This is a genomic window from Alteromonas lipotrueiana, assembly GCF_019249245.1.
GTDB lineage: Bacteria > Pseudomonadota > Gammaproteobacteria > Enterobacterales > Alteromonadaceae > Alteromonas > Alteromonas lipotrueiana.
Map to the genome: position 1 here is coordinate 1 of NZ_JAESDK010000002.1, position 57671 is coordinate 57671.

The 57671-nt window shown below is 44.9% G+C and carries 44 protein-coding genes (1 of these 44 running past the window's edge); 29 read left to right on the forward strand and 15 right to left on the reverse strand.

The genetic code is table 11. The annotated features are described in order from the left end of the window. Window positions 1-621 (forward strand): IS30 family transposase (locus tag JK130_RS01755; RefSeq protein WP_218352496.1); only part of this gene is annotated, 621 nt, incomplete at its 5' end. Here the strand turns inward: JK130_RS01755 and JK130_RS01760 are convergent. From JK130_RS01760 to JK130_RS01770, 3 genes are all read right to left on the reverse strand, one after another. After that, window positions 604-1503 (reverse strand): Rossmann-fold NAD(P)-binding domain-containing protein, encoded by a 900-nt coding sequence (locus JK130_RS01760; protein ID WP_246587665.1) that lies wholly within the window; start codon window positions 1501-1503, stop codon window positions 604-606. The genes JK130_RS01755 and JK130_RS01760 overlap by 18 nt on opposite strands. A gap of 713 nt (window positions 1504-2216) precedes the next feature. Beyond that, window positions 2217-3260 (reverse strand): rhomboid family intramembrane serine protease, encoded by a 1044-nt coding sequence (locus tag JK130_RS01765; RefSeq protein ID WP_218352497.1) that lies wholly within the window; start codon window positions 3258-3260, stop codon window positions 2217-2219. Window positions 3261-3310: 50 nt separating this feature from the next. Next, a complete protein-coding gene (locus tag JK130_RS01770) occupies window positions 3311-3583 on the reverse strand; it encodes a hypothetical protein (RefSeq protein WP_218352498.1) in 273 nt (90 codons plus the stop codon). 743 nt (window positions 3584-4326) lie between these two features. Here JK130_RS01770 and JK130_RS01775 point away from each other — a divergent pair. Continuing rightward, a complete protein-coding gene (locus JK130_RS01775; protein WP_218352499.1) occupies window positions 4327-7374 on the forward strand; it encodes a TonB-dependent receptor in 3048 nt (1015 codons plus the stop codon). A gap of 130 nt (window positions 7375-7504) precedes the next feature. Next, complete coding sequence (locus JK130_RS01780; protein ID WP_218352500.1) at window positions 7505-8251, forward strand: SDR family NAD(P)-dependent oxidoreductase; 747 nt, start codon at window positions 7505-7507, stop codon at window positions 8249-8251. Window positions 8252-8443: 192 nt separating this feature from the next. On the opposite strand, the gene JK130_RS01785 is transcribed toward JK130_RS01780, so the two are convergent. Beyond that, window positions 8444-9655, reverse strand: coding sequence for a M24 family metallopeptidase (locus JK130_RS01785; protein WP_218352501.1), 1212 nt, complete (start codon window positions 9653-9655; stop codon window positions 8444-8446). Between the two features lie 380 nt (window positions 9656-10035). Here JK130_RS01785 and JK130_RS01790 point away from each other — a divergent pair, with 380 nt between their 5' ends. The 7 genes from JK130_RS01790 to JK130_RS01820 all read left to right on the forward strand — a co-directional run bounded on the left by JK130_RS01790 (window position 10036) and on the right by JK130_RS01820 (window position 17960). Further along, the gene (locus JK130_RS01790; protein WP_218352502.1) at window positions 10036-10884 is read left to right on the forward strand and encodes an OBAP family protein; all 849 of its coding nucleotides are present in this window, start codon (window positions 10036-10038) and stop codon (window positions 10882-10884) included. A gap of 1174 nt (window positions 10885-12058) precedes the next feature. Continuing rightward, complete coding sequence (locus JK130_RS01795) at window positions 12059-12406, forward strand: DUF488 domain-containing protein (RefSeq protein WP_218352503.1); 348 nt, start codon at window positions 12059-12061, stop codon at window positions 12404-12406. A gap of 496 nt (window positions 12407-12902) precedes the next feature. Then, window positions 12903-13295 carry a BlaI/MecI/CopY family transcriptional regulator gene (locus JK130_RS01800; RefSeq protein WP_218352504.1) on the forward strand — a complete coding sequence of 131 codons (393 nt, stop codon included), beginning with the start codon at window positions 12903-12905 and terminating at the stop codon, window positions 13293-13295. Beyond that, window positions 13288-14448: a M56 family metallopeptidase gene (locus JK130_RS01805; protein ID WP_218352505.1), complete on the forward strand. Its 1161-nt coding sequence runs from the start codon at window positions 13288-13290 to the stop codon at window positions 14446-14448. Before JK130_RS01800 ends, JK130_RS01805 begins: the two co-directional genes overlap by 8 nt. 158 nt (window positions 14449-14606) lie before the next feature. Beyond that, the gene (locus JK130_RS01810; RefSeq protein WP_218352506.1) at window positions 14607-15326 is read left to right on the forward strand and encodes a hypothetical protein; all 720 of its coding nucleotides are present in this window, start codon (window positions 14607-14609) and stop codon (window positions 15324-15326) included. Between the two features lie 183 nt (window positions 15327-15509). Beyond that, a complete protein-coding gene (locus JK130_RS01815; RefSeq protein ID WP_218352507.1) occupies window positions 15510-16184 on the forward strand; it encodes a NirD/YgiW/YdeI family stress tolerance protein in 675 nt (224 codons plus the stop codon). 546 nt (window positions 16185-16730) lie between these two features. Then, entirely contained in the window at window positions 16731-17960 is a 1230-nt protein-coding gene (locus JK130_RS01820; RefSeq protein WP_218352508.1) for a glycerate kinase type-2 family protein, read from the forward strand. Window positions 17961-18023: 63 nt separating this feature from the next. On the opposite strand, the gene JK130_RS01825 is transcribed toward JK130_RS01820, so the two are convergent. Beyond that, window positions 18024-19331: a short-chain fatty acid transporter gene (locus tag JK130_RS01825; RefSeq protein ID WP_218352509.1), complete on the reverse strand. Its 1308-nt coding sequence runs from the start codon at window positions 19329-19331 to the stop codon at window positions 18024-18026. Window positions 19332-19872: 541 nt separating this feature from the next. Here JK130_RS01825 and JK130_RS01830 point away from each other — a divergent pair. The 3 genes from JK130_RS01830 (at window position 19873) to JK130_RS01840 (ending at window position 24674) form a co-directional block, all read left to right on the forward strand. Further along, complete coding sequence (locus JK130_RS01830; RefSeq protein ID WP_218352510.1) at window positions 19873-20244, forward strand: hypothetical protein; 372 nt, start codon at window positions 19873-19875, stop codon at window positions 20242-20244. A gap of 200 nt (window positions 20245-20444) precedes the next feature. Then, complete coding sequence (locus JK130_RS01835) at window positions 20445-21614, forward strand: exonuclease SbcCD subunit D (RefSeq protein ID WP_218352511.1); 1170 nt, start codon at window positions 20445-20447, stop codon at window positions 21612-21614. 21 nt (window positions 21615-21635) lie between these two features. Next, window positions 21636-24674: an AAA family ATPase gene (locus tag JK130_RS01840; protein ID WP_218352512.1), complete on the forward strand. Its 3039-nt coding sequence runs from the start codon at window positions 21636-21638 to the stop codon at window positions 24672-24674. Window positions 24675-24980: 306 nt separating this feature from the next. Here the strand turns inward: JK130_RS01840 and JK130_RS01845 are convergent, their stop codons facing one another. Further along, window positions 24981-25532 (reverse strand): redoxin domain-containing protein, encoded by a 552-nt coding sequence (locus JK130_RS01845; RefSeq protein WP_218352513.1) that lies wholly within the window; start codon window positions 25530-25532, stop codon window positions 24981-24983. 233 nt (window positions 25533-25765) lie between these two features. Next, window positions 25766-26380, reverse strand: coding sequence for a Yip1 family protein (locus tag JK130_RS01850; protein WP_218352514.1), 615 nt, complete (start codon window positions 26378-26380; stop codon window positions 25766-25768). A 311-nt stretch (window positions 26381-26691) separates the two neighbouring features. Between JK130_RS01850 and JK130_RS01855 the strand changes: the two genes are divergently transcribed. Next, a complete protein-coding gene (locus JK130_RS01855; protein ID WP_218352515.1) occupies window positions 26692-28728 on the forward strand; it encodes a hybrid sensor histidine kinase/response regulator in 2037 nt (678 codons plus the stop codon). Between the two features lie 54 nt (window positions 28729-28782). On the opposite strand, the gene JK130_RS01860 is transcribed toward JK130_RS01855, so the two are convergent. Further along, complete coding sequence (locus tag JK130_RS01860) at window positions 28783-30879, reverse strand: two-component system response regulator (RefSeq protein ID WP_343210969.1); 2097 nt, start codon at window positions 30877-30879, stop codon at window positions 28783-28785. Window positions 30880-31238: 359 nt separating this feature from the next. Here JK130_RS01860 and JK130_RS16580 point away from each other — a divergent pair, with 359 nt between their 5' ends. From JK130_RS16580 to minE, 5 genes are all read left to right on the forward strand, one after another. Beyond that, window positions 31239-34784, forward strand: a complete 3546-nt coding sequence (locus JK130_RS16580) for an ATP-binding protein (protein ID WP_218352517.1) — start codon at window positions 31239-31241, stop codon at window positions 34782-34784. An 87-nt stretch (window positions 34785-34871) separates the two neighbouring features. Continuing rightward, a complete protein-coding gene (locus JK130_RS01870; RefSeq protein WP_218352518.1) occupies window positions 34872-35855 on the forward strand; it encodes a YihY/virulence factor BrkB family protein in 984 nt (327 codons plus the stop codon). A 216-nt stretch (window positions 35856-36071) separates the two neighbouring features. Next, window positions 36072-36788 (forward strand): septum site-determining protein MinC, encoded by a 717-nt coding sequence (gene minC / locus JK130_RS01875; RefSeq protein WP_218352519.1) that lies wholly within the window; start codon window positions 36072-36074, stop codon window positions 36786-36788. 29 nt (window positions 36789-36817) lie between these two features. Beyond that, window positions 36818-37627 (forward strand): septum site-determining protein MinD, encoded by an 810-nt coding sequence (gene minD / locus JK130_RS01880; RefSeq protein WP_218352520.1) that lies wholly within the window; start codon window positions 36818-36820, stop codon window positions 37625-37627. After that, the gene (minE, locus tag JK130_RS01885; RefSeq protein WP_218352521.1) at window positions 37627-37878 is read left to right on the forward strand and encodes a cell division topological specificity factor MinE; all 252 of its coding nucleotides are present in this window, start codon (window positions 37627-37629) and stop codon (window positions 37876-37878) included. Before minD ends, minE begins: the two co-directional genes overlap by 1 nt. A gap of 99 nt (window positions 37879-37977) precedes the next feature. Here minE and JK130_RS01890 read toward each other — a convergent pair whose 3' ends face one another. Then, entirely contained in the window at window positions 37978-39513 is a 1536-nt protein-coding gene (locus tag JK130_RS01890) for a S10 family peptidase (RefSeq protein ID WP_218352522.1), read from the reverse strand. Window positions 39514-39622: 109 nt separating this feature from the next. Further along, the gene (locus JK130_RS01895; protein ID WP_343210970.1) at window positions 39623-40933 is read right to left on the reverse strand and encodes a M20/M25/M40 family metallo-hydrolase; all 1311 of its coding nucleotides are present in this window, start codon (window positions 40931-40933) and stop codon (window positions 39623-39625) included. Window positions 40934-41109: 176 nt separating this feature from the next. Here JK130_RS01895 and JK130_RS01900 point away from each other — a divergent pair, with 176 nt between their 5' ends. The 4 genes from JK130_RS01900 (at window position 41110) to JK130_RS01915 (ending at window position 44957) form a co-directional block, all read left to right on the forward strand. Beyond that, entirely contained in the window at window positions 41110-42117 is a 1008-nt protein-coding gene (locus JK130_RS01900) for a zinc-dependent alcohol dehydrogenase family protein (protein WP_218352523.1), read from the forward strand. A gap of 117 nt (window positions 42118-42234) precedes the next feature. After that, the gene (locus JK130_RS01905) at window positions 42235-42969 is read left to right on the forward strand and encodes a class I SAM-dependent methyltransferase (protein ID WP_218352524.1); all 735 of its coding nucleotides are present in this window, start codon (window positions 42235-42237) and stop codon (window positions 42967-42969) included. A 129-nt stretch (window positions 42970-43098) separates the two neighbouring features. After that, on the forward strand, window positions 43099-43728 hold the full coding sequence (gene upp, locus JK130_RS01910) for a uracil phosphoribosyltransferase (RefSeq protein ID WP_218352525.1): 630 nt from the start codon (window positions 43099-43101) through the stop codon (window positions 43726-43728). Between the two features lie 203 nt (window positions 43729-43931). Next, window positions 43932-44957: a LacI family DNA-binding transcriptional regulator gene (locus JK130_RS01915; RefSeq protein ID WP_218352526.1), complete on the forward strand. Its 1026-nt coding sequence runs from the start codon at window positions 43932-43934 to the stop codon at window positions 44955-44957. 2 nt (window positions 44958-44959) lie between these two features. Here the strand turns inward: JK130_RS01915 and JK130_RS01920 are convergent, their stop codons facing one another. From JK130_RS01920 to JK130_RS01940, 5 genes are all read right to left on the reverse strand, one after another. Continuing rightward, window positions 44960-45469: a GAF domain-containing protein gene (locus tag JK130_RS01920; protein ID WP_218352527.1), complete on the reverse strand. Its 510-nt coding sequence runs from the start codon at window positions 45467-45469 to the stop codon at window positions 44960-44962. A gap of 331 nt (window positions 45470-45800) precedes the next feature. Further along, complete coding sequence (locus tag JK130_RS01925; protein ID WP_218352528.1) at window positions 45801-46553, reverse strand: SDR family oxidoreductase; 753 nt, start codon at window positions 46551-46553, stop codon at window positions 45801-45803. A 3-nt stretch (window positions 46554-46556) separates the two neighbouring features. Beyond that, complete coding sequence (locus tag JK130_RS01930) at window positions 46557-47135, reverse strand: thymidine kinase (RefSeq protein WP_218352529.1); 579 nt, start codon at window positions 47133-47135, stop codon at window positions 46557-46559. A gap of 2 nt (window positions 47136-47137) precedes the next feature. Next, window positions 47138-49159, reverse strand: coding sequence for a putative bifunctional diguanylate cyclase/phosphodiesterase (locus JK130_RS01935; RefSeq protein WP_218352530.1), 2022 nt, complete (start codon window positions 49157-49159; stop codon window positions 47138-47140). A gap of 264 nt (window positions 49160-49423) precedes the next feature. Beyond that, entirely contained in the window at window positions 49424-51694 is a 2271-nt protein-coding gene (locus JK130_RS01940) for an acyl-CoA dehydrogenase (RefSeq protein ID WP_218352531.1), read from the reverse strand. Window positions 51695-51935: 241 nt separating this feature from the next. Between JK130_RS01940 and JK130_RS01945 the strand changes: the two genes are divergently transcribed. From JK130_RS01945 to lpxL, 6 genes are all read left to right on the forward strand, one after another. Further along, the gene (locus JK130_RS01945; protein ID WP_218352532.1) at window positions 51936-54260 is read left to right on the forward strand and encodes an efflux RND transporter permease subunit; all 2325 of its coding nucleotides are present in this window, start codon (window positions 51936-51938) and stop codon (window positions 54258-54260) included. After that, window positions 54238-55044: an outer membrane lipoprotein-sorting protein gene (locus JK130_RS01950; RefSeq protein ID WP_218352533.1), complete on the forward strand. Its 807-nt coding sequence runs from the start codon at window positions 54238-54240 to the stop codon at window positions 55042-55044. The genes JK130_RS01945 and JK130_RS01950 overlap by 23 nt, the downstream gene beginning before the upstream one ends. A 4-nt stretch (window positions 55045-55048) precedes the next feature. Continuing rightward, window positions 55049-56242 (forward strand): hypothetical protein, encoded by a 1194-nt coding sequence (locus JK130_RS01955; RefSeq protein ID WP_218352534.1) that lies wholly within the window; start codon window positions 55049-55051, stop codon window positions 56240-56242. Between the two features lie 21 nt (window positions 56243-56263). After that, window positions 56264-56815 (forward strand): outer membrane beta-barrel protein, encoded by a 552-nt coding sequence (locus tag JK130_RS01960; protein ID WP_218352535.1) that lies wholly within the window; start codon window positions 56264-56266, stop codon window positions 56813-56815. A gap of 86 nt (window positions 56816-56901) precedes the next feature. Then, entirely contained in the window at window positions 56902-57159 is a 258-nt protein-coding gene (locus tag JK130_RS01965; protein WP_218352536.1) for a DUF3081 family protein, read from the forward strand. A gap of 181 nt (window positions 57160-57340) precedes the next feature. Next, window positions 57341-57671 carry the 5' end (the start) of an LpxL/LpxP family Kdo(2)-lipid IV(A) lauroyl/palmitoleoyl acyltransferase gene (gene lpxL, locus JK130_RS01970; protein WP_218352537.1) on the forward strand. It continues 599 nt past the right edge of the window, so the window shows 331 of its 930 coding nt (coding positions 1-331); the start codon lies at window positions 57341-57343; its stop codon lies off the right edge, out of view.

Genomic DNA, 57671 nt, shown 5'->3' on the forward strand with positions numbered 1-57671 from the left:
TACGGCTTCGTACAGCGCGATAAATTGCGCGGTGGAAAGCTCTACAAGCAGTTACGACATGGCCACCGTAAATACCGCAAAGGCAGCTACGCGAAGCGCGTTATTATTCCGAATCGTGTGGGTATTGAGTACCGCCCCAACATCGTTGAAAAGAAAAAACGCTTTGGTGATTGGGAAGTGGACACCGTGTTGGGCAAGCAAGGTACAGGTGCCATCGTGAGCCTGGTTGAACGCCAAAGCAAAATGTATCTGATACGCAAAGTGCCTGCTAAAAGCGCTGCTCATGTAGCTCAGGCGATGGTTGGCATGTTATGGCGCTACCGCCGCCATGTCCGTACAATTACAGCGGATAACGGCAGTGAATTCTGCGACCATGAGCTGGTAGCAGACAAGCTGAAAACCGATATCTATTTCGCCAATCCATATTCGTCGTGGGAACGTGGATTAAATGAAAACTTCAACGGGTTGCTACGACAGTACATCCGCAAAGGGACAGATTTACGAACAGTTACAGACAAGCAAATTGCTGACGTTGAGCGCGCGCTGAACGCGAGGCCAAGAAAGTGTCTGGGCTTTAAACAACCTGCTGTAGTCTTCAAGCAGTTACGAGACGCGGCTTAATTTAGCGAGTGGTGCACTTCGGGGTTGAATTCGCGCGTCACAACTGACATCAATGATCAAACAACCCGGTTTTAGACACGCTTTTTCTTGTTCGGTGACAAAGTCTATAGGGTTGTTGGGGTCTTGATAAATACCATTGATAATGAGCCCCGATTCGCTGATTAAATCAGACAATGGCCTTTCGGTACCGTCATGTTCAACCACCATCATCCTTGCTTGATTGGCGGCGCCCGCTTTTAACCAAACATAGTGACAATCAAGGATCTCTTCACGAACCTCGTGATCGGGACGCTGAATGCAGATAGTAATATCGCGAAAGCCGTGCGCTTTGAGTGCATAAATAGCCCCACGACTAACCGCCCCAAAACTGAAGATAATCGCTTTACGTTGATTACCATAATGACCGTCTATGCCCTTAAGCTGGAGCGCATGGATCACACCGCAATATCCCGCCATTTCATTGTTTTTATAGAAGGTGTGGCGCCCGACCTGGCCTTGGGGGCCCCAGACATACATATCTTCAAAAGCGATTAAAGTCTGTTTTCTGTCAATGGCAATTTGAGTGACTTCTCGTTGTTGAGTACAATGAGGATAACCCCACAGCACGCCACCGGTCCGCAATTGTTCAAAGTCGGCAAGGACTGGCTTGGCGATAATAACGGTGTTCATGGTTTCTAACAGCTCGTCTCTTGATGCTAATCCTCCCACCTTAGGAGCAAGTTCAGCATCATCAATACCAAAGCGTTCGCCATAGCCTGTTTCAAAAATGAGTTGCTTACATATTTTTTCAGGGATCCTCGATAAATGTTCCGGATGTATCGGAACACGCCGTTCATCTTCCTTTTTAGAGCTGCCAATAACGCCTAGTGAAGTCATATTCATGGTATTGCCTTGTGCTTGAGCGTTTGAACCAACAGGGGTTGGCAATCCTTACTACAAGCGAGAATGAAATGTGAAGATAATTTGGTGTGGAGAATAGGTTTAAATTATAAATGCGATAAGACTGGAGCTTGTGAATCTAAAGCCAGAAAATTAATGCGTCTTAAGCCAGGCCGTGTGTGTAACACAGTAGGCGTTTTATAGCTGAATATTAACAGCCAGAGCTTTAAATTAAATCCCTGGGATCAACGGTTACCGTCGGGATAATAGTCTTTAAGGCCCGAATCCAGATAATAGGTGCCCCGTTGTTTGCCCCCAAATTAGAAACTGAAGAGATGAAGCAATGTTCCAATTCGTGCTAGTGGGCAGCATAGGGAGTGAGTTATATGTGCATGTTGAATGAAGAGCCTGAATGAATAGCCCGAATGAATAGCCCATAGCAGGCAACGGGTTAAATTTTTTGTGGGAATACTTAATCTGCTTAAGTTAACCTTTATTCGCGCCGGTACCGACCAAAATAAATAGCCCCCCGTTAGTGCATGTGTTGTCGCGGACGTTTTTACTGAGCGGGTCAGATGTTCCACAGTTAAGATTTAATCTGTCGACGACTTTAATTTGCGGTTTAACGGTTCAGAAGGTTTAAAATCGTGGTAAGCGTATTTGTGTAGCCTCTGCGTTTTGCTCAATCCTTTTCTGCAAAGCTGCGCTTTCGCAATTTACTTCGGCAGGTAGTGACATAAACTCCTGGGCCATGAAAGGTATCGGGTGATTAACGTCAGCGCTATACTGCAAATCAAACCGGTAAGTAATCCTGCGAAATGTCCTGTAGAAGCGGCGTTTTGGGTCAAAAATTCGCTATATATGAATCCGGTCATCAAGACGATAGCTAAAGAAATGCAAAAGCCTTTGGGAAGGACAGGGCGGTGAAAGCAATTCGCGCCGATAAGAAATCCGTAAAGTCCGTAAACGCCAAATGAAAACCCTGCACAGCTTTGAAGCTCCTGTGCTCCCAACGCGTATTGAAAATAAGTCCCAGCGACATTCGCGGCTAAAAATACCAGAATGCTAGCAGGCCCGGTGAGAGCCATAGTCAAAGTACCGATTACGACGACAAAAAACAAATTGGTTAAAAAATGCAAAGTCGAATAATGCAAATAAGCGCCTGTAGCCAAACGCCAATACTCGCCCTGAGTTATTTTGTCGTATAGCGTACCGTAGGAATAGAAAACCGCATCTTCGTTACCATAGTAAATTCCAAGGCCTATTTGCGCTAAAAATACAGACAAAGCAAGAGTTGTATAAAACAAAAAAGCGTAGCGAGACAACGAATGGCTAAATAACCAGCGGTAGAAGAACGCGCGTTCTTTAACAGCTCTTACCCTGCTCATCCCTGCTATGTACTCGTTAAGGTAAAGCGCCGACATAAACAAAAAAATAATAGCCCAGGTCAGCGCAGTGCTATTTGTTCCAAAGTAAGCGCTGCAGAATAAAAACAAAATAAAAAGTGAAAGATAGCCCAGTGTCATAAATCTGTATTTCGATTTTAGATTTCTCAGGATGGGTAAGTGGTAACAGTGTTGGTAAATGGGCGGAAGCAGTCGACGATAACGCTGAGTACTCAATAGCACAGTGTTTTGTTGAGGTTGCCAACGTCTATAAATTGAGGGGTCGATAGCTACGCTACTGGCAGTATTGCCGTTGCAGATGGGAGAGTCTTTTAACGGTAAAATGTTGTGCGATAGCCATAGCGGTTTTTTCATAACACCCATGATTCCTGGTATAAGCAGCTAAGTGAATAGCCGCAAAATTATTATCGCAATTTGTAGTCAGCTATTAATTGCGACAAAGCAAGCCCACCGGCCGCACCTATTGCAATACCACCGGTTATAATTCCTATCGGCGTAAATAGTGAACCAAACCCTACGACTGCCATAACCGCTCCGGCCCCCTCATAGCCACTAATATTAATACCTCCGCTGGTCTGTTCTATTTCACTGTAATTTAGCTCTTCCTTATCCGTATCTTCCTTTTCCTGAATGTTGTTTTTTATCGGTTCAAAGTGTTGCGCCCAGCACAGGTACATAGCCTGTGATCTAGAGATTAATGATTTCTGAATTGTTTATAAGTGTTCATCAGTACAGTTTTTGTCTCATCCGGCAAAATAATTCAGGGGGCTGCCTTGATCGGTTTTGGGTATTCGACCTGTTGTCTGGCTGGGCTTAAGCAGGTATGCAATGCAGAACAACCGGCATATAGAATAAACACGAAAAACCCACTAAATTCCCCATACCAGTAATAGGTACCGCCGAGGCAGACTTGCTATGGCCAACAATTCGTAGTGCAATTTATCTATCAACATTCGCTCTGTAAGTTTTAGATTTGAACCTGTTCCCGCAATATTTACCGGTACTGTAAAACCCGCACACTCAGCTTTGATAGCTTGCCCTTGTTGATTTTATTTATCGGGTAATTGAAAAGACTGCCCACCACTACCTTCACAAGATGTTGGTCACGCTATTGAATAAAAATATTGGTAATATAGTTATGTTATTTTGGATGCCCAATTCTTACCTCAGCTCTGTTCACGTGAATTTTTTGATAATATCGGGTAAAGTATTTTAGAATACAGTTCTTAATGTATACAGGTTGCGTTTTTCCACAAGATAATGATAGTTATAGATATTTTTAAATTGGTAATAACAATACTGCATGTTTGGTTATATATAAATAAATAGTTGGTAATGTTTAAAGGTTGACATAAATGCAGAGGACTGGTTACATAGAATTTACAGAACATTTACGTTACTTGTGATTTGGAAAGGGACTATGAAAACGCAAACACGCCAAAATAAACTCTACAAAGCCATCAAACTTGCCTATTGGAAGCCTGTACTGGCGTCCGTGTTTTGCACAACCACAGTGCTGGCCAGTGGCGCGGTGACTGCTCAGCAGCAGGATGAATCAGCACAGGCTAATCAGGAAAATACAGAAGTTATCGAAGTAAAAGGGATCAGAAGTACCATACAGGACTCGATTGATATTAAACGAGAGTCGACCACTATTGTCGATGGTATTACCGCCAGTGATATAGGCGATTTACCGGCATTGTCTATTGGAGAGGCGCTTGAAACCCTAACCGGCGCGTCGTCGCACAGAGAGCAGGGCGGAGCGACCGAAATATCTATTCGGGGTTTGGGTCCCTACTTAGGAAGTACCGTACTTAACGGGCGTGAAGCGTCTAACGGCAGTGGTGATCGTTCGGTTAACTTTTCGCAGTTTCCTTCTGAGCTGTTTAATAAAATTGCCATTTACAAAACCCAGGAAGCCAGCCTGATTGAAGGCGGCGTATCAGGGCAGATTGCATTAGAAACAGTTAAGCCGCTTGACCATGGCAAACGTAGCTTTCAGGTTGGATACAAAGCCAATTGGAATCCTGACAACTCAGATTTAGAAAACCCCGAACGGGACATAGGCTCGCGCATCACTGCCAGTTTTATCGAACAGTATGAAACCGACAAATTTGGTGAAATTGGTATTTCAGTAGGCGCTCAAAAGAAACTGGCAACAAATCCAGAGCAAGAAGCACGAACCACCAGTGGCTGGCGTGATTGTCGTTTGGACCCATCCTCAGACGCGGGTATTTATAGCTCGGGTACCTGCGATTCGGGTGACGGCGATTTAGCTTTAGAAGTTGATCCGGCTACCGGTGTCGCGCCTGATGCGAATACGCCCTTTGTCTTCGTTCCCAGCTCATATTCGTATCGACAGAATATTACCGATGATGACCGCGAGTCTTTGTTTGGTGCGGTGCAGTGGCGACCCAATGACAAGTGGGAAGTTAATATTGATGCAGAGTATTCAGACCGTGTTTTTACCGAGATGCGAAGTGATTTAGTCTTTGCCGAAAGTCGCCGTATAGATGCGCCAAATGTGGCTGCTGAAGATCATATCGCTGGCGATTTAGTGGTAACCGAGGGTGGCGCATTACGTAGCTTCACGAACGAACAGCGTATTGAGACAAACAGCCAGTACCAGGAACGTCTTGAAGAATACACCGGCGGTGGTATCAACGTTAAATACAATGTCAGCGACGTACTTCGCATATCAGCAGATTTTTCTACATCAAAAACAGAGCGTCGTGAAAATATTATTCAAACGCGTTTACAGTCAGAGCCGGTAGATATTTATGGTAATGAAGTCGCCGGCGCAAATGACGATGGCAGAGTTGAAACCCGTACGGATATTCTTCAAAATGGCGCGCTTATTCCTGCCTTCACCGTGCAAAATTTTGATGTGACGAACGCCGACCTGTTTGCTGATGCCGCGCGTACCCGGGTTGATCTTAACCAGTTCAGAAATAACAAAATTGAGGCATTCAGAACCGACTTTGATTATATTCCAGACATTGATTTTTTGCGCAGCATCAAGGGTGGGCTTCGCTACTCTCAGTTAGAATATGACAGTGTGCCTCGGGTGCGCGACGAATTTACCTTTGATGATGATGCCATAGCAGGGGCCAGCGAAGCATGTCGCAACAGCAGTTTCCCCGAATCAGGCTTTTTATCTGCGGTCTCAGGTGGTCAGCCACTTATCACTAATATTGATGCCAGCGGCAATGTCATTGACCAGGGTACAGGTAATACCTACGCCACCTTTGATGCTCTGTGCCTTGCCAGCAATTTGCTGGGCAATGACCCATCAATACCTGCGCCCCGCGATACCATCGAAAACGTAGAGGTTGAAGAAAATACCTTCGCGATATATTTACAGGCTAACTACGACACCTTCATCTCAGGCTATGGGGTAAGGGGGAATGTCGGTGTGCGTTATGTTCAAACCCAGGTCGATTCGGCGGGGTTACGCGGGGCGTTAACCGCAGTTTACGATGAAGAAGGCAGCCTTAGCGATATTGTTGAGGATGGCAGTGAGCTGACCCGAATCGAAAGCGGCAGCGACTATAGCGAGTTTCTACCCAGCTTTAATCTGGTCGTTGATTTGACCGAAGACGTCATTGTGCGTGGGGCTCTATATCGCGCCTTATCCAGACCAAGCCCCTCAGACTTAGGCTATGGACGCAGCTTTTCTGGCTTAAGTTCAGACCGCGCCAACGATTCACTAAACGATGCTGTTGGTTTGGCCATTGCCAACGGTAATCCTTCGTTAGAGCCACTGTTGTCCTGGAATGCTGACACCGCCATAGAATGGTATGCCAATGAAGATACTATTTTAGCGTTGGGCCTTTATTACAAAAGTTTTGAAGGCGGCTTTGAGAATACTTCAGCGGTAGAGACTTTTACTGTGGATGGGCAGGACATCGACACTATTGTTACCACTCAGCAAAAAGACGATGACACCAGCACTATTTATGGTGTCGAAGTGACCGCGTCACACTCGCTTAGCTACCTGGACAACTGGCTCAGTGGATTTGGGGCCAAGGTTAGTTACAACTATTCTGACTCCGATTTTGAGTTTGAAGATGCGCAGTTTGGTGCCTCCTCTGTTTTTGACGGCGAGACTGAAGTAGAGCGGGTGGGCATTGTGCCGCCAGCCAATTTGTTCGGTTTCTCAAGACATGTGCTTTCTACTCAGGTGTATTACGAAGTGGGCGGTTTTAGTGCGGCAGTGAACTACAAATATCGCAGCAAGTATTTTCAGCAGTTTATTTCTTCGCCCGGCAACCTGCGGTATGTAGGCGATACAGGGGTATTTGAAGCCCGTATGTCATACCGTATCAACGCGCATCTGAAAGTCTCACTAGAAGCCATAAACCTGTTTGATGAGCCGCGCCGTCAGTATAACCCGCAAATGGAGAACTTCTCTGAAGTGAACGTATACGGACCACGAATGTTTGCAGGTATACAGTATCGCTATTAAACCGCGATAGATCTTCGCCCCCGGTGAGGGCCGGGGCGTAAGCTTATTTTGACTTAACTTAACGCTTAATGAAATCAGGCAGGATGCGCTGTTATGTGCTGCTTAATCATCTCAATACGGAGGTTTTGCTATGACTTTACAAGATCGAGTGATAATTGTTGCCGGCGGCGGTCGAGACATAGGGGCTGCCTGCGCTTATGACCTGGCAGCTAAAGGCGCAAAGGTATTGATTACCTACCACGCCAGCGGCGAGGGGGCGAAAACAGTGGCAGCTAACATCAAACAAAATGGTGGGCAGGCTGAAGTGGTGCAGGCCGACCTGACCAACGCCGAACAGGTAGCCGATTGTGTGAAGCAAACACTAAAATACTTTAAAAAAATTGACGGGCTGGTGCATGTTGCTGGTGGTCTGATCGCAAGAAAGAAAATTACCGAAATGACTCTGGCGCACTGGCGTCACGTAATGGATGTCAATATGACATCGTTGTTTTTAATGTCACAGGCGGTCATTCCACACCTATCTGGTAAGGGCAGTATTGTGACTTTTGCCTCGCAGGCGGCCCGGGATGGCGGTGGCGGAGGGGCTATTCCTTATGCTAGCTCTAAAGGCGCTATTATGACATTTACCCGTGGGCTGGCCAAAGAGCTTGGCCCTGATGTGCGGGTAAATAGTGTGTGTCCGGGTATGATCAGCACCGGTTTTCATGACACCTTTACCCCTGATGAAGTACGTAAAAATGTGGCTCAGGCGGCGGTGCTTAAACGTGAAGGTAACGCATCAGAAGTGGCTTCGCTGGTTTCATTTTTGCTTAGTGACGAAGCGTCTTATATTACCGGTGCCAATATCGATATTAATGGCGGGCTGGTATTTTCATAACTATTACTGTTTCATAGCTGCCGGGCAGGCATGGTGCCCGGCTTTTTCTCATTGCTCATATATTATTAATTCCACAGTGTGTATATATGGCTCAAAGCTACGATCACAGTGAAATTCTTTTGGCCTGTGCAAGCGTTAAAATTGATGGCCAGCGGTTTAAAAGCCAGCCTTACTTACACTAGGCGTCAGAAGCTAAGCAAAAGGCTCATCTATCGATTTACTGGGCTGAGTAAACCAGCGCGGCCCATCTTCAGTGATATAAAAGTGGTCTTCTAGCCGAATGCCAAATTCGTTAGGTACAACAATCATCGGTTCGTTACTCAGGCACATTCCGGGGGCTAACTTATAAGGATTATCTTTTACAAGATAAGGCCATTCATGGATATCCATCCCAATACCGTGACCAGTTCGATGAGGTAAGCCAGGTAGCGTGTAGCCTGGACCTAAGGCATCAGTTTCTAAACTTGCCCGTGCGGCCGCATCAACGTCTCCACAGGTTACCCCTGAAGCCGCTTTGTTAAACGCCGCTAACTGAGCACGTTTCTCGCTTTCCCACATCGCTTTTTGTCTGGCATCAGGCGTTCCAAAACAATAAGTCCGGGTAATATCAGAAAGGTATCCATGCACTTTGCAGCCTGTATCGATAAGAACCAAATCGTCTTGTTTAAGCACCTGGGGGTCTTTAACACCATGAGGAAACGATGTGGCTTTACCAAATAGTACAATGCAAAAGTAACTTCCGGCAGCACCTACTTTTTGATGTGCCTTATTGATAAATTGCTCAACCTCGGTGGTGGTAATTCCTGCATGTAACATGCTTGCGGTAGCTTGATGTACGGCAAGGGTCATATCCATAGCGCGCTGAATAAGTTCTAGTTCGTGAGAAGATTTATGCATTCTGCAATGGGCAGTGACGTCGGCGCCATTTACTACACGTGAAGCATCGGGTAAGGCTTTGTTAAAACCATCGACAATAAAAAACTGGGTAGATTCATCTATAGCAATTTTTTGTCCGCCCACAGTATCAATCTGCTGAAGCAAGTCGGCAAAAAGCGCATAGGGATTTTCATGTTCCTGCCACCCAACAATGTTTCCGTCTATAATTTTACGCTCATTCAGCGAATCAATTTCAAAAGTGGGCGCGATATAAACAGGGTCTCCGGCAGCAGGTAAAATAGCGCCAACTAAACGTTCACTTGCGTACCATTGCATACCGGTGAAATAACGTAAATTAGTACCGGCATTCAAGTACAAAGCGCCAACGGCATTTTGCTGCATGTATTTTTGCGCTTTTTCAATGCGTGCACGGTGTTCGCTAGCCTGTATTGGTAATAGTCCGCTAGTCATATTACTCAGACTATTCAAAGCTTCTTGTTGTGTTTTTCCGCCGATACCTTTTGTCATTAACCCCCCCAGGTTTGTTGGTCTTTTTGTAAAAGGTTCACTGTACAATAAATAGCGTAAAAACCTCGACCATAAAAACGGCTTAGTTTTAAAAAAAGTACCCTTATTCCTGTTTTTATCAGATTGAATAGGTTTTCTGTTCGCGAAAAAAGGTGGGTGTCCATATTCATTCGTTTTTCGCGAAAAAAGGTGGGTGTCCATATGTGGAAGCTCGAAGCGGGATTACCCGATAGTATTGCCTGTTCAGTGGGTGTCCATATTCATTTGCTATGCGCTTACTTTCACGTTTTCTCCATCAAAGCTGGCATAGTTTCTGCCTTTTAATATTTCGACTTCACCATTTTTTCGGGTTTACAGGCAACAGCGTAGGAGATGGCTATATGAAAATGTTATTTTCATTCGATAACACTCACACCACCCCATTTAGTTCTTTTGTGCAAAAGACATCAAAACGTTCAATAGGCATGTGGGTAGGGTCGGTAAGTTTAGCGCTTGCAGTATCAGGTTGTACTGGCGACGGTGAATCCCCGCCCTCGGGGAAAGTAGCGGGTAAGGCTGAGTCAATGAAGACCGAAGTTTTAGAAGTGGGTGCCGCAACGCTTCAGACCAATGCGCCATTAGAGCCAATGAATGTGTATTTGGTCGGTTTTCATCCCATGAAAAACAACCCATCTGAACAAATGGAAGCGCATCATTTTTGTAACCAGGTGAACGAAGATTTTGCCCAATGTGCATTGTTTGATGGCAACACCCAAAATGCCAATCTCAATGGCATTGAATACATTATTTCAGAACGCATTTTTAACCAGCTTCCTGAACAAGAAAAAGCTTTCTGGCACCCGCATAACGGTGAAATATTGTCCGGGCAACTGGTTGCACCTGGTCTTCCCGAGACGGCTGAACACGAACTAATGAAAAGTAAAATGAACAGCTATGGAAAAACCTGGCATACATGGTCTACAAATCAACAAGGCGAAGGGATGTCACTTCCACTAGGCAAACCTGAACTGGCTTGGTCGTTTAACCGTGAAGGCGAGGCAAAAGCGGGTTTAGTACAACAACGCGATAAACAAATGAACATTAATACTGAAGCACGTCGTGAAGCACGTAAAGATTTAACCCCGCTTGCCAATCCCCAGGAAGGAGTTGATGCGCTTAAAGGCCAGTTTAACGGTCCTACAACGCCAATCCCTGGTGTAACCGATAAGAATTCGACGACTAACGAGTAGGTGGTTTGGATAAAAAAATAAAGCAGGAGTAATTGCAAAGAGCTGTAAAAATACCAGACAGGGAGGCTTAGGTTTTACCTTTAGCTCTTTAAATCTTGCTTCAGCCTCAACAGGCGTAGGTAGGTTAATGACTACGCCTTGCTGAGGCAGACTCGGCTGACTATGGGCCAGAATTTTTACTTATATTCGTGACCATTGGACTGGTAAGAAATATGTCGTAGCCAATCATGTAACCGTTGAGCCAGTCACAATTACTATACGCCTCGCGTCTCCAAATACATTACCTCCCGAAAATTAAGCCGCGAAGAGCTCCTGGCAACTAAAAATATTCAACGTTATGATTTTTTAAAGTGAAAATATAATTGTAGAACATTAAAGTTGGCACTCTCTAAAGCATTACGCTGAATCAATAAAATAATAAGAGGATTTCAAAAGATAACAATCCTGTATTTAGGGACAGTTTATAGCTTGGTAAGATACTGCAATAATCTAAACGCTTATCAATCTTAGCCGACGCTTTTCAGGTTGCAGCTATAGCCATTACTTTTATTTGTGAGTAGAAATATTTTTATGATTGAACTAACAGTTGCATAATTGAAGGACGTGAACGGTGGAGTCTTACCAATACTCGCCGCACATTTCCTTTTCAATGCATCAACGGTAGCCTCTGTTTATGAAGCAGCCAGGTATTCTGGAAAATAGGATAGAAAAAAGGGGGCATCCCTCCTTTTTTTGGTGTGCGTGATGTATAAAAATATTATTATAGTAGAGAGCGTTTTAGTAATTACAACTCTGCTTTTCATAGTAAGTTACCTGCATGCTGTATTTCATGGTTTTGTAAGTGTTTGGTGGATTATCCTATTGAGTAAAAATCATGTTTAGTTATTTGTTTTTGCTAATTTACATAGTGCTACTGTTATTTTTAATGGGCATGGTTTTTTCAAATAATAAAATTATTACGAAGAGAAGTAATTTAGATGGTTGGTTATTTTTTTCTATCTTATTTAATCTTCCTGGATACTATTTTTATTATATTTACTTAAATAGACGTAGGCGTTGATTTGAGTTTCAAGCTGTCTAGGTATTGGGCTATAAGCTTGAATATCAGGCTTTGATGCGCGACAGTGGCACAGTAATACTTCAGATTTTTACTGACATAAACACAGGAGAAAATATGAATATTAAAATTCACCGTATCTATAATGATGATCGGCCCCAGGGATTTTGTGTGCTTGTAGACGCAATATGGCCACGTGGTATATCTAAAGAAGACGCGAATTTAGATGATCACTGGAAAGAGCTGGCGCCTAGTGACGAGTTACGCAACTGGTTTGATCATGATGCTCAAAAGTGGGGCGAATTCAGAAAAAAATACTTATCTGAATTGAGCGAGATAAAATCTACAGTTAAAGATAAGCTGGAAAAAGTCGAACAGCGAAACCTCGTTTTACTGTTCGGGGCCAAAGATGAAACGCATAATCACGCAACGGTACTAAAGGAATATTTGCAAAAGCTAACTTGAGCTTTGTCCTTATATCGGGCGCGGGTCGGCATTAAGCAGACGAATGTCAACGAGCTATAAAACCTTGCACTTGCCAACTGCATGCAAGTACGATTCGTGCCTCAATTAAATTCAGGCTATACCTGAACGACTACCCAATCCCCACTCTTAGTTTCGTTTATTGGCTAAATTCAGCACAAATACTATTTAATTTCTTATTTTAAAAGCAGCAACTTATTCTACCGTGCATGTTTAATCTATCGTCAAGGTACCAGGTTTCTGCTCAAGCGGCGGCGGTATAGGATAAATGTAGGTGGGGTTTGTATCAACTTACCGTATTCATTTTTACCTGTAACCTAAAGCGATAATGTGGCGCCGCCAAACTTGCTGCAAATGTTACTGCCCCAAAACAAGAACAACCTATCCGCTCTAAAATCGTTCAAAAAATAACTTGCTATTGTCGATTACAGGTGTAATCTAAATATATCGACTACATTTGTAATCATAGGTTGATTTAATGAACAACTTACCCCCTAAGCCAGATATTACCGATACAGAGTTTGAAGTATTGGATGTTATCTGGGATGACTATCCGGTTACCTCCAGTGAGGTAGTGCAACGCCTGAATCAAGATAAACAATGGCACGATAAAACGGTAAAAACGCTGTTAGGACGGCTGGTAAAAAAACAGGTGTTAGGATTTGAAAAGCAACAACGACAATATCTTTATCACCCGCTTATTGCCCGAGAAGACTACAATAAAAAAGAAACCACCAATTTTGTGTCGCGTTTGTTTAACGGAAAAATTGCCCCCATGGTGGCTGGTTTTGCCAATAATAACGCATTATCCAAGCAAGACGTTAAGGAGCTAAAAGCGCTTATAGACCAGTGGGAGAAAGACAATGATTGAATGGCTTATATTGCAACAAGGGCCTTTAAGTCTGGCTTTATTGCTGCTTATTGTACTGGAGCATTTTTTCACCCCTAAACTGGGAGCGCGTTTTACCTACACATTGTGGGCTATGATCCCGTTAACGGTATTGCTGAATAATCTTCCGCAGCAAATCATTGCGTTGCCTGCAAACAGTTTTAGCCGCTATATGGTAGGGGGCAATCCTTCGCCAGAGTTGTCAGGCAGTCAGATTTTGCTGATAGGGTGGATGGCCGGGGTTGCAGTACTTAGTCTGGTTTTTATACTCCAATACTGGCAACTGAGCCATTCTGTACAAAATGCCCATCGTAACCACCAGCGATTTTATTATTCGTCGCTTGCTACCACCCCCATGCTGTTTGGATTTATAGCACCTAAAATTTTGTTACCTATCAACTTTGCAACGCTATTTTGTGCGCAGCAGCAACAACTGATTCTGGAGCATGAGAACACCCATTTGCGTCAACGCGATCCAATATGGAACGCCGTGGCACTGGCTATTATTCTGATATTTTGGTTCAACCCGCTCGTGTGGCTAGGCATACGCTCCTTCAGAATCAATCAGGAACTTGCCTGTGATAACCGGGTGTTAACCACAAAAACAGATGCCCAAAAATTTCTTTATGCTAAAGCGCTTTTGCAGTGTGCTGAGCATACATCGCGACGTCCCTCTCTTTACCCTACATTTGGAGAAAAAAGTACTATGTTTAAACGATTAAATGCAATAAAACAGCCCGTATCAGCGAGTAAAGTGGGCGGCCTTGCCGCTTTAATACTGGTCTGTGCCGTCACCGCCAATACGGCTGTGGCCACACAGCCTGAACATAAAGTCAGCAAAGCTGAAGCCAGTCATGCTGTTCCGGTAAAAAGGGTCGATCCGATTTACCCGAAAACAGCAGCAGAAAAAGGACAGGAAGGCTTTGTAGTTTTACAGTTTGATATTACCGAGTCAGGCGCTACTGATAATATTAAGGTAGTAAAGTCTGAGCCGGCAGGTGTATTTGAACAAAATGCCAAATCTGCGTTTTCGCAGTGGCAGTATAAGTCACGCATCCAGAATGGACAGGCCCAACGGCAAACGGGTCTTTTGGTTCAGCTTGATTTTAAACTTGCAGAGAATCCCGCCTTATAAAAGCAAAAAATCAGGGGCGAAAGCCCCTTTTTTTATTGTGTTATCAAACACCTTTTCGGGTTCATCATCGCTTTGAAAGACATTTAAATGACCAAAGCGTCAAATTACTAAGTATCAAACTGCAAGCTTACCGAGTTGTTAATATAGGGAAAGGAGCAATGTTGATATTACAGCTTTTTGTCATACTGGTATTTTGTCTGATTCATACCCAGGCAGGCCGTTTACGCTTTTTAGATGCCGTACCGCGAAGCCGTTGGCTGTCATTTTCAGGGGGCGTCTCGGTCGCTTATGTTTTTGTTCAGGTGTTTCCCGAGATGGCCGAGGTTCAAGAAGCGTTTTCTGGTCATAATAATTGGTTAGTGGCACTGGAGCACCAGGCGTATCTTATTGCTTTAGCCGGGCTAAGCGTATTTTACGGGTTAGAAAAACTGATCAAATCTGCTCGTCAAAACGAGCAGCAGCACCACCATAAAAAGCTTACCGTGTTTGGCGACCACCTGGGCTCGTTTGCTATTTATAATGGGTTAATTGGCTACCTGTTGGTACACCGCGAAGAACCTAGTCTCACGGGCTTGTTATTTTATGGTCTGGCTATCGGTTTGCACTTTCTGGTCAATGACTTTGGTCTGCGTGAACACCATCAGCTCCGTTATCATCAATACGGACGCTGGGTATTAGCGGCAAGTATTGTAGTGGGATGGGTAATCGGCCTGACAACCTCCATCAATGAACTGGTTATTCATAGCTTATTTGCATTTTTGGCGGGCAGTATTATTTTAAACGTGCTGAAAGAAGAATTACCAGAAGAACGAAAAAGCCGGTTTTTACCGTTTATCATAGGTGTGGCGGCGTTTGCGGGGTTGGTTTATTTACAATAAGCCGGCCAAAGCTACGCGGTATAATATTGCGTTAAAGATTTACTGTAAATTACACAAAGACTCTATAATTTTTTTACGCTCGGGTTTCGCTTTACTACAGAAAATTAACGTAAGCCTTTGATTATTAAGGCTGGCATCAGCGTTGCGTGGTCTTAAGTGAATTCATAGCAAAAGGAGAAACGAATGAAACTTTCTAATACGTTACTTTCTACAGCTATTGCGGGTGCTCTTTTTTCTGCACAGGCCGTTGCAACGAGCGATAATAACGCTTCATACAATCCGCAGCCCTCAAGTATGATTGAAAATACCTGGCTAACCTTGAGCGGTGAAATTGTAAAAACCGATTCAGACAGCTTCGTGATCAATAGCGGTGATAATAAAGTAAATGTTGAGTTTGATGATGGTGATAGCGACGGCGATGCCAGAGTCTTCGAGCAAGGCGATAGAGTTACTGTATCGGGTAAAGTCGACAAAGACCTGATTACACAAACGGCATTAGATGCCCAAAGCGTTTTTGTTCATGACAAAAATACCACCTATGTATCTAATCCAAACGATGAAATAGCATATGACCGGTTCATCACATCAGCGGTAGTACCCACCGATATGGATGATATGACACTGATTGGAACGGTATCAAAAGTAGAAAATGAGATTGTCGAGCTATCTACTTCTGGCACCACCGTTCGAATAGATACCAGCGAGCTTGATGGGCAGCCTCTTAAGGAAGAGGGTAAGTTGCACCTGCAGGAAGGCGACAGAATTAAGGTTGATGCTTCCATTCAGAGCATGTTCTTTAACGACGCTATGGTGGTTGCCAACAACGTCATTCGTATGAATGATGTGAGCGAAAGCTAGTACAGATCCCACCGCAGATTCTTTTATATATTCCTTTGTTAAAGGCCAGTTACTTTTATAGTAGCTGGCCTTTTTTATGCCTGCGTTTTTATCACCGAGCATAAAATCGTGGTAAGCAAGTAACCCGGAGCTGTGGGTTGACTTAAGCATTATTGGTGATAATTATTCAGGCTCTGCTTTTATTTTAACTATTTGAAAGTAAGGGGTGGGTCGAAAGCAATCAGGTTGAAAAATCATCGAATTCTTATTTATTGCCGTATACCTATTGATAACTGCCTGGTTAGGGGCGAATTGTATGCGCCGTTTGTTGACAGCATTGTGAAGGTTGTAACCAAATAGTCTGCCATACGTGCTGCCACCCTCAACGTTAAATACGGCGTATTAAATACCATCAGCCACTTTATCGCTAAACGAAGGCTTTGGTTTTACTGCAACATGTTTTGTATTAACTGACCCAGTCGCCCGTTACAAACGTGTTGGCAATCGTTAATAAAAGTTCATTTCAAATATCTGAATACTTTAATGTCAATAAGATAAGGAGCTGCTATGACAAAAGAATACTTAAGTTCGTTGTATCACAGTGCGGTAGATGCTTGCCGACCACAAAACTGTTTACCTCAGGCGTTTAATCGTTTTTCGCCAGGACAACGGGTGTGTATTCTTGGTGCGGGAAAAGCCGCTGCCGATATGGCTGCACAGGCGTATGAGTATTTTAAGGATAATGCGTACGGAGCAGTGGTAACTCGCTATGGTTATCACACGTCGCTACCCACCGGAAACATTGAAGTTATGCTGGCAGCGCATCCTGTGCCTGATGAAAACAGTCAGGCGGCCGCGCAGAAACTATTAGATATAGCCAGGCAAGTTCCTGAAGGTGAGCAGGTTATCTTTCTTATTTCCGGTGGTGGCTCGGCGCTAGCCTGCTTACCCGCCGAAGGTCTTACTTTAGAAGAAAAGCTGAAATTACATCGCTTTTTATTGCGAAGCGGAGCATCAATTGATGAGATGAATACCGTACGTAAACATGTTTCGGCATTTAAGGGCGGGCGGCTGGCGGCAGCTTGCAAGGGCGATCTCACTACCCTGGCTATTTCTGACGTTACCGGTGACGATGCGCAGATTATTGCCTCAGGCCCCACGGTACCCGATACCAGTACCGCTGATCAGGCGTTGCAGATACTTCAACAGTATGGCTGGCCCATGAACGACGCTATCTCGCGATACTTACAAACTTCTGAGCCCCTACCTAAAGTAGATGGTATATACGAAATTGTGGCCAACGCTCAGCTGTCTATCGACTCGGCAGAACAGATGGCAAAAGCAGATGGCTGGAATACGCGTATTATCTGTCTGGAAGAAACGGGTGAAGCTCAGGAGGTGGCCCGAAAACACGCTAAGCTTGCCTTACAATATAAGCAAAAGGGCGAATCGGTATTGCTGTTTTCAGGGGGCGAGCTAACCGTTACTCTGGGCGACAGTCAAGGGCAGGGCGGACCCAACCAAGAATACCTGATGAGTTTGTGTAAGGCCCTCGACGGCGCCGCTGGCATAAGCGCACTTGCTGCAGATACTGACGGGGTAGATGGCAGCAAAGATGTTGCGGGTGGCTATATTGACGAAACCTCGCTGACCCGGGCTCTCGACGAAAATTTAAACATTGATGCGCTGTTACAAGATCACGACAGCTATCCGTTTTTTGCGGCCCTAAACGATCATATTGATGTGGGACCTACCCGAACTAATGTGAATGATTTTCGGGTGATTATGATTAAATAGGGTGTGAAGATATGCCCGGCTAATACCGTAGTGCCGGGCTATTCAATGAATAGTTAGAATTTGTCAGGCGAACAGTAATACAGTGCCAATGATTATGCCGGTAATAATTAACTGCACCAGACAAAACCCCATGATATCTTTTGCTTTCAGACCCGCAATAGCTAAAACCGGTAACGCCCAGAAGGGCTGAATCAGATTAGTCCAGGCATCACCCCAGGCTACGGCCATAGCAACTTTATTTATATCAACACCCAATTCAAACGCCGCGGGTAAAATAACCGGAGCTTGCACCGCCCATTGTCCGCCTCCTGAGGGCACGAAGATATTCACTATACCGGCACTGATGAAGCTGAATAACGCCAGGGTATCGGCACTGGAAAAACTGATAAGCCATTGAGACATACTTGCCGCCAGGCCCGACTGCACCATAACAGCCATAATACCGGCGTAAAACGGAAACTGTATAATAATACCTGCGCCGCCCTGAATGGCTTGTTGTAAACAGTGCAGTAACCGTTTTGGTGTGCCATGTAAAATTATGGCAAGAAACAAAAATAAAAAATTGACGATGTTCAGATTCAGGCCGCCACCAGCAACAAAGTACTGAACCAGATAAGCCAGGCCGGCAAAACCAACCAATTGCGCCAGTACCGGACTATTTTCCAGTTTGTCTGCCGGGCGCGTGTTATCAGACTCTGGCAGCGGGGTATCTTGCAGCTTGTTGGCCTCAACAATAACACTGTCTTTGTCTGCGGGCAGCATGAGGCGGTTTACCAGTGGCACCACGATAAATAAAATGGCCAGAAGCGCCAGATTAAAACCCGAAAAGATAGTGTCGCTGGTAGGAATTACCCCAATCTGTGCTTCGGTAAAATGGCCAGGGGTGGCAATGGTTAGCGGCACCGAACCTGCCAGCCCCCCATGCCATACCACAAACCCGGAATAGGCGCTGGCAACCAGTAATCGGTAATCTACCCGTACCTGGCGCGCCAGTGCTTTTGCAAACAAAGCGCCCACCACCAGACCAAATCCCCAGTTTATCCAGCTGGCTGTCAGCGATACCAATGTTACCAGAATAATCGCTTTACCTGCACTGTTTGCAAGAGTCGCCAGTTTATCAAGCAAGCCTTTAACCAGTGCTGTACTGGCCAGCATAAAACCGCTGATCAAAACCAGCAGCATCTGCATTGAAAAGGTCAACAACCCCCAAAAGCCTTCACCCCAGTAGCTGAATACCATCATCGGTGATTGTTGTTCAACCAGCATAGCAGCTCCAAAAACCACCAGGGTCAGTAGCAATACGAATATGTAAGGATCAGGAAGATAGCGTTCGACCAGCTTCACGAAGGGTTTTGCAACAGAACTCAGCATAAAGGTAATAGCATCTTATGTAACAATATTGTTGCACAATATCGAATTCTGATAGCGATGAACACGTTTTTTGCACCGCGTGCACAATGAACGTTTGTAATACCTAAACCCCTGGTTATGCAACTCATTAAATGTCCGGTTGGTAGTAAAATGTAGCCTTATCCATCTAAAGTAGTAATTTTTTAGTACTGTTCATAAACAAGCCATATTTTCTACTTATCACTAACCATCTTTTTTACCAGTGTTTAAAACTTTAATTTTGATACGCCTTTATAAAATTTGTCCTTCCCTGTGTAACGTGAATACGCGGGTATCTGAAAACAAACCGAAGAATATGAAGTTATGGTAGATACTCATTACCCATAGTTAGGGGTGGTTATTCACAGGCCAGCAACACGGGTCTGGCAGCTCCTTTACGCTGTTTAAGCGGATACCCGTTAAGTATCGGACATAACCTGCTTCATGAAGCAGTCACACTTTTTTATCTTTTTATATCTCTAAAAGGGATACAAAGTGGATAATAGGGATAGGAATCAAGAAAATGGGGACAAAACTTGAAGCTCAGGAGTTGCAGCGTCAGTTGAAAGACCTGTGTGCTTCGGCAGGTTGGTCACAAAATAAGCTGGCCCGAGTACTCTATCGTGAGCTTTATTCTCAAAATGACGACGCCGGGGCCCGACGTTTTCAGGAGCGTTTAAAAAAAGCATTGCAACGCGACAGTACCAAGCCTGAACGGTTAGAGCAATACCTTGCCATTGCGCACCGGTGTCAGGTAACCGAAAAGCAACAACAGCATTTTCACCGTCCGGAAAAAAATGGCTATATTAGTGAAACAATGTCGATTGAAATGAAAAGAATTACTGCTGAGATGGACATGCAGCTTGCGCAACAGAGCCCGCGCCGAACAGGCTAGTTTTATAAAAACTATGGCCCAATAATCTTCTCTTTTTTATCCATCGTTTTTTATGCTATGCACACACCCCCTGCGTGCATAGCCCGGCTTTTTGTTTACCCTAAATCCTGAAATAACCCATTGAACCGCCAGCCCGGTATCGGTATGGTGGCAGCCAACCTGTATTTTTATCCACCTGATTGACTACTGAAGCCGCTATCATGAAGTTTATCCATACCTCCGACTGGCACCTTGGCCGGCAATTTCATAATGTTTCTCTTTTATCTGACCAGGCGGCGGTCCTTACGCAGCTGGTAGAGTATATTCGTTGTAACCCAGTGGATGCGGTGGTTGTAGCGGGCGATATTTATGATCGGTCAGTGCCGCCCACCGCAGCTATTGACTTACTCAACAAGGTGGTCACGCAAATATGTGATGAGCTTAAAACACCAATGATCCTGATATCCGGAAACCACGATGGAGCTCAACGATTAGGATTTGCTGCTAACCAAATGAAGCGTTCTGGTTTACACATAATCAGTAACTACGACGAGATGGTGCGTCCGGTGATTATTGAAACTGCAGAAGCCGGCCCGGTGGCATTTTATGGCATGCCTTATAGCGACCCTGAGCACGTGCATTATTTTTATCGTACTTCAAAAAACAACGAATCAGAGACAACTCAGATTAACAATTACGACGATGCGCATAAATTGCTGGTACAAAAAATAGAGGCCGCAAGTCATACAGAACAACGACGTGTGCTTATTAGTCACTGCTTTGTTGATGGTGCCATAGAGTCAGACTCAGAACGTCCGTTATCGATTGGGGGAGCTGATCGCGTTAGCCATCAACACTTTACCAATTTTGACTATGTTGCATTAGGGCACTTGCATCAACCCCAACAAAAGGGTGAAAACTTTATCCGCTACAGCGGTTCGCCAATGAAATACAGCTTTTCAGAACAGCATCAAAAGAAAGGCTTTACGGTGGTGACCCTGAATGGAAAAGGATTTGTAGACGCCATTCATGAACCTCTTATCGCCCCGCATAATATGCGGATTATTGAAGATAAGCTGGAAACAATTTTAAAGCAGGGTCGAACCGATCCTAATCACGAAGATTATTTGCTGGTTCGTCTGACCGACACTCATGCCATTTTAAACCCCATGGAAAAACTGCGTGAGGTTTACCCTAATGTTTTGCATTTAGAAAAGCCCGGAATGCTGATAGGGGTTGAACAGGAGATGGCAAAAGCCAAACTGGCCCGCGGCGAGCACGAAATGTTTTGTGATTTTTATCAAGAAGCACAAGGTAGTTCAATCACGCCTGAACAGGGTGAGGCCATGCAAGATATTATCCGGCAGCTCACTACCCGCCACAACGTGTGATCACCGCAGGAAGCTCTAATTATGAAGCCCATCACATTAAGCATGCAGGCATTTGGTCCGTTTGCTGACAAACAGGTTATTGACTTTACCCGTTTGGGTAGTAATCCGCTTTTTTTAATTAATGGCCCGACGGGCTCAGGTAAAACATCGATTTTAGACGCGCTGTGTTACGCCCTGTATGGCGAAACCACCGGTAATGAGCGTGACGCAATGCAAATGCGCTGCGATCTGGCAGCCGATGAAATGCTGACTACCGTGACGTTGGATTTTAAACTTAATCAACACGTTTACCGCATAACTCGCTCGCCAGAACAATCAAAACCTAAGCGAGGGGGCGGTTTTACTACGGCTAAACATGCTGCAACCATTACTTGCCTTGGCGAAACTGAGGTACTGATCAGTAATAAAACCAGTCAGGTAAAGCACGAAGTTATTAAACTAATAGGACTAAACGAAACGCAATTTCGGCAGGTGATGGTGTTGCCTCAGGGCAAGTTTCGTGAGTTGTTGCTGGCCAGCTCAAAAGACCGGGAAGACATTTTTGGACAGTTATTTCAGACCGACATTTATAAACGTATCGAATATGCGTTAAAAGAAAAAGCCAGCGATATTACCCGGGCAAAAAATGAGTTTGATAATCAGATTCGCGGGGCATTGCAGGTGGTCAATCTGGCCACGCCCGAAGAACTTACCGAGCAGCTTTTTAAGGTAAAAACACAACTTGATGCTCAACAGGCCGAAACCGACAAAGTACTTGCGGCCACCCAGCAGGCCGAGCACGCGCTACAGCAAGGTAGGGCGTTATCACAGCAGTTCGAACGTCAGCAGCAGGCGCAACAGGCGCTAATACAGCATCAGCAAACTAGTCAGACGCATCAGGCTAACGAACACCGTCTGCAGCAGGCACTTGCTGCCAAAAATATTGAAGCAAAGCATCAGGCGGTTCAACAACAACATCAGCAAATTCAGAAGTTACAGGCAGATATTGCTCGTACGCAAGCCCAGCGCGAACAAAATACCCAGCAACTTGAAAAAGCCCGAATAACACGTAAACAAGCCCAGGAAGCAGCGGGCCAGGTAGCACTGCTTACCGAAGAGCAATACCAGCTGAACAGCATTAAAACAGCGCTTCAGGATAAACAGGCTTTGGCGGCAAGCATTAAACAATGCGAACAAGCTGAAACTAAGCTAAGCGCTGAGTTAGCGAAATATGAACAGCATAAAGCGCAGCTTGAACAGCAAACCAGTGATGCTGCTGCAACGTTAAAAACAACCATTGAGCAAAAGCTGCAAAGTCACAAAGTTGAAGCAAAAATTCAGCAATTGATACGGTCAATTAAAGACTTACAGCACCTGGAAGAAATCAATAATCAAAACGAGCAGCTGAATAAACACATAAACAAGGCGCAAAAACAGGTAGCTATTGCTCAGGAGCAACAACAGCAGGCGCAGGTCAGGGCCGATACTATCGAAATGCATTGGTATAATGGCCAGGCAGCCGTGCTGGCTCAAAAACTCAGGCAGCAGATGCCGTGTCCGGTGTGCGGCAGTAAAGAACACCCCCAGCCAGCGGTTTTTGCTGAGCACGAAGTCAGTAAAACCGAGGTACAACAGGCCCGCCAGCAGGCAACAAAGGCTTATGACAAAACCGGCCAGGCTCAGTCTGATTTACAGCAATATCAGCAGCAGCTAACCCAAAATCAAACCCGACAACATGAACTTTCCGCCGAGCTTGGCGATATCGCCAATTCAGATATTAATGCGCAGCAAGCGGCATTATTGGAGCTACAGCAGCGCTCAGCAGAATTGCAAAAAATGGATGTGGATGCGCTGGAACAAGAGGTTCGTACTCTTGAGCAGCGATGTAAAAATGGCGAGCAACGTATTGCGGCTGTGGTTGAGAAAAAAACCGGTAATTATGCGAATCTTTGTACGTATCAAAAGCAATACAATACCCTCTGTGACAGCATCGACGCTAAGTATGTTACAGCGGCAGAAGTGGAAACCGAAATAGAAAGCATTAAAACCAAAATCACTGCTCTTAATCAGGCCCTTGAACACGCGGTGGAAGATGAGCACAAAGCCAATAACGCCTTGTCAGCTAATGAGGGTAGCATCAAGGCCAATCAGCAGTACCTGAAACAGGCTCAGCAAAGACACAACGAAGCGACACAAAGTTGGCAGCAGGTTTTGGGCGACAGTTTGTTTTCAGACGAGGCAGACTTTAGCAATGCCCAATTAGAAGATACTGACATAAGTGACCTGCAACAGACTATCTCTGCCTATAAAGATCAGCAACTCAAATTACAGCAAACCCTGGCTGATTTAGATACCGTATTACATGACAAAACGCCCCCTGATACCCAGGTTTTACAGGCTAATTGTGATCACGCCCAGCAAACATCAAAAAATGCCAGCAATACACTTAATGATGTGCGCTCAACGTATCAACAACTTTATCAGGTTCAGCAGAATATAAATTCTTTGCGCGACAAAAATACCAAACTTGAATCGCAATATCAGGTTTACGGAACGTTGTACGAGGTAACCAGTGGCAAAACCGGCAGTCGCGTCAGCCTGCATCGATTTGTATTGGGGGTATTATTGGACGATGTATTAATTCAGGCATCGCAACGACTTGAGCTTATGAGCAAAGGGCGATACCGGCTGCTTCGAAAAACGGCCGGTTTTAAAGGCGCGGCCGGCCGCGGCTTGGATCTGATGGTTGAAGATAGCTATACCAGCCGGTCACGGGATGTTGCGACATTATCAGGTGGCGAATCATTTATGGCTGCATTAGCGCTGGCGCTGGGTTTGTCTGACGTGGTTCAGTCTTACAGCGGCGGAATTCGGCTTGAAACATTATTTATTGATGAAGGATTTGGCAGTCTTGATCCAGAATCACTGGATTTGGCCATTCAGACACTCGTTGATTTGCAGCAAAACGGCAGAACCATCGGGGTTATCTCCCACGTGACCGAACTTAAAGAACAAATGGGGTTACGCATTGATGTTATACCATCCAGGGTTGGGTCAAAAGTATCTCTGGCGGGGAGGTAAGAAAGAAAAAAGCCTCATTTTTGTGGTGACCCAGGGGTTACCCAGACTAACGTTCAGTCAAGTTACTACCGGTTTTAGTGTATTGATTTTGAGGTATTTGTAGTTACGTAAAACCTGAGTGTGACTGTTTGAGATTCTGGTGGTTGAGGTGCTGCTGGCTGAGGTTTTACAAGCTTGCAGTGCACAAATTAAAATAACCAACAGTGAGTTTTTTGTAAGTCCTTTAGATACTTATAGCGCAGACACAAAAAAGACATAAGGCAAGTTGTGTTGTGGGGCCCCACAACACAGCTTATTCAGCAGCGCTTAGCTGTTGTGCGTACCACGGATAGGATAATCATTGTCGGGGTCTTTAACAAATTGCAGACCATTGACCAACGTTTCAATATCAGGTCGGCAAAATGGATTATTCGCCACATCTACCGCGAGTATTTTACCTTCCTGATTCACCACAAACAGGCCTGGCTCGGCAAACGGATGATCTGTCTCTTCAGGAGAGCGGGGATCAGAAACGTAAACGCCTAACTGTTGTAGCTGGTCTTGTGACAAGCCATAACCCATTGAAAATTTCACATCCAGATCTTTGATGTGCTCTTCTAACTGTTCTTTGCTATCGGCGCTTACTGCAATTAAATCTACGCCCATATCGAGCAAAGTAGTACGTTTAGACTCTAGATTGTTAAGATATTTTGTGCAAATTGGACAGTGCTTACCACGGTAAACAACAATCATTTGCCAATCAGAGCCATCGCGAGGTTTGCCCAACTCAACCGTGTGGTCGTCAAGATTGGTGACATTCATTACTGGAAAATCGGTACCAGCAGACAACTTTTTGCCATAAGATGCGTTTGTAGTCATTGCTTCTCCTCGAAAAATGTAAGAATAACCCAGTATTATTACTGAGAAAACAAGGTTGGAGAGCCTGATAAGCTAGCTTTCAGAGTCATAACCATGCTAATTCCTACGCACATCGAACAGAAAAGCTCAGTGCTGTATGAAAGAAACAAAAGCGAGAAATAAAACGTAATTTTGGCTCGATAAGTCAGGCCGAAACAATAGAGATAATATTGTTTCGGCCCTCAGAAATACGCTTAGTTAAAAAATTGCCATATAATGCTGTGTTCGGTGTGCATGCTCCACAACAGGACCACGCCCATCATCAGAACCTCTAACACCAGTACGCCTATCGCCATCATAGTACTAGAGATAATAAAGCCTTCTTTATGGCTTATACCTAAAAAGGTGGGCGTACCCTGGTACAAAAGGTAGGCGGTATAACAGACCCCAACAATTCCTGCCAGCGCACATACCCACAATATGGGATACACTGAAAAGACACCACTTAAAAACATAGGAGTGGCTATGTAGCCGGCAAACACTATGCATTCTTCACGACGGGGTCGCGAGGGGTATTTACGCGCCATCCAGTGGATAAAGCTCCCTACCACCGCAACCGCGGCTAATATCATTGCATAAAATGCGACACCTAGCATAATTCCTGTTGGAATAGAAACCTGTAAAATGTCTTTTTCGCCGCCAAACGACCAGCCAAATTGTGTTGTGCCTATAAATGAGCAAATAACCGGTATTGCCGCCATCCATAGCACATGGTGTACATAAAGATGAGAAACCGTTTCATGCTCGTCGTTTATACTGCGCCACTCACGATCCGGGTGATGTAATAACCCCCAAAGGTGGTTGCTCATAGGCGTCTCCTTATAAATATGGAAAATCAACAAACAAATTTACATTACATTAACAATTTATACTCCATATATTGAAAATGTGTAGGAACTTCTAGGGCTATAGAAACCGCTGCTCAGACGAGTTAGTTATATAAGGCAAAAAATATACCTTACAAAAGTAACTTGTCGATTAACCGCGCTGTTTAGTGTAAAAGTATTGGCCAAAATTCAGTAATTCTCGACTAATTGCTCAAGCAGAACACTTGCAGATAATCTACACTTTGCTTTAATAAAAAAAACTTAATGTTCGTTTCTAAACAGAAGGCAAAAGCATGCTCAAGGCTCTCCACGAACTAACCTCAAACGGAACGCTGACCTTTGATGACAAGGTCAAAGCGCTGTTGCAGATGGGGTTAACTTATTTTGGTCTTGAACATGCCATCGTCAGTCACATTCAAAACAATAAATACACCGTTAAGCATGTGGTGTCAGATAACCCAGAGTTGTGTGCTGGCCTTACCTTTGATTTAGGTGACACCTATTGTGTTCACGCGCTTAGTGCCGAAGGTACTTTAGCGTTATCAAATGTGGGCGAAAGTGAAATTGCAGTCCATCCCTGTTACGAAATGTTTAAGTTGGAAAGCTACATCGGTACCCAAATTTTGGTAAACGGCGAAGAATACGGTACTTTAAACTTTACCGGTGCGGCTTCCCGCACTTCTCCTTTCTCGCCTGAAGACATCGATTTTATTCACTTATTTGCCCAATGGGTAGGGGTAGAGATTTCCCGAAAGCAGGAACGTGAGCTTTTAGATCAGCGTTTATCATTACAACTTGAAATGGAGCACCTGGCTAATATTGGTGCCTGGGAAGTTGATATGATCAACAATAAACTGTACTGGAGCGAACAGACCAAAAAAATTCATGAAGTTCCTGACAATTACGTACCCGAACTTGAAAGCGCAATTGAATTTTATAGGGAAGGTGAAGACCGGGACACAATCACACAAGCCGTTGCCCGAGCGATTGAATATGGCGAACCGTGGAGCAGTGAAGTTCGGTTAAAAACCTTCAATGGCAAAATAAAATGGGTAGCCACGCAGGGTAGAGCAGAGTTCAAAGACGGTAAATGTATCCGTATCTTTGGCGCGTTTCAGGATATCGACGAGCAGATAAAAACGCGTCAGGCGCTGATTGATAAAAAAGATGAAGCGCAGCGCCTTTTAAAGGCCCGAAGTATCATGATAGGTAAAATAAGCCACGAATTGCGCACGCCGGTTAATGGCATTACCGGTATGTTACAAACCCTGGTTGGCGAAAATAATCCAGATATTATCGAGAGCAGGGTAGCCATAGCGCTACGTAGCGCCGAGTTGCTTATCAGGTTGGTAAACGATGTTCTTGATTATTCAAAAGTGCAGCATGGCGACCTTGAGCTGAAAACTATCCGGTTTGCGCCCAGGCATATCTTTGATGATCTTTACGCACTGTACCAACCTCAGTGCCAAAGCAAAAATATCGAATTAGATTTTCGGGTAGATATTACTCCGGACCAGTATACCGTTGGCGATCCGGGCAGGCTAACCCAAATATTTACCAACTTACTTAATAATTCACTTAAGTTTACCGACGCAGGCGGTATAAAATTAACCGCTAAGTTGGTGGCCGAAGACAAAAATACCGTATTAAAAGTCAACATTGTTGATTCGGGTATTGGTATGGATGGCGCCACGTTGCAAGATTTGTTTACGCCATTTAAACAGGGCAGCGCTGAAGTTACCGCAAAATATGGTGGTTCAGGTTTAGGTATTGCCATTGTAAAAGAACTCTGCGACAAACTCGGTGCTACAGTTGTCTTTAAAAGCTCTCAAGGGGTAGGCACCCAGGCGTGTGTAAAAATTCCTTTATTAACAAGTCTCGATGCTCACACCAGCGACGTAGCACCTTACCAAAAAACGCCCAGCATTAATTACGATCAATTGAAAATTTTAGTGGTAGATGACAACGAAATTAACCGTTTAGTTATGGAGTCTTTGTTGTCGCAGGTACAGGCAAGCGCTGATTATGTGGTTAATGGTCAGGAAGCGGTTACTGCTGCTCATAAGATGGGTAGTGAGCCCTACAACTTAATATTTATGGACTGTGAGATGCCGGTAATGGGAGGCATTGAAGCCACCCTGACGCTTCGCAAAAAATTTAATAAAACGGGTAAAATTTTTATCGTGGCCATGACCGCCGATACCTGTGATGAAAACCGCAATGCCTGTTTAAAAGCCGGCATGGATGCTTTTTTAACTAAGCCTGTAAAGCTGGAAGATATCAAAGCAGTATTAGACCAGGTGGCGGTATACGATACTTCAGCCTTTTAAGAATAAATTCTTTAACAGCGACGGCGCTTTTAAAGGTGGTCTGAATTGGGCGCATTACTTCGCGTTATTCGACAAATACCGGGCTTCAAACTCGTGTATAGGCAATGGTTTACTGTAAAAATATCCCTGACCTTCCTGACACCCCAAACTTTTTAAGGTTTCAAGCTGAGCGCTTGTTTCAATACCTTCGGCAACTAACTGTAAATTCAGTGAGTGCGCCAAATGAATAATTGCGTCAACGATATTTTTTGCCTGATCATCGTTTAGCATGTCTTTGATAAACGAACGGTCGACTTTAAGGACATCGAGCGGAAAAAATCGTAAATATGAAAGGCTTGAATAACCGGTGCCAAAGTCATCCAGTGAAATTGAAACACCGGTATCACTGAGTTTTTGCAAAGTAGTCCGGGTCATATCAAAGTCATGCATAAGTGCAGATTCGGTTAATTCAAGCTCAAGCCATTTGGGGGATAACTGATAAGTTTTTAACGCCTGTTGAATATTGAGATAAAACTGTTCATTGCTAAACTGCAATGCCGCGATGTTTACCCCGACCCGCACCGGATTTCCTTCTTTTAGCCAGCGACTGGCCGCTTTACAACATTGGTGCAGCACCTGGTCACCCAACGCATGTATAAGGCCCGTTTCTTCTGCCAGCGGAATAAAAGCATCGGGAGGAATAATATTGTTGTTCTCATCACGCAAGCGTACTAAGGCTTCGGCCCCCACCAGTTCTCCTGTAGCCAGGTTATTTTTGGGTTGAAAAAAAACTTCTAAAGTTTGCTCTTCGATGGCTTTGTTCAGCAACCGTTCAATCTGAAAACGTTGGTCAACCTCACTTTGCAGCTCATCAGAAAAATAACAAAATCGACTTCTGCCCAGCGTTTTGGCTCTGTACATGGCGGTATCGGCGTGTCGCAATAACTCTTGTTCATTACTGGCGTCGTCAGGAAATACACTAATACCAATACTGACACTAAGTTTATACTCTTCACCGCCTACTTTCATGGGCGTTCCTGCCAGTGTAGCTATTTGAGTGGCTACCACATCTATATGATTTGACGAATTGATACCAGACGACATAAGAACAAACTCATCACCCCCAATACGCGACAACGAGGTGTGGGCATCGCACAGTTCTTCCAGCCGTTGTGATAATTGAAAAATAACCTTATCGCCGACCTGATGCCCCAGTGTATCGTTAAGATATTTGAAGTTGTCGATATCAATCAGCAGAACGGCCAGCTTTGTATTGGTGCGAATATTACACGGAATAGATTGCATTAGCCGATCATGCAATAACAAACGATTGGGCAGCCCGGTCAACGGGTCATGATTGGTCAGGTGACTCATTTGTGTGGCCATTGCAATTGACTCGGTCACATCCTGAAATACCAGAACTGTGCCGGTCACTTTGCCGCAACTGTCTTTGATAGGGGCTGCGCTGTCTGTCACCCGGTATTCTCGACCCTGCCTGCTGACTATTTTTGCATTTAATGCCATTGCTACCACACGCTCTTCTTCTAAAGCCACAGATACAGGGTTAATCAAGACATCATTTGTAGATGCATCAAACAGGTTCATGATTGTGGTGATGCTTTGGCCTATTGCAGAATTGCCATTCCAGCCGGTCAGGCGCTGAGCGACCGGGTTTATAAAGGTCACACGTTCTTCAACGTCGGTGGCTATTACCGCATCAGCAATTGATTTTAATGTGACATGAAGATGTTCTTTTTCGCTTTGTAATGCCTTATAAGCATTGGTGAGTTGTCGTTCCTGGGCACTTAATCTAAGGTGGTTTTGTATCCTGATGCGGCATACGCTCAAATTTATGGGTCGGCTGATAAAGTCAATGGCGCCCAATGCCAGTGCTTTGGACTCATGTTCAAAGTCGTGATGACTGGTAATAAAGATAATTGAGATTGCACGGGTTTTTACATGAGCCTTGAATATCTTACATAGCTCAAAGCCGTTGATGTCGGGCATTTCTATATCAAGCAAAATAATGTCAGGGTCACACTCAAAGGCAACTTGCATCGCTTTTGAAGGCTGATGGCAGGTGACGACGTCGGCCATGTCGTTGAGCCCTGACTCAAGTAAAACCAAATTTTCAGGCTGATCGTCCACAATCAAAATAGTTTGCTTGCTCACGCTTATATCTGATCGCCGAGTAAATTCCCTGTGCATCAATAAAACCTCGGTATACCTTTATTTAGACTTTAGTTTACTTTTATAAATATCCAGAATTTAAGACAAAATAAACGCTACCCTTAACCATAGTCGGTTTATCGCAAACTGCGGAGTTAATTTTTAAATTATTAATAAAGCGTCATATTTACCAGGCTAAGTAATAATGATTGACCTGTAATTTTGCGACATAATTTAGAATTAGAAGCAAACGTGAAATTTACCCTGGCAACAATTTAGCGCCGGTGAGTTACAACAAAGCAGGTATGCGGTTAGGCTCAAATGTCTGACAAGTCATCATCTTTAAGCAAATAGGGATTATTGTGAAACTAACACCATCTGTAAACTCTTCGGCTCTTATCGTACTTACGGTATGTATCCTTTGTGTTGTATTAGCGATAATTATAGCGGTTGGCGAGTTACAGTTAGTGAAAAAAAGTTACCGTGAGGCCTCTACGGCGCAATCTATAAACCTGGACGAGGTTCACCAACGGCTGCAAGAGTATTTAAATGGCTATACAAATGATATTCAGTTTTTATACCAGACGCCGCCGATTCAAGGAATGGTTGCTTCAGCGTCAAACCTGGTAAGCAACAACCGCAATAGTCAGAACAGTAAAAATAAAAATGTCGGCGAACCCGCTGACTATCAACAGTGGCGCGCACGAATGCAAACTATCTTCGAAGCATTTATGCGTAATGACGCTTCCTATCATGAGCTTAGTTTTATTCGTGCTAATGGTGAAGAACTTATTCACACTTTTCGTTCAGGACTTGACGTTTCTAGCCTTTCATCCCGACAGCTGCGGCAACTTAGCGACAGCTCTTTTTTTGCACGCATTGCTAAGCTCAAAGAAACGGCCATAGACATCACGCCGGTCGAGCCCGCCAGATTAAACGACATCCGGGTGCATCCTGTAATTCCGACAATCAGAATTACGCTGCCGGTCTATCGCGAAGATGGGGTTATTTTTGGCTATCTGAGTAGCTCGATAAACCTGACTACACTGCTTAATTCACTGCGAAACCTGGTACATGAGCATCATGATATTGTGCTTGCTAATGCAGACCACACACTATTTTATATTAGTTCGTCTAGTGGCTTTGCTGACACTCAAAATGCGTTTACCGCCACGTTTGAGCAGCTATACAAGAATAATGGTGAAATTTCTGACGCTCAGGGTTTATATCAATATATTGATAAGTCAGCCGAGCAGTATATGGGGACCTTAAGACCGGTCACAGTGGGTGCAGGGCGCACCGCTTATACGCTGTTGGTATGGGTGTTAATTGACAAAACGTATTTCGAACAACAATTGAATTATCAACGATTAACACTGTATAGCGCGTTAGCAGTTGGTTGTTTTATTTTAATTGTGGTTGCCATTGCTGTATTGCGCCGGGCCAAAAACCGTCTGACATTAGCGCAAACTCAGGCTGAAGCTCAGGTGTTGTTCGAAAATTCGCAAAACGGTATTGTTATTATCAATAAGCGTTACACGGTAACAAACTGCAACCGGCAGTTTGCGCACCAATGTCAGTTAGCACAATCAAAAATCATCGGCCATCAATTAGAAGACGTGTTACACGGGCGTCTTGAACAAGGTGCTTTGTTCGACCTGCTGCAATTTGAGAAAAATGAACTAAAACACGACTTTATTATTAAATGGAACCAACCGGGCGCGTTAACCTCAACCTATCGTTGTTTAACCAGTTTTATTGAAGTCAAAGGGAGCGCCACTGCCATTGCCCTTATTTTTAGTGATGTGACCGAAGAATTACGGGGTCGCCAAAAAATTGAACAGACCAATAATCAACTGGAAGCAAAAATTGCAGAACGTACTTATCAATTAGGTTTAGCTCACAAAGAGGCGGTGCGGGCAAGTAAGACAAAAAGTAAGTTTATCTCTGATATAAGCCACGAGATGCGTACGCCTTTAAATGGAGTTGTAGGCTCTTTAAGTTTGCTTAGCCGTGTTATTAAAGACGAAGAAGGCTCTCGCTACGTAGCGATGGCTCAAACCAGTGCGCATGCTCTGAATGCATTGATAAACGATATTTTAGATTTATCTAAAATAGAAGCCGGAAAATTAGACATAGAAACCAAGCCATTTAGCCCTCAGCACCTTATTGAAAACTTAGTTACCTCAATGTCGGCGAAGGCATCCGAAAAAGGCCTGCAGCTTTACTTAGATACCAGTAACCTGAATTTTATTTCTTATTCATTAGACCCCCACCGGCTGACGCAGATTATTAATAATCTACTAAGCAATGCAATTAAATTTACTAGTAAAGGGTGGGTGGCTGTGACTGTTTCTGGAGAAATTAACTCATGTGGCAACGCACGGTTACATATTTCCGTGGCCGATACCGGTATTGGTATCGCTGAACAAGACCAGACAAAACTCTTTAACTCATTTAATCAGGCGGATAAAACCATTGCCGCCAAATATGGAGGTACCGGTCTGGGATTGTCGATATGTAAGCAACTGTGTGAGCTAATGGGTGGTGATATTTCGTTAAATTCGCAGTATAAACAAGGTACTACTGTTAGTTTCTATGTTTCATCAGACACCTTCGAGGCTGAGCCGTTTCCGCCCAGGCAACAGTTACAGGGTAAACAGGTGGCTGTTTTTACCAATAGCGAGCAAGAACAGCGTATTTTGAGTAATATGATCAGTAATGCAGGTGGCAAGCTGGCTAATTATGCGGGCATTGATGATTTGCCTGTTGAAAACGGGCCTTTTCCAGACGCTATTATTATCGATGCGCACTCGATAGAATTCAGAGAGTTTTTACTGCACGTTCAAAGCTGCCCCAAAGGCGGGCTGACTGAACACACCCAAATAATATTGCTTCAACAAACAACTCAGTTAGACGTTGCGCATAGTTTGACCGAAGTAACCCGACTTATGCGCCCTTTGCTAAAATCTGAATTTTTTGCGAAGGTAGGTAATCAAAGAAACGCAGATAAAGCAGATAGCGTTTGTGAAAACCGCGATACGGGTACGCCGCTTAGTGAATCTGCGGCGCGTGCTATCCTATCAGGCCGTCATGTCGTTGTTGTTGATGACAACGAAATTAATCTTGAGGTTGCGGTAAGTATGCTCAATGCGTTTCATACGGTGGTTGTAAAAGCCAGAAACGGTGAAGAAGCTATCGCAATAATAAAAGAGTTAACCGAGCAGCATCAGGTTATTACTGCCGTGCTTATGGACTGCAATATGCCTGGCATGGATGGTTATGAAACTACCCGTGCAATCAGGGCCGGCAAAGCCGGGGTTTACGTAGCCGATGTTCCTGTTATAGCAATGACCGCCAATGCCATGCGCGGAGAAAAAGAGAAATGCCTGGAGGCAGGCATGAGCGATTACATCAGTAAACCCCTGACGGTTTCGCTGCTTATTGAAAAACTGGCGCCCTGGTGCAAACCTGAAAATAGCACAGGGGTAAATGAGGAAAGTGCGCAGCCCGATGCAATCATCACAACATCTGAAGTTTTATTTGTGTCACAGCCAACCTTGAGGTTTGATAAGTCAGGGGCACTATCACGCTTGATGGACAACGAGGTCTTACTTAAAAAGTTAGTCACCTTGTTTGTAAATGGCTCATCTGAAAAACTTATACAACTTCAACAAGCGGTAAAGGCGCAAGACTATGAGCAGGCGCGCCAGGCCAGTCATGCATTAAAAGGGCAAGCCTCCGACATTGGCGCCGTGGACTTGCAAAACCAGTTACACGAATTAGAGTCCCTGGCTAAAAGCAAAGAAAAACCTATTTCTATGGCTCATATGCAAGCCATTGAGCACACTTATAAACAGCTGATCGGCGAGTTGCAGAGCTATCTTGAGACACCTGACGAAGAATAATCGCAACCCGTTATAATCTTGAAGTTATGTTGTTCAGTACAAACCTGTTACAAAACTTTATAATTAATTAACCGATACAGGCAGCTTATGGCTTCAAAGAATAGTGTTAATGCGCACTCTATCGTCGACATGCCGATACATACTTGGTGGCATATTCTTAAGCGAATTTACACCAAAACACAGGAACATAATCTTCCCTTGATAGCAGCGGGTGTCGCTTTTTATTTATTGCTGGCAATTTTTCCTTTGCTTGGCGCACTTATTTCTTTGTACGGACTAATGGTCTCGCCAGAAGAGTTGCAACAACACATGCAACTACTTATGGATGTCGTGCCTTCACAAAGTCGCTATATTATTGAAGAGCAATTAGAGAATTTAACGCAGAAGTCCAGCTCAACCCTAAGCTGGGGTTTTCTGTTGTCTTTAATTTTATCATTATGGAGTAGCAGCAAGGGCGCCAATGCCCTGATTACCGCCTGTAATATTACCTACAATGAATCCCATGGGCGGGGGTTTCTTCGCGGCCTGCTGGCACGTCTTACCTGCACAATCAGCATTATCGTTACAATTATTATGGCATTGGCATTTATTACCATCGTGCCTAAATGGATAAGCTGGGCCACCAATGATTTAATTACAGCGAAACAGGCAGGCTGGATAACGTTTCCTATAATGTTGTTGTTGTTCAATGCAAGTTTGTCGGCACTGTATCGCTATGGTCCACACCGTGAACGTGCTCAGTGGCGCTGGGTTACGCCCGGGTCAGTGTTGGCCACCGTGTTATGGATTGCTGCCTCGTATGGGTTTGCCTTGTATTTGAGTGAATTTGCCACTTATAACAAAACCTACGGTTCGGTAGGGGGCATTATTATTTTGCTGATGTGGTTGTATTTAAGCGCCTATATTATTTTGTTAGGTGCTGAAACCAATTCGGCAATAGAGCTTCAGACCAGTAAAGATACCACTGTGGGTGAAGAAAAACCCAAAGGTGAAAGGGGGGCATTTGTTGCCGACCATACTCCAGAAGACAGTCATCATCATGAACCAAAAAAGCCGCTAGGCGGTAATTAACCCCACACCTTACTAGTTCAAATTACTGAAAAAGCCGGGCCATAATTAGTAAATTGCTTTTTGTTTTTTCTGAAGATGAAAAAACATTAAAAAAAGTGACTGCTAAAGTGGCCTGGCTATTGCTGTAAGCCGTTAATTTGATACAGTGCAACTATTACGTACAATAAATTATTATCACAGCTGACCATGTGTCAGGCGAAGGCCCAGGAACTAAGAATGTCACAGCAGTGCTTTCGAATGAAAGGTACAACACTTACCAGTATTGTACTTGATGTACTTAAATTTGAACCCGACGAATTTGAACAACAACTGGCGACTAAAATAGCCAGTGCTCCGCAATTTTTTACAAGATCTTCTTTGATTTTGCAAATAAATGCCGCAATGTCTGCGACTGAGTTTGAATTACTGGTAGCCTTGTGCAAAAAGCATCAGCTACAACCGATGGCGGTAAAAGGTAAGGTGGGGGCATTAAAAGCGACCATCAATGATTTGGGGCTTTCTGACATAAGTCAAAGCAAGTCGACAGATTCTCAAATTTCGCCCAGCGAAGAAGGCTCAACGGTAACCAGTACAAAAGAGTCGTCAGAATCAGCAGAGGCCTCAGGTAAGCCAAAAATTATTGATCGCCCGGTGCGTTCAGGTCAGCAGGTTTATGCACAAGGCGGCGATTTAATTATTGTGGCTCCGGTAAGTGAAGGCGCCGAAATTCTGGCTGACGGCAATATACATGTTTATGGCACCATGCGTGGCAGAGCCCTTGCAGGGGTAAAAGGAGATACTCAGGCAAGAATATTTTGCCAGCAGGTAGAAGCAGAACTTTTATCTATCGCCGGGCGTTTTGTTATGCAGGACACTATACAATCACAGTGCTGGAAACAACCAGCACAAGCATATTTGGAAGACGACACTCTAGTGGTATCAGCATTAGTCTGATACAAGTAGTGTCGATTGAGGAAAGGTAAATGGCTAAGATCATCGTTGTAACCTCGGGCAAAGGAGGGGTAGGCAAAACTACTTCAAGTGCAGCAATAGCAACCGGGCTTGCCTTACAAGGGCATAAAACAGTTGTTGTCGACTTTGATGTGGGATTGCGTAACCTGGACCTGATCATGGGGTGTGAACGTCGGGTTGTATACGACTTTGTGAACGTGATCAATAAAGAGGCCACACTGAATCAGGCGTTGATAAAAGACAAACGAACCGATGGTTTGTTTATTTTGCCCGCGTCGCAAACCCGTGATAAAGACGCCCTGACGATGGAAGGCGTACAGACGGTACTAGACGATTTGAGCAAAGACTTTGAATTTATTATTTGTGACTCGCCAGCGGGTATTGAGCAGGGTGCGCAAATGGCCTTGTATTTTGCTGATGAAGCCATTGTTGTAACAAATCCCGAAGTGTCGTCGGTTCGCGACTCTGATCGCATTTTAGGTATTTTACAAAGCAAGTCGATGCGAGCCGAGCAAGGTAAAAATGTAAAAGAACATTTATTACTGACCCGCTACAACCCCGATCGCGTAGCGACTGCTGAAATGCTTAGCGTGGCCGACGTTGAAGAAATTCTGGCGGTACCCTTAGTAGGTGTGATCCCCGAGTCAGAAGCGGTATTAAAAGCCTCAAACCAGGGAGCGCCGGTTATTTTGGATCAGGAGTCCAATGCTGGTCAGGCATATACAGATGCGGTACGCCGCTTGCTTGGTGAAACGGTGGAATATCGCTTCATAGAAGCGCAGAAAAAAGGGTTCTTTAAGCGTCTGCTCGGAGGGAAATAATGGGCATTTTTGATTACCTGCTGAAAAAAGGGAAACCTAATACAGCTGCCGTAGCCAAAGAGCGGCTACAAATTATAGTTGCGCATGAGCGGCGTAAACGGACCGAACCCGATTACTTACCCATGATGCAGCAAGAAATTCTGGAAGTGATTAGAAAGTATGTGCAAATAGCTGATGACCAGGTTTCTGTACAACTGGAAGACAGTGACGATTGCAGTGTTCTTGAGCTCAATATCACGTTGCCAGAATAAGCTTACCTCAGGCACAAAAAAAGCCCCGGAACATTCTTTGTTCCGGGGCTTTTTTATTACCGATACAATCGGGCTGAGCAGGTAACGCCGGTCGAAACTTTAGTTTGCCGAGCGCTCATACTTTGCCGGTTCGTTGTTTTTCGGCAAGGTCGATTTAATAAACTCGCGAACATCATCGTTAGCGGTTTTTAAGTCATCTTTGCGTAAATACATCATATGCCCACTGTGATAGCCCTTAAAGCTTAAGCGGTCCTGCATTTTGCCGCTAGGGTCTAGCTGCCAAAGGGTATACTTGGCATCAAAGTAATTGGTTGCACCATCAAAATACCCCGACTGCACCATTACATGTAAAAACGGATTTGCCGCCATTGCTAAACGCAGGTTTTCGCCAGTGTTATCACCCGATCTATCCCACGGATGTACGGGGCCAAACATATTGTATTTAATGTCTGTCTTAAAGTTTAACTCGTTTGTCAGGTAGCTGTTAATTGCTGGGGTAAAGGCGTGAAGCCAGGCGCTTAGCTCGGCGTTGTAATCAGGACGTTCGCCAACATCTTGTTTGTCGATGCCTAAATAACGACTGTCTAACCGACCTATTGTTTTACCTTCGTCCCGCAGCAGGCTTTTCCAGAAGTAGCGTGTGCTGACATCCAGATTGCTTCGAACAATGTCATTTTCTGACAAACCCGAGTAAGCGGCCATTTGCGTTACAATGTTTTGCTGGCGTTCAGGTTCAATAAAACCGCCTCGTGCCAGTGCCGGAATAAGCTCATCCAGCGTAAATGCTTCAACTTCAGCTAACAAATCTTCCAGCTTCATCTGCTGATATTTTTTAGCCAGTTTGTTGTGATACCAGGCGGTCGCGGCAAAGTAGGGCAGGCGGTTGGCTGCTTCTACCGCCCCTTCACGAGGAATACCCAGCTCGGTGGGTGACACCAGAATTACGCCATTTAAATACATCCACTGGGAGTTTTGCAAGGCCAGCGCCAATCCAGAAACCCGGGTCGTGCCATAGCTTTCACCGATAAGGTATTTGGGTGAGCGCCAGCGGTTATGGCGGGTAACGAATGTATTTATCCATTCAGCCAAATACTTAACATCAGCATTAACCCCAAAAAACTGCTTTTTTTGTTCGTCTTTAGAAGGAAGCTCACCTTCGGCATTTTCTAATACTCTGGAGAAGCCAGTATTCACCGGGTTTACATAAACAATGTCGGCAACATCCAGTACCGAGTGCGGGTTTGCCTTAGTGCCATAGGGTTGCAAAGGATAACCTTCATCGTCAACATTCAGCACTTTAGGTCCGGTATAGGCCAGATGCATCCACACCGACGCCGATCCCGGGCCGCCGTTAAAGCTGATCAGTAACGGTCGGGTCGCCTGGTTTTTGCTATCTGTGCGCTCGTAGAATGTATATTGAAGGCTGGCAATCGCATCACCCTTATCATTCCAGACAGGCTGCATACCTGCGGTGGCCTTATAATTTAGCTTTTGACCACCAATGGTTGCTTTATGCTCGGTGGTAATAGCTTGTTCTGCCTTAATCTTGCGCGAAGGGTCTGTATTTTCAGATTGCGCCAGGGCTATAGGGCTGCCAACTAACGTGGCGGCCAGTAAGTATCCTTTCCAGCTCATAATATGTTGGTACTCATTTTTCTTATATACGTAAAAAGCGTTTACGAACGCCGGTTAATAACATGTTAACACCGATTGTTGAAACGAACAGACCATTGGTCCGGCCTGACTAGTTATCGGTCGATGGCAGCCCGTCATGATGCAAGCGGTACATGAGCAAGGCGGCTCTTTTAGCCTGCGACCGTAACGTACTTAAGTCGCCTTCTTCGTTAACCGTATGGCCTGCGGTTCCACCCATCCCAAGGCCGTCTAGCGCCATCTTTACGTGCTCTGCTGTAAAAGCCACATCGGCAGCGCCCGCATTACGGGGGTCTATCGCGGTGACCTCACCTAACCCAAGCATCAGACTGGCTTGTGAATAAAGTGATAACAGCTTTGCATTAGCGGCGGTAGGCGCTAATGGCGGGTAGCCTTCAGCAAATTCAATGCTCGCTGATGTTTTAGGAAGGTTTTGACTGACAATGTCGCGCATTTTTTGCTTAACCCGGTTTACCTGATCAATAGAAAGCGCACGAATATCGCCCGTTACCAACGCGCTTTCTGCAACGACATTATCTTTACCAAAGGTTGTTGCTTTGTTTTGTTTTTCCAAATGGCTTATCTGCGTACCGCCTACAATTTTACCCGGGTTAAACGTCAGCAGTTTTTCGTCGCGCAGTTGGGTGTAAAAAGTGTGCAGAATACGCGAAACCTCATAGATGGCTCCGGCGCCTATTTCGGGCTGAAACACCTGCGAAGAATGCGACGGTGTACCTTTAACAGTAAGCGTCCAGCCCATTGCGCCGCGCCTTGATGTATTTGCAGTCGCCGGATCGCCATCACCATTTTCAAAACCTAATGCGACATCGGCCCACTTTGCAGCTTCAATGAGCTCAGCCTTTGATTTTGACAAAGGACGACCACTAGATTCTTCGTCTCCGGTCATCACTACCTGAATGCTCATGTTCTCAAGCTCACCAGCGGCATGCAGAGCGCGCAGGGTTTGCAAAATGATAATATTGCCCCCTTTCATATCAGCAATGCCGGGTCCTTTAGCCCAGCCTTCACGGGTGGCTTCAAAAGACTGAAAAGGGCTGTCGGGTTCAAATACCGTATCAAGATGCCCGATAAGTAAAATTTTAGGACCAGTGCCGCTTTTTTTAGCGACCAGGTGGCCGGCGCGCCCATAGCTACTGCCATCGGTCATCGATGCTGTAAAACCAAGTGCTTCAAACTCAGGCAATAGCATTTGCCCGGTTTTTTTCACACCTTCAAAGTTCATGGTTCCGCTATTAATATTCACCGATTTCTCAAGCAGTGTTACCGCCTGACTATGGTGCGCATCAATATAGTCAACAGCCTGTTGTTCGGCCGACGAAAGACTTCCAAAAGCCTGCGAGCAGGCGCACATTAACAAACTAAACACGGCTCTTTTTTTCACACTCACTCCAAGTTTTTTTCACTGGCTGCAGCAAACACCTTACCTGTATCCGGGCAACTAAGGCAAAAATTTATGGCCGCGATAAACGTGGTTTGTCACAAACCTATTAGCAAAAGTAAACACTCTGAACAAACAGACGTATTACTTGTTACAGGTTTTCAAAGGAGAAAAGTTAAATGAAGCAAGTTGAATTAGCCAACCCTGATGCCGGGCTCGATGGTATTAAAGTACACGATGTGGCCCCGCCTCCAGAGCCTCAAGCCGGTGAAATTATGGTTAACCTTAAAGCGAGTTCGCTGAATTTTCATGATTATGGCGTGGCCTCGGGGGCTATGGCGCCTGAAGCGGGTCGTATTTTAATGTCAGACGGCGCAGGTGTTATTGCCGCTGTCGGAGAAGGTGTCACCGAGTTTGCCAAAGGCGATGAAGTGGTTTCGCTGTTTTTTCCAGACTGGCAGGCCGGTCCTGCGCGTCTAAGCGACTTTTCGCGCACTCCCGGAGATGGCCTGGACGGTTATGCCCGCGAATATGTAACGGTGCCGGCAAGCTGGTTTACCAAAGCACCGAAGGGCTGGAGCGCCGCGCAGTCGGCAACCATTACCACAGCAGGCTTAACTGCCTGGCGAGCGCTGGTGGTAGAAAGTCAGTTAAAAGCAGGGGATACCGTTTTGTTGTTAGGGACGGGCGGTGTATCGATTTACGCATTGCAAATTGCTAAAGCGATGGGTGCACGGGTGGCTATCACCTCATCTAGTGATGACAAGCTTGAGCATGCCAAAAAGTTAGGCGCTGACTTTACTGTTAACTATAAGTCGGATGATAAATGGGGCGAAACAGTAGAGGCCTGGAGCCAGGGTGGCGTCGATCATGTTGTTGAGGTTGGCGGTCCCGCCACATTGTCGCATTCTATAAACGCCTGCCGGGTGGGCGGCAATATCGTGTTGATTGGAGTTTTGACCGGGTTAGGCGGCGAGGTTCCTACTGCGCTTATGATGAGAAAACAAATAAAGTTAACCGGGATTATTGTTGGCTCTCGTTTGCATCAGCAAGATTTTGTAAAAGCCCTGGAAACACTGAAAATTGAGCCGGTTATTGATAAGTCGTTTCAGCTGAATGAACTGGCTGACGCTTTTCGCTATGAAGAGTCGGGCCAGCATTTTGGCAAAATTGTCGTTGAGTACTAGTGCGCATTTGACATCAAGGGCCGGCCCTGTGGTCGGCCATGGCTATAAAACAGTAATAAATACGTGTTCAAAGAGCCGTGTAAAACGCATCTTTAGCCTATTTGTGAGGTAAAAAATGTGAACGTTCAAATGTTAAGTGATACCAGTGAAGAAAAGGCTATTTTGACCCGCTGCATTGCTGCTAAAGAACCGACCGATAGACCATTGCAAATTTTAGAAGCCGGATGCGGAAACAAGTGGCAGCTACGGCTAAGCAATATCAGCTATATTCTGACCGGTATTGATGTAGACCAGGAAGCAGTGGCGTTGCGTCAACGTCGCTATAACGATTTAAATCATGTCATTATTGGGGATTTGCGCTACATCGATTTGCCCCATCAAAAATTCGATATCATCTATACCGCCTTTGTTTTAGAACATGTGCATAATGTTGAACAGGTGTTGAACAATTTCTGCCAGTGGCTAAGGCCCGGGGGGCTGTTGATTATCAAAGTGCCAGATCGGGATACCGTGTACGGATTTGCCGCCCGGGTGACTCCCCATTGGCTGCATGTAATGTATTACCGCTTTTTTAAAGGAAACAAAAATGCGGGTAAACCCGGGTATTTGCCATATCCCACGGTTTATGACAAAACCTTAGGTAAGCGTGCTTTTAAGGCGTTTTGCAAAAACAATGAACTAACCATTGAGGCGGTCTTCGCAAAAAACAATTATCTGCGAAAGCGTTCTTTTCGCGACCGTATTGTGCGTGTTTTTGTTCAGCTGGTAAGCTTGTTTTCGTTTGGGCGGTTGGCATGGCATTATAATGATCTTATATACATTGTTGAAAAAGAAAAGCCCGGGCAAACGTAGTGCATCAATTTGAGTCAAAAGGGTCGAATTTTATGGTGCATACAGGGATAATCTAAACCTCCTAAAAAGTTTGCAGATGATTCTTTTTACTTTTGGTTACTTTTAATTCAGGCATTTACGGAGCACAGCATGGCGGTTCATGAGATAAAACACCCTTTAATTCAGCACAAGCTTGGATTGATGCGCGAAGCCGGGTTAAGCAGTAAAGGGTTTCGCGAACTGGCCAGCGAAGTCGGTAACTTACTTACCTATGAAGCAACACGCGATTTAGCAACTGAAAGTACATCAATTACCAGCTGGTCGGGCGATACCATTAATGTTGAACGTATCGCAGGTAAAAAAATTACGGTGGTGCCTATTTTACGCGCTGGGTTAGGAATGCTGGATGGGGTGATGGAGCTTATCCCCAACGCAAAAATCTCGGTGGTGGGTTTGTATCGTGACGAAGAAAGCCTGGAGCCGGTGGCGTATTTTGACAAAGTAGTAAAGCACATTGATGAAAGAACCGCGTTAATTGTTGACCCAATGCTGGCAACCGGCGGAACGCTCATCGCCACTATCGATTTACTGAAACAAAAGGGGTGTACCAAAATAATGGGACTATTTTTAGTTGCCGCTCCTGAAGGCATAGAAGCAGTTACAAAAGCGCATCCCGATATTGATATCTTCACAGCATCGGTAGACGATAGACTGAATGAAAAAGGGTATATTCTTCCGGGTTTGGGCGATGCCGGCGATCGAATCTTTGGCACACGGTAAATACCGGGTCGGGGCGGTATTTTGTGAGCGATATGCTAAAGCTGGTCTATTTTTGTTTTTGATCAGGTTTAAGCAAGGCATTGGGCATAACTGTGCTAACCTCTATTGCTATTAAAGGTTTATGGGTTTTACCCAACGCCCTAAAAAAATAATAATACTATAAAGAGTCAGCGCTCTTATTATGCTGTACCTACACAAATTATATGAATAAACAAAAACTTACATTAAAAAATGTCGCCGAAATGCTGGGGGCATCTACTGCTACTATTTCAAATGCATTTAACCGGCCCGACCAACTTTCGACATCACGTCGTCAGGAAATACTTAAAGCGTGTGAACGTATTGGGTATCACGGCCCTAATAAAGCCGCGCAAATACTCAGAAAAGGGCAATCAGGCATTGTGGCCCTGGTTTTGGCTGACAACATTGAGTATATGGTAAGCGATCCGGTAGCAAGTACCTTTATTAAAGGGGTTTCAAAGGTATTACATGCCCATAGCAAACATTTGTTGCTTTACAGCGGTAACGTTGAAACGATACGCGACGTGGTCGATTTTGTTGATGGGTTTATTTGCTATGGAGCGCCCGAAAACGCCGAGATAACTCACCAGTTAAAAGCGACCGAGAAGCCGGTGGTCACCGTCGATTTTAATATAGATCAGCGTCCGGCTATAGATATAGACAACGAGCAGGCCGCGTTTGAAATTGCGCATCGTGCAATCAGGCCGGGCGATAAAGTGGCGATACTAGGTCTCAAGCTAATTGGGTCAATGAATACATGCCGTATTTACGACTCGCCCTTGCTTTGCGCCGATACTTCAATCTCACATCGTCGTTTAAAAGGTTATCAACGCGCAATGCAGGCTAAGTCTGTACCCTTTGATAACGAGTGGGTGTGGCATATTCCAGAAAGTGAAGGTTCGTATGCCAGGCAAGCGGCTAAAGAAGTGTTAAACAGCCACCCACGCCCTGATGTGGTGCTGTGCATGAGTGATATTATTGCGCTTGAATTGCTGCAATACGCAGGCGGCCTGGGAATTTCGGTCCCTGAAGAGCTGCGTATCACCGGTTTTGATGGTATTGATGAAGCCGCAAGAACGCGCCCCAACTTAACTACCGTTTGTCAGTCTAGCCTTACAAAAGGAGAGTTGGCAGCCGAACGATTAATCAGTGGTTCGCTAGAATCGACGCAACTGCCATTTGAAATATTGCCGGGCGAAACGATATAAAGTTATTCTTTGAAAAACATTGAGGTTATACCTGCAATGCGTTTTAAGCCCGCAATATCCTGATTGCTCCACTGCACAGCTTCGCCGGTTGCTTCGCAGCAAATCACGCCCACCGCTTTAAAGTAGTCTTGAAAAACAAAGTCTAGCAGTGAATGAATGTTGTTAGGTTTAAAGTACAACTCATTAAAACATTGTGTGTCAGGGTGCGTTCGGGCGTCAGAGGCAATCACCCACTGATTTTGTAAAATAGCATCAAAATAGTCAGGAAAATCATCTGAAGACAAATTCACGCCATCAGGAATAATAATTTCGTTATTATCCTGTAAAATTAAGCAATTTAACCCGGTTCGCTGAGGATTGAATTTCCACAAACTTACCCGGTTAGCATTGGAGACAACCGCTTTCACCGCGCGACAAATAGCGATATGTTTGTCAGTATTAGACAACGTATTGCGGCTCAAGGCCAGAGTCAGCGAGGTGAAGGGGTCAACTGAATTTTCTATAAGTAACATTTTTTATTGCCAGCAATGACCCGTTTCTTATGTCCGGATTGACGAAAAAAAATTGATCGTGATTCTTACCATCCTAGCAGTTCTGTTATTCAAAGAACGTTATCCATTAGTCTACTTTTTATAGTGACAACGCGCAGTCGGCATTTTGCTTTTGCCCGAGCTCGTGACTTTTTAACAAGAGTTAGGAGTGTAAAAATACTCAAGCGCTTTAATTTAAATAGCCAGACGTATAAAAATCGTACTGAATATCTTCAGTAAACTGCACTCGCTATTGTCAAAGGCTTTAAAGCCAGTAGGGGGGGTGACAGTTGGGCTATCTAAAAAAGAAGTTTTAGCTCATTCGGGCCAGCCATGACAGCGGCGCTACTTTTAAAATATGGCGGACAACCGCCCAGGGCCATGCCGGAACATACGAATTGGCGGGCTCGCGTTGTATTGCTTTTACTAACGCACGACACCCGGTTTCAGTATCTACCATAAACGGAGCACTCTTAACTTTTTCGTTTATCGCAGAGCGAATAAATCCAGGGTGCACAGTGGTTACCTTTATGGGCGTGTTTAACACATCAATTCTGATGCCTTCAGATAATGAGGACAAGGCCGCTTTTGTGGCAGCATAGACTGTCAGAGCTCGGCGAAAACCGCGTAAGCCACTGATAGAAGAAATCGTTACCAGGTGGCCGTGATTTTGTTTTCGAAAAATTTCCATAGCGGCTTCGCATTGTGCTAAAGCTGCCAGAAAGTTGGTCGAAGCCGTGGCTTTATTCGCCTCAAAATGACCGGTGCCAATAGAAGCCCCTTTGCCCATACCAGCGTTGATGATAATTCTATCCAGCGTACTGAACTCTTTGGCAAAGGTTTTGAAGGTGTCAAAAACCGCATCGTGGTCATTCACATCCAACGTATGAATACTGATTTTTAACGTTCGGTCTATAGCGTGACACTCTTGTTTTAAAGAGAGCAAATGTTCTTCACGACGGGCGCAAAGGGCCAGGTTGTGTCCGCTTTTAGCAAATTCCAACGCCATGCCCCGGCCTAAACCTGAACTGGCGCCTGTAATAAGTATGTTGCGACGAAATGGCATTAATTAGTCCCAGACAAGTTGCTTGAAGTGCTTTCGGCACATTGATTCGTAACGGTCGTTGCCGCCAATTTGAACCTGATCGCCACAGGTAACCGCGTTACCATTGTCGTCAAGTCTGACCACAAAGCTGGCTTTGCGTCCACAATGGCATACTGTTTTAAGCTCAGCAAGTTTGTCAGCCCAGGCGAGTAGATAGTGACTGCCTTCAAAAGTTTCACCCAAAAAGTCGGTGCGTAGACCGTAGGCCAATACCGGAATATCCAGTTGGTCAACCACCTCAACCAACTGCCGTACCTGGGTCTTGGTTAAAAACTGCGCTTCATCAATAAATACCGAATGCAGGGGCTGGTGTTGATGTTTTTTAAAGATATGTGCATACATATCGTCCTGGTCATTATATAGCTCGGCATCGGCTTGCAGGCCTATTCGAGAAGCCACTTTACCGACACCATAGCGGTCATCTAAAGCGGCGGTAAAAATAACGGCATTCATGCCGCGTTCGCGATAGTTGTAGGCTGATTGTAACAACGAGGTCGATTTTCCGGCGTTCATTGCCGAATAATAAAAATAAAGCTGGGCCATAATTACTTTTCTTGTTGGGTAAGCCAGTCTGTCAGATGCGATACTGACATAGGTTTTGCAAAATGATATCCCTGTAAATGACTCACACCCATATGCTGCAGTTGGTGCGCCTGCTCTAAGGTTTCAACACCTTCAGCAATTGTTCGGCAGCCAAACTCGCCCGCAATCATCAAGGTAGCGCGTACTATCGCCTGATTTGATGAGGTCATGCTCATTACAAAAGACTTATCAATTTTGATGCTATCAAAGCTAAGTAATTGTAACTGACTTAATGAAGAAAATCCGGTGCCAAAATCGTCAATTGAAATTTGAATGTCTCGGTCTTTTAATGCGGCCACAATCTGGGCTATTGCATTACGGTCTTCGGCAAAGGCCGATTCGGTGATCTCCAGGTGCAAACGTTTGGCAGGAAATCCGGTAGAGGTTAAAACCCGGTCAATATCGGCGATAAAGTTGTCGTCTAGTAACTGTAATACCGATACATTCACTGACAACGCATGGGTGTGATTTATATTAGCCTGTTGAACTTCAATACACGCCTGCTCTAGCACCCATAGCCCCAGCGCATTTATTAAACCACTTTTTTCTGCCAGTGGAATAAACACTACCGGCGATATTGTTTCACCGTTAAAATGCCACCGCAGCAACGCTTCTACACTGACCAGACTATGGGTATTCGCATCGACAATAGGCTGGTATACCACGCTTAATTGCCTGTTATCAATTGCTTTTGAAAGACCTTCAAGTCGAGACTCCTCCTGGCGAACCACTTGATAAGTTTCGTGACGAAATACACATACAGCGCCGCGCTGACTCCGTTTTTGTTGGTACATGGCAAAATCGGCCAACTCAATAAGCGAATGCGCTTCTTCAGCATGGGCCGGGTACATAGCAATGCCCATAGTGGCATCTAATGCAATATTGTTACGCTGTACCCTCATCGGCTCACTGACTTTTGCGCGCAGCGAATTAGCCAGTGCTAATGCGTCTGTTTCAGTAACATCTTCGAGCACCAGTATAAATTCATCGCCCCCCCAGCGCGCTAACCCTGGTAACTTACAAAATTTGTTTAACCGGTAAGCCATGGTTTCTAATACCGAGTCGCCAATGGTATGACCCAGTGCATCATTCACTTTTTTAAAGCCGTCTAAATCAATAAACAATATAGCAAACGTGGTGTTATTTTCATTTGCGTCAGCCAGGGCGGTGTGTAAAAAGCTTTTTAAGCCAGTGCGATTTAACAAACCGGTCAGTACATCCCGGTTAGACAATTCAAACAATTCTTCGGTACGCTTGTTAACCTCATATTCAAGATTGGTGTTGTTATCATCTAACTGAATGTTCGCTTGGCGCAAGGCTTCATTTGCCTGTTCAATTTCAGTCTGCTTTCTTTGCATGTCACTTAAAAGGTTGGCGTTGCGCTCTTTTAAACTTAATACCTGTAATAAAAAGGAAGTTGACTGCGCTGTGCTGGAAAGCATGGCTAACCAAAATGCCACGCCTAAAAATCCCAATACCCGATATTCCTGGGTGGGATCGATTAACGCTAATATAGAAAGTGGGACAAGAAGCATTGTAGAGTAAAAACTGGATAACGCCTTACTGGGCGCCAATATTGTCGCTGCGCCGCCGGCCATTGCCGATAAAACTACCATAGTACTTGCCAACTCCAGCAAATCCATCTGCTGATAAATCAATACTGCATAAAGACTCCAGATTGTACCGGTTAAAATATTGCCCAAAGCAAACCGCACAAACCCCTCTTTTGCAGAGCTTTTCAGGGAGAACTTTGAACGCCAGTAAAATCCATCAACAACGCGGCCCAGCGACACTATTATCATCAGGCTCCAAAGCACCAACTTACTTTGTACAATAGCCGACGCATCGCTAAACCCAAATACCAGCCCGGTAAAGGCAACCATGGTAATAATGGCACCACGATTTAGGTTAGCATAAAGCATATTGACCGCATCGCTGCTGACGTCAGGAGATTGATTTTTATAAGTAAGGAATTTTGACAACAAAATATTTGCACAGCCTTTTTAATCACATATTGAAAGCTGGACAGCCGGCACGTTTGAGTCACGATAAAAGATGTAGGGTGAAACGCGTCCTAAGGTCCAAAAACAAGGAGCGAACTACCAGAGCGCTAACATAATGTGTAATTCGCATAATGCTGAATTAAACATAGTTCAGGCGGGACAAATAGCCAATACGGCTTTGTGTATTGATTATACAAGGGTATAAAAAAAGCGGCATTATGCCGCTTTTTAAAAGTCTAATGATATTTACGCTGCATCTTTATCTTTTGCTGGCGCTTCACGGTATTCAGGCGTACCGGGAACCGTTTCGTCAGGGCTTAAAAGTTCAAGATCAAACGTGAACTCATCTACCCGAACGGCCAGTTTTCGTTTTTCGTTATAATCATGCAGCAGGGCGGCTTCTTCAGAATTAATCACATTCTTTTGTTGCAGCTTATTAAGCGCATTTTCAAACGAAATAAATGGCACGACCGGTTCTTTACGCAACGCTTTTTGTACCTTGCCTAACAAATGCGATACCGCATGTTTGGCTTTAAATGCTTGTTCGTTGATATCGTTACCATCGCCTTTTACAACCCGAACCAAATGCGTAAGCTGCGCTTTGACACTGGTGTCCTGCATAGACGCCTGAGCCAGCTCAGTTACCAGTTTATCTGAAATACTGTTAACGCTGTTGCTGTATGTATTTGTCATTACCCGCATCAAACCACGGGTGGGCGTATTTGGAAAGTTATTGATAAAATCAACAATGGCTTTTTCGGCTTGTATCAACGACCACTGAATTGCATAGTCAAAATACGGCTTAGCCAGCTGACGTTCTTCTATACGTTGCTCGTAAAAACGAATCGCCGCCATTGCTGCATACAGGTAGCTCATAACATCACCCAGACGGGCTGACAGCAGCTCCGCTTTTTTCAAATCGCCACCCAAGACTGCCAGCGACAAGTCGGCTAACGGCGCCAGCTTGGCAGACAATGCATTAATCCGTTTTTCGTAAGGGCGTACTTCAGGCAAGGCAGATTCGGCTTCACGGGCAAAAGGTAAGTAGCTTTTGGCAACGCTTCGCACACCATTTTTAACACTAAATTTGATGGTTTTACGCAGTACTGCATTAAACTCATCATCGGCGCTGCTATCATCGCTGTGAATAAGGTCAACCATCTCTTTCAGGTGTGGATGACAGCGCATCGCGCCCTGACCAAATATCATCAGATTACGGGTTAAAATGTTGGCACCTTCCACGGTAATCGCGATAGGTAACGCGCTATAGCCGCCTGCCAGAGTATTTTGAGGGCCACGTTGAATGGCTTTACCCGCCTGAATATCCATGGCCGAATTAAGCACGTCACGACCTAGCTCAGTCATATGATACTTAGCAATCGCAGTGACCACAGAAGGTTTCAGGCCCATGCTCAGCCCTTCGGTAGTTAATACCCGCATTGATTCGAGCAAAAAGGTCTTGCCGGCAATATCTGCCAGTTTATCCTGAATGCCTTCAAAACGACCAATAGGCAAACCAAACTGCTCACGTACAAAGCTGTATTCTGCCACCCCTTTAAAGGCGGTTTGAGCGGTGGCCACACCCATAGCCGGTAATGAAATACCACGACCCGCACCCAGACAGCTCACCAGCATCTGCCAGCCGCGACCAATGTTTTTTTGGCCACCGATAATAAAGTCCATCGGAATGAAAACATCTTGACCGCGCGTAGTACCATTATAAAAACGCTGACCCATGGGGTCGTGGCGGTTACCCAGCTCAACACCTTCGTGATCTTTTGGAAGCAGCGCACAGGTAATACCCAGCTCAACTTTGTCGCCTAGCAAACCTTCAGGGTCAAAGACTTTAAAGGCCAGCCCTAAAACGGTCGCAATAGGAGCCAGGGTAATATAGCGCTTGTCCCAGCTTACCGACAAACCCAGAACTTCTTCGCCATTAAACTGACCTTTAGTGACAATAGCAGCATCAGGAATGCCGCCTGCATCAGACCCAGCTTCTGGGCTGGTCAAAGCAAAGCAGGGAATATCCGTACCCACGGCAAGACGCGGCAACCAGTAGTCTTGTTGCGCGGTGGTGCCATAGTGCATCAGTAACTCACCAGGGCCTAAAGAGTTAGGCACCATAACGGTAACCGCAATGGCGCCGCTTTTTGCGGCAATAGTAGCGACCACCGTAGAGTTGGCATAAGGACTAAATTCAAGACCACCAAATTTCTTTGGAATAATCATAGAAAAGAAACGATTTTTGCCCAAAAAGTCGATGATGTCTTTTGGAATATGTTTGTCGTTAGACAACGCAAAGTCGTCAACCATTTCTAGCAACTCTTGCACCGGCCCGTCCATAAAGGCTTGTTCGTCAGCGCTAAGTTGTGTCTTAGGCACGGCCCGCAGGGCTGCCATATCGGGTTGGCCACGATAAATTGACGATTCAATCCAAATATCACCGGCATCCAGTGCTTCTTGCTCGGTAATTGAAATAGGGGGTAAAACTTTTTTCAGGCTTGTTCTAATACTCATGGGTTACTCATCCGCTCATCTGACCAGTTGCATGGGTTAATAGTACATCAATGAATGTAAAGATCAAATTAGCAACGCGGTTTTACGTCTTATCTAACAAAAATGTAAACTTTTAAAGGCAGGTGTAGCGCCCGGGAATACCTCTGAATGAGAATTAAAACCTATGTATGGCTTACAAACAGGGGGTGTTTGCCGATACACTATGTAAGTCGTAAACCGGATATAAAGGTATGGGTCGTCAATGCAAAAGCTTCCAGGCTGGATGAAATGGTGTCTGCATTCACCAAAATTTGCACTGTTATTGTTTGTCGCACTGTGCGCCGTTACTGCCACGGGTGCATCCCAATTGTATTTCAGGGGAGACTACAAGGTATTTTTTGAACCTGATAATCCTCAGCGCAAAGCCTTTGAAGACATGCAGAACATTTTTAACAAAAGTGAAAATGTCTCGTTTTTGGTGGTGCCAAAAAGCCAGAATGTCTATCAGCAGGATACCTTTGAGCTTATTCACAACCTTACCGAAGATGCCTGGCAACTGCCGCTATCTACCCGTATAGAGTCGGTTTCCAATTATCAGCACACCTACGCTGAAGATGACGACCTAGTCGTTACCGACCTGATTAATGAAGGCCAATATACAAGGTCGCACATACAGTGGGTAAAAGATGTTGTAAAAAGCACGCCCGAAGTTGATGGGCGCCTGGTATCCCGACGCGGCGAGGTGGCGATTGTTAATGCCACCATTCAGTTACCAGATGGCGACCAGACCAAAGAAGTGATTGAAATTGCCGATTTTGCCCGAAGCCTCGAGCAGAAATACGAAGAGCAATACCCTGAGCATGATATCTACCTTACCGGTATGGTTATTATGAATGATGCGTTTGCCGTTGCCGCTCAGAATGACGCTCAGACACTTATTCCGGCCATGTTTGTGGTTATTACACTGATGATTGCCCTGCTGACTCGCTCAATTGTATCAGCACTGGCAACTTTGGTTATTGTGGCATCGTGTATTGCGGTAACGATGGGATTAGCGGGCTGGGCGGGCCTGTTTTTAAGTACCGCCACGGTTAATGTACCTACCATGGTGATGACGCTGGCTGTCGCTGATTGTATTCACGTTATTGTGAGTTTCAGGCAGTTTGCCCGACAGGGGATGGCCAAGCACGAAGCTTTAACAGAAAGCTTGAAAGTGAACACCAAGCCTATTGTCATCACCAGTGTAACCACCGCCATCGGGTTTCTTATGCTTAATTTTTCGGCGGTGCCCATTCTTGCTGACCTGGGCAATATGACAGCGGTAGGCGTAATGCTTGCGTGTCTGTTTTCGCTCACAGTGTTACCCGTTATTTTAAATTTGGTGCCTATGCGGGTGCCAGCCACTAAAAAAGAAAGCAGCAGTCGTTTTGAGCGTGCCGGTGACTGGGTTTGCCTGCGGTATAAACGCATTTTACCTGTTTCTCTGGTAGTGGTGGTTGGCTCGTTGTTTTTTGCGGGCAATAACGAATTAAACGATATCGCTGTAAAATATTTTGGTCAGGCCAGCACGTTTCGCCAGGCGGTAAATGTTCAGGAAGAGACGATGGGCGGTATGTCTAATATCGACTTTGTTATCTACACTGATGAAGAGTACGGCGTAAATGACCCGCAAGTCCTTGATAAAGTGGCTGCTTTAACCCAGTGGCTAAACGAACAACCTGAGGTTCATCATGTCACCAGTTTTTCCGATACTATGAAGCGGCTGAACATGAACATGAATAATGATGACCCAGCCTATTATAAGCTGCCTGAAAATAAAGAAACCGCTTCGCAATATTTGTTGTTGTATGAAATGTCTTTGCCGTATGGCCTGGATTTAAACAACCAAATAGACATTAATAAATCAGCGGTAAGAATTGTGGCGGTGCTGGACAACTTAGGTAGCAATGAATTCACCGCTTTTGAAGACAGAGCCCGAAGCTGGTTTGCTGAACTGGCACCCAATTTGCGTTTAGAGGCCGCCAGCCCACCATTGATGTTTGCTCATATCGGCGCTCGCAATATGCAAAGCATGGTGTGGGGCACGATACTGGCTTTGATCCTAATCAGCGGGTTGATTATTATTGCACTGCGCTCGTGGCGCCTGGGTTTGGTAAGCTTACTGACAAACCTGATACCTGCGGCGATTGGCTTTGGGGTTTGGGGAGTGTTGTCGGGTCAAATCAATATGGCGCTTTCTGTGGTATTAAGTATGACCATGGGCATTATTGTTGATGATACGGTACACTTTCTGTCTAAATACCAACTTGCCCGAAAAATGGGTAAAGAGGTAAACGAGGCGGTTATATATACCTTTACCACAGTAGGGCAGGCGTTGGTAACGACCACCGCTGTATTAGCCGCGGGTTTTGGAATTTTAATGCTTTCTGATTTCAGGCTCAATTCTGATATGGGAGCGTTAACAGTAATTATTATTGTGGCTGCATTGATTGTCGATTTGTTGTTCTTACCGGCATTTTTGATGTGGCTGGATAAAGACAAACGTAACTCCAGAGGTAACGAAGATGAATTACGTGAAAAAAATTAGTCTGATTTGGTTTGCTGGTTTACTGGCAATAAGTACGGGCATTCAGGCAAAAGACGACGCGGTTGAAAAAGGGTTGGAAATTGCTAAAGAACGTAAAGCCCGAGACACAGGCTGGGACAACAGCGTAGCAAATATGACCATGATATTACGCAACGCCCAAGGCCAGGAAGCCACTCGCGAAATGCGTGTGAGCAGTCTTGAAATGCAGGACGACGGTGATAAAGCGTTAACTGTTTTTGATTCGCCTCGTGATGTCGCAGGTACGGCTTTTTTAAGCTTCTCTCATGCAATGGAGCCTGACGAACAATGGATTTATCTTCCTGCTATTAAACGGGTAAAACGAATCGCTTCGCGCAATAAGTCGGGCCCGTTTATGAGCAGTGAGTTTGCCTTTGAAGACATGACTTCATTTGAGGTTGAAAAATTCAGCTATGAGTTTTTGCGCGAAGACAAATACAACGGCGAAAAGGTTTTTGTTATCGAGCAAACCCCTGAAGACGAGTTTTCAGGCTATTCAAAACAGATTGTCTGGATAGATCAGGAACATTACAGGGTGCGCAAAGTCGAATTTTTTGACCGTAAAAACGATCCGTTAAAAACGCTGGAATTTGAAGACTACCAGGCCCACGAGGTGAACGGTAAGCAATTCTGGCGTCCGTATCGTAGTTATATGTATAACCTTCAAACCGGAAAATCGACCGAGCTTAGCACTAACTCTTTAGAGTTTGGTCAAGAGTTAGACGAATCTGACTTTGATAAAAACAGCTTACGCAGAGCACGATAAATCTATGAGTAATGCATATATTCTGGCCGCAGCGGCACTGGCAACAACCGCGCTCTCTGCTCAGGCAGAAATTGAGATTGGTGGTAGCGCTTCGGTTGAGGGGCGCTACTTTTTGCAAGATGCGTTGTATCCGGGCCAGCCCCGCAGTCAGGTATCGCTTGCGCTGGAGCCTGAATTCTATACGCAATGGAACAGCGGTGATGACAGCCTGCTGGTTAAGCCCTATGCCCGTTTAGATCAACGCGACAGCAATCGTACCCACGTCGATATGCGTGAATTTCAGTGGTTGCACGTAGCCGATGAGTGGGAATCGCGCGTGGGCGTGGGAAAGGTTTTCTGGGGGCAAACTGAATCTTTGCACCTTGTTGATATTATCAATCAGACCGACACTGTTGACCAATTCGATGGCGAAGAAAAACTGGGTCAGCCTATGGTTAATTTTACCACCTACGGCGACTGGGGTACGGTGTCGGCGTTTGTGTTGCCGTATTTTCGTGAACGTACCTTTAGTGGGCAGGATGGTCGTCTGCGGCCGGGATTACCCATTGAAAACGATCGGGCGGTGTATGAGTCAGACTCTGAGCAACGTCACATTGATTATGCCCTGCGCTATCAAAACAGTATGGGGCAGTGGGAATTAGGGTTGTCGTATTTTAACGGTACCACCCGTGAGCCTGAGCTGCAGGTTAATTTTGAAGACAACCTGAACGCGCATATTTTTCCGTATTATGCGCAAATTGAACAGGTCGGTTTAGATGTACTAAAAGTACAGGGTGCGTGGCTATTAAAATTTGAAGGTATTTACCGCTCAGGTCAGTCTGAAGATTTTGGTGCTGCGGTTCTGGGTTTTGAGCGCACTACCGTAGGGATATTTGATACCAACTACGACCTTGGCTTGTTGATGGAGTACCAGTACGACGAGCGTGAAAATAACTTTTTCGCCATAGGTCAGAACGACCTGATGTTTGGGGCCCGCTGGACATTAAATGATATCGATGGCACCGAACTGCTGGCTGGCTACATTCAGGATTTGGATAACACAGATACCTACAGCGGCTTTGTAGAAGCGTCAAGCCGAATGACCGACAACTGGCGCTGGAAACTGGACGCTTACTTTTTTTCATCAGATGTTCCCGGAACGCTTAATACTATACGTCGTGATGACCACCTTCAGGTAACCCTGGAATACTTCTTTTAATTCTAAAGTGATGTGATGTAAATGAAACAACTATGGACAGGCGTGCTAGCCGCCGCCTGCCTGAGCACAAGTGCGCAGGCGACGGAAAAAATGTATGGCGTTATTGGGGCAGGTTACAGCGATGCAAAATTTAGCCAGAATGAGCTACGCGGGGGGGCCTTTCATGTAGGGCTGGGTCATCAGATAGCGTCTCAGTGGTATGTTGAAGGCGGCTATAAGCGGCTTTTTGATGATTTTGAGGAAGAGGCGGGAGCCAAAGCCGATGCTCTTTATCTGGCGCTATTGGGCAAAGCAAGCGGACCCCAGGGTGAATTGTTTTACAAACTTGGCGTAATGCGCGCTGATATTACCGGTAGTTTTGCATTAGCAGAGTCGGGTAGTTGTGAATATAACAATGTTCAGGTGGGGCAGTGTCAGTACGACGAAAGCGTGTTCGCTGCAATGGCCGGCTTAGGGTTTGACTATCACCTGGGCCTGAATAGCATGCTTAGATTTGAATATGACTATGTTCGCGGCGAAGACGACTTAGAAGTGAATATAGTGAGTTTAGGTTTTCGTTACAACTTCAACTGATTGACTGTCTGATATAGCAATGAAGTAAACCAACTTGCAACAAAATCGGTATAAATAGGCAAAGCAAGCAAAGGGTGCTGATATTTATGAGAAACGAGTTGGACAATAAATTTTTGTTGCAGGTGTTTGATAAAATTCGCCAGTTTGGCGAAAAAAAAGATGATCGTTATTTGTTAAATGGCATAACTGCTTTTACTGATATGGATGGCTATACTCTTTATGTTGAAGATCCAAAAGTAAAGCTGCAATACGGATTTCATAACCAGTATCATTACGACTATGAGTCGAAAGATGATATTGAAAGCTTTGAGAAAAAACTCAAAGAAATTGATAAAGAATACTAAGCAGATCTCAATTCTGAAAAGCCCCGACTTATCGGGGCTTTTTTGTTTTCCTTATTTTTTGCGCGTCGTCGAATACCCACTCTGCATTTTGACGGTGTATACCGGTGACTGATATTCAATAATTGGTATCCGGGCCAACTGCCGTTACAATAGCCCCCAAATAGTTACCCGGAACACACTTTTGTCTGCTATCACAGCTCCTTCATTCAAACTGGCCTTTTTAGCGCCCAGATACTGGTTAATATGGGTTGGCGTATTAGTATTGTATGCAATTACCTGGTTACCTCTGCCCGTTATTCGCAGTATTGGTTCGGTTACAGGACGCTTAATTGGATTAATTGTTCCCAAGCGCGTAAAAGTCGCTAAACGTAATATAGCGTTAACTTACCCGCAGTTAAGCGAAGAACGTGTAAAAACGCTGGCGGATGAAAATTTACGCCGTGCCGGCATGGCGCTGTTTGAAACGGCCATGGGCTGGTGGTGGCCAGGATGGCGTATCAAACGCTGTTTTG

Bases quoted from the DNA above. Each gene is read 5' to 3' on its own strand.
- JK130_RS01810 (WP_218352506.1), top strand. From the start codon at position 14,607: ATGTTGATATTACAGCTTTTTGTCATACTGGTATTTTGTCTGATTCAT.
- JK130_RS01820 (WP_218352508.1), top strand. From the start codon at position 16,731: ATGACAAAAGAATACTTAAGTTCGTTGTATCACAGTGCGGTAGATGCT.
- JK130_RS01960 (WP_218352535.1), top strand. From the start codon at position 56,264: ATGAAACAACTATGGACAGGCGTGCTAGCCGCCGCCTGCCTGAGCACA.
- JK130_RS01850 (WP_218352514.1), bottom strand. From the start codon at position 26,380: ATGAGCAACCACCTTTGGGGGTTATTACATCACCCGGATCGTGAGTGG.
- JK130_RS01835 (WP_218352511.1), top strand. From the start codon at position 20,445: ATGAAGTTTATCCATACCTCCGACTGGCACCTTGGCCGGCAATTTCAT.
- JK130_RS01955 (WP_218352534.1), top strand. From the start codon at position 55,049: ATGAGTAATGCATATATTCTGGCCGCAGCGGCACTGGCAACAACCGCG.
- minD (WP_218352520.1), top strand. From the start codon at position 36,818: ATGGCTAAGATCATCGTTGTAACCTCGGGCAAAGGAGGGGTAGGCAAA.
- JK130_RS01760 (WP_246587665.1), bottom strand. From the start codon at position 1,503: ATGAATATGACTTCACTAGGCGTTATTGGCAGCTCTAAAAAGGAAGAT.
- JK130_RS01950 (WP_218352533.1), top strand. From the start codon at position 54,238: ATGAATTACGTGAAAAAAATTAGTCTGATTTGGTTTGCTGGTTTACTG.
- JK130_RS01940 (WP_218352531.1), bottom strand. From the start codon at position 51,694: ATGAGTATTAGAACAAGCCTGAAAAAAGTTTTACCCCCTATTTCAATT.
- JK130_RS01925 (WP_218352528.1), bottom strand. From the start codon at position 46,553: ATGCCATTTCGTCGCAACATACTTATTACAGGCGCCAGTTCAGGTTTA.
- JK130_RS01915 (WP_218352526.1), top strand. From the start codon at position 43,932: ATGAATAAACAAAAACTTACATTAAAAAATGTCGCCGAAATGCTGGGG.
- JK130_RS01825 (WP_218352509.1), bottom strand. From the start codon at position 19,331: ATGCTGAGTTCTGTTGCAAAACCCTTCGTGAAGCTGGTCGAACGCTAT.
- JK130_RS01765 (WP_218352497.1), bottom strand. From the start codon at position 3,260: ATGAAAAAACCGCTATGGCTATCGCACAACATTTTACCGTTAAAAGAC.
- JK130_RS01845 (WP_218352513.1), bottom strand. From the start codon at position 25,532: ATGACTACAAACGCATCTTATGGCAAAAAGTTGTCTGCTGGTACCGAT.
- JK130_RS01870 (WP_218352518.1), top strand. From the start codon at position 34,872: ATGGCTTCAAAGAATAGTGTTAATGCGCACTCTATCGTCGACATGCCG.
- JK130_RS01855 (WP_218352515.1), top strand. From the start codon at position 26,692: ATGCTCAAGGCTCTCCACGAACTAACCTCAAACGGAACGCTGACCTTT.
- JK130_RS01830 (WP_218352510.1), top strand. From the start codon at position 19,873: ATGGGGACAAAACTTGAAGCTCAGGAGTTGCAGCGTCAGTTGAAAGAC.
- JK130_RS01805 (WP_218352505.1), top strand. From the start codon at position 13,288: ATGATTGAATGGCTTATATTGCAACAAGGGCCTTTAAGTCTGGCTTTA.
- JK130_RS01965 (WP_218352536.1), top strand. From the start codon at position 56,902: ATGAGAAACGAGTTGGACAATAAATTTTTGTTGCAGGTGTTTGATAAA.
- JK130_RS01815 (WP_218352507.1), top strand. From the start codon at position 15,510: ATGAAACTTTCTAATACGTTACTTTCTACAGCTATTGCGGGTGCTCTT.
- JK130_RS01890 (WP_218352522.1), bottom strand. From the start codon at position 39,513: ATGAGCTGGAAAGGATACTTACTGGCCGCCACGTTAGTTGGCAGCCCT.
- JK130_RS01780 (WP_218352500.1), top strand. From the start codon at position 7,505: ATGACTTTACAAGATCGAGTGATAATTGTTGCCGGCGGCGGTCGAGAC.
- JK130_RS01900 (WP_218352523.1), top strand. From the start codon at position 41,110: ATGAAGCAAGTTGAATTAGCCAACCCTGATGCCGGGCTCGATGGTATT.
- JK130_RS01775 (WP_218352499.1), top strand. From the start codon at position 4,327: ATGAAAACGCAAACACGCCAAAATAAACTCTACAAAGCCATCAAACTT.
- minE (WP_218352521.1), top strand. From the start codon at position 37,627: ATGGGCATTTTTGATTACCTGCTGAAAAAAGGGAAACCTAATACAGCT.
- JK130_RS01795 (WP_218352503.1), top strand. From the start codon at position 12,059: ATGAATATTAAAATTCACCGTATCTATAATGATGATCGGCCCCAGGGA.
- JK130_RS01770 (WP_218352498.1), bottom strand. From the start codon at position 3,583: ATGTACCTGTGCTGGGCGCAACACTTTGAACCGATAAAAAACAACATT.
- JK130_RS01785 (WP_218352501.1), bottom strand. From the start codon at position 9,655: ATGACAAAAGGTATCGGCGGAAAAACACAACAAGAAGCTTTGAATAGT.
- minC (WP_218352519.1), top strand. From the start codon at position 36,072: ATGTCACAGCAGTGCTTTCGAATGAAAGGTACAACACTTACCAGTATT.
- JK130_RS01840 (WP_218352512.1), top strand. From the start codon at position 21,636: ATGAAGCCCATCACATTAAGCATGCAGGCATTTGGTCCGTTTGCTGAC.
- JK130_RS01920 (WP_218352527.1), bottom strand. From the start codon at position 45,469: ATGTTACTTATAGAAAATTCAGTTGACCCCTTCACCTCGCTGACTCTG.
- JK130_RS01800 (WP_218352504.1), top strand. From the start codon at position 12,903: ATGAACAACTTACCCCCTAAGCCAGATATTACCGATACAGAGTTTGAA.
- JK130_RS01930 (WP_218352529.1), bottom strand. From the start codon at position 47,135: ATGGCCCAGCTTTATTTTTATTATTCGGCAATGAACGCCGGAAAATCG.
- upp (WP_218352525.1), top strand. From the start codon at position 43,099: ATGGCGGTTCATGAGATAAAACACCCTTTAATTCAGCACAAGCTTGGA.
- JK130_RS01945 (WP_218352532.1), top strand. From the start codon at position 51,936: ATGCAAAAGCTTCCAGGCTGGATGAAATGGTGTCTGCATTCACCAAAA.
- JK130_RS01790 (WP_218352502.1), top strand. From the start codon at position 10,036: ATGAAAATGTTATTTTCATTCGATAACACTCACACCACCCCATTTAGT.